Genomic DNA, 44,909 nt, shown 5'->3' with positions numbered 1-44,909 from the left:
TCCCGCAGAGCGTTTCAATGCATGTGTTGCGTCGATCAGTTGAGACCGCCGCCGATAACGGTAACGACAAAGGCAATGAACGTGGCTGGGCGCAGCTGCGGCAGGATCACGTACCACAGCATGCGCAGTCCCTTTGCGCCATCCAGTCGTGCAGCCTCGACCTGCTCGGGGTCCACCGCATTCAGACCTGTGAGATAGAGGATCATGCAATATGCCGTCTGCGGCCACAGGCCAGCCGCGATGATCCCATAGGTTGCCAGTTGCGGGTCGCCCAATACGTTCACGGGGCCAAGCCCGACCAGCCCGATGATCGCATTGAACAGCCCGAAGGTCGGATCGTAAAACCAAGTGAAGACAAGCCCGACAACGATTTGCGAAATCACGAAAGGAAAGAAGAACAGCGATTTATACAGGCGGATGCCACGCACTGTCTGGTTCAGGAACAGTGCGATGAACAGGCCCGCAGGCACGGCTAAAAGGTAAAAAACCAGCCATTTGGCGTTGTTCCAAAGCGAGGTGTTGAACGCCGGATCGCGGGTCAGCAGCTTTTCATAATTGGCCAGCCCGACATATTCGGCTTCTCCCAGCCCGTCCCATTTGTAGAGCGAGATGTTGAAGCTTTGTGCGATGGGATAGACCACATAAAGCGCGAACATCGCCAGCGCAGGAAGCAGGAACAGCCACGGCGTTACCGCGATCTGGTTGCGTTTGTACCAGCTGGTCATGAATTCCTCCCTCGTGCTTGGTGTATTCGGGTCAACAAGGAAAAACACGCGAACGGGCTTTTCGCTGGTGACGGGTGGGGCGCGCGAGGTGTCCCGCGCGCCCAGTTTTTGGTTAGATGTCCTTACGAACGGCTTCCATACGCCCAAGGATGTCATCCAGATTATCCGGGAACACCATGAACTCCTGCATGCCTTCCATCGCGGCCTTTGCCATTTCGGCAGGGAAGTCGCGGTCAAAGAACAGCGCAACACCGCCGGGGCTGTTCGAGGATAACATCTCAAAGCCTTCTTGCAGGAACTTGTCATCATCCACAGCCGACTTGGCGTTGACCGGCAGCTGGCCAAGGTTGTCACCGTTGTTGATTAGCGTCTGCTCATCTGCCGAGACCACGAAACGCAGGAATGCACGGGCGTTATCCTTGTTTTGGGCATTGGCTGGAATATGGAACGTATCGGTTGGCGCATCTTCGGCCAGCGCGACACCTTCGGTGATCATCGGGAACTGGTGGAAGTCTAGCTGATCGTCGGTCAGGCCTGCTTCGCGCAGTGGCGCCACGGCAAAGTTGCCCTTTAGGATAGCAGCAGCATCACCGGAGACGAGAAGCGGAAGCGACTGCTGCCAGTCCTTGTTCTGGTGATCGTCAACGAACGCACCCAGATCAATCAGACGGCGCCAGTTGGCGAATGTTTCACGCACGCGGTCATCGGTCCAAGGGGTTTCACCGCGGGCCATTTGCATGTGGAAATCAAACCCGTGGGTCCTCATGTTCAGGTAGTCAAACCAGCCCGAAGCGGTCCACAGCCATTTGGTTCCGATTGTATAGCACTTGCGGCCCGACTCGATGACCTTCTCACAGTTCGAGATCATCTCTTCGAAGTTCGCAGGCTCTTTGATGCCCAGCTCTTCGTAGATGTCTTTGCGATAGTAAACGCCCCACTGGTAGTATGTGTAGGGTACGCCCCACTGCTTGCCATCAATGGTCATCGCACCCTTGGTCGACGCCAGATTTTCAGCAATCTCGGGTTCGGCCCACAGATCAGAGACGTCTTCGAAAAGGCCTGCGTTGACATAAGGTATCATGCGGTTGGCGGCATACCATGTCGCAACATCAGGCGCGTTTGCCGTCAGGAAGTTGCGGATTTGGGTTTTATAGGCCTCGCGGTCAATGACGGTCGTTTCGATGTTCATTTCAGGATTTTTAGCCTGAAATCGCCCGATCATCTCTTCCATCGTGGCGCGCGGCGGAGGGTTCGACGTATCGAGAAAAATCTTCAGATCACCGGTCAGGCCTTCAGCGGACACGGCACCGGACAAACGCTGGTTGCAGCAAGCGCCGCCACCAGGATTTTTGTGCGTTGGAACATGGTTTCCTCCCTTTTGCTCCCCTTGAAACTGCTTCCATTATTTGAAACTTAATCTCAACTATTGAAAATACTGTTCCGAATCGCTACAAAAGTCAACGGGATTGGCCTGCTGTATGACTTGCGCATCCTAGGGAGGACACCATGAATAAGCCCGCTCATAGAGACGGAACAGTCGGTAAGGCATTGGAAGTTTTGGATATGGTCGCCGGTTTCGGTAAGCCGGTGCGGTTCACTGATTTGCTGGAAAAAAGCCCCTATCCAAAGGCGACTCTGTACCGTTTTCTGCAGACTCTGACCAATCAGCAGATGCTCAACTACGAAGAGGACACCGGCACATATAGTCTGGGTATCCGTCTGATGCGGCTGGCACACGAAGCATGGAAGAATGCGTCGCTTGCGCCAATCGCACGGCCACATGTCGAAACTCTGGCGGCACAGATTGGTGAAACAGTTCACTTAGCCCAGCTGGATAATGGGCAGGTGCTATTTGTGGATAAGCTGAACGCCTCTGACCGGTTTCAAACCCTTGCGCAGGTGGGGCAGGTGGCACCCGCCTATTGCACAGGCGTTGGCAAGGCGATGTTGGCCTTTGTCGCGCCCAAGCGGCTACAGATCGCTTTGCAACAGCAATCCTACCTCCAGTACACCGATGCCACCCACGGCTCTGCCGAGAGTCTGATGAAAGAGCTTGAGATCATTCGGGCACAAGGGATCGCCTTTGACCGCGAAGAACACCAGCGGGGCGTCAATTCGATTGCCGCGCCTATCCTGTCCAGCAATGGCCGGATTGTTGGTGCGATTTCGATCGCCTCTGCGACCAGCCGCTTTGATACCGATGCACTTATGCAATTCCGTGAGCCACTTTTGGATGCGGCAAAGAAAATCGGTGACGACGCCACCTCGTGGCAATTTCCGTCATAATCCGGAAGGAAACTCTATGTCTGGCGTTAAACTTGAAAAGGCCATCAAGCGTTACGGTGAGGTGCAGGTCATTCATGGCGTGGATCTCCAGATCGAACACGGAGAGTTCTGCGTGTTTGTAGGTCCGTCGGGCCGCGGGAAATCCACCCTGTTGCGCATGATCGCAGGGCTGGAAGAAACGACTGACGGCACAATCTCAATCGGGGACCGCGATGTGACCCGCCTTGATCCGTCTGAACGCGGTGTCGCGATGGTGTTCCAGACCTATGCGCTTTACCCGCATATGACAGTTGAGCAGAACATGGGCTTTGGCCTGAAGATGAACGGCCATCCCAAGGCCGAGATCTCCGCGAAAGTGGCGGAGGCGAGCCGTATTCTCAAGCTGGATGAGTATCTGTCGCGCAAGCCAAAGGCGCTGTCAGGCGGCCAGCGCCAGCGTGTTGCCTGACAGCGCCATCGTGCGTGGGCCCGAGGTCTTTCTGTTTGATGAGCCGCTGTCCAACCTAGATGCAGAATTGCGCGTGGATATGCGCGTTGAGATCGCGCGCCTGCACAATGAAATCGGCGCAACGATGATCTACGTGACCCATGATCAGGTCGAAGCCATGACATTGGCCGACAAGATCGTCGTCCTACGTGCTGGCAGGGTAGAGCAGGTCGGTAGTCCGATGGACCTCTATCAGAATCCGGACAATAAGTTTGTGGCAGGTTTCATCGGGTCGCCTTCGATGAACTTCCTGATTGGTGTCGTTGAGAACGGTAAGGTCCGTGTTGCCGGTTTGGAAAACAGGTTGATTGATGCGAACGTCGACTTGCCCGCTGACGGGGGTGAGGTGTTCGTCGGTCTGCGTCCGCAGCACCTTGAGGTTTCCGAAGCCGCAACAGCGCTTCGCGTTGATCTTCGTGAGCGTCTGGGCGGGGTCTCATACGACCATCTTACCACCCCGACAGGTGAGCGGATTGTGGTCGAAACCAAAGGAGATGATCCGATTGCATCAGGCACCACGGTTTCGGTCGGGTTTGACGCGGCAAACGCGTTGTTCTTTGATGCCGCGACTGAAAAACGCCTCCGATAAGCAAGACCGCCGATGGGCAGCGATAGACCTAGTGTTCCTCAAGCTTTTGCAGGATCGGACAATTGGGGCGTTGGTCACCGGCGCATTCACGTACCAGATGAGATAGCGTGTCGCGGATGTCTTCCAGATCCGCGATCTTTTGTTCAATCCGCGCAAGGTGTTCTGACGCGATTGCGCGGACATCAGCACTGGCGCGGTCCTGATCATCCCATAGGGCTAACAGGTTGCGACAGTCCTCAATCGTGAACCCCAATGCGCGCGACCGGCCCATAAACGCCAGCTTGTGCATGTCCGTATCGCGAAAGCTGCGATAGCCGTTGGTGTCACGCTGCGGTGTCACCAAACCTATGTCTTCATAGTAGCGGATGGTCTTGGCAGGTAGGCCTACTTTTTCGGCCACTTCTCCGATGTTCATCACAGGTTCCTATTCGGCTGGTACGGGTGTTAGCGCAGGCTGTGGTGCCTCGGTGCTGCCGCTAGGTGCTGCAACCCAGCGCAAGCGCAGGGCGTTGGACACGACAAACACGCTCGACAAGGCCATGGCACCTGCCGCCAAAGCGGGCGACAGCATCCAACCGAACATCGGATAGAATACGCCAGCAGCGACGGGGATCAGCAGCGCATTGTATCCGAAAGCCCAGAATAGGTTCTGATGGATATTTCGCATCGTACTTTGGCTGATGTGCAGCGCACGCGCTACGCCATCCAAGTCGCCTGACATCAGGACGACATCGGCGGCCTCAATGGCCACATCCGTGCCGGTGCCGATTGCGATGCCCACATCGGCATGCGCCAATGCTGGCGCGTCATTGATCCCGTCCCCGACAAAGGCGACCTTGTGACCCTCAGCCTTCAGCTGTGCAATGGCGTCCACTTTGCCTTCAGGCAAGACTTCTGCCACGATGGCATCAATGCCAAGCTGTTTAGCGATGGCCTGCGCAGTGCCCTTGTTGTCACCGGTAATCATGGCGACTTTCAGCCCGATTTTATGCAGGGATGCGATTGCATCTGCTGTGTTTGGCTTGATCGGGTCTGATATGGCAATCACCGCAGCCAAGCGTCCGTCGATTGCGGCATAGAGCGGTGTCTTGCCCTTCTGGCCCAAGTCCTCACCAATTGACTGCGCTGCGTTCAGCTCAATCCCTTCGCGAAGCATCAGGCGATCCGCACCCACCAGAACCTTGCGCCCCTCGACCACAGCGCTGACCCCGTATCCGGTGAGCGATGTGAAATTCTCGACTTGCCCCAACGACAGCCCATCGTTTTGCGCGGCGCGCGCAATGGCTGCGGCGATGGGATGCTCTGACATCGCCTCGACCGAGCCGACAAGCCGGAGAACATCTACGCGATCAAAACCTTCGGAAACTGAAAAATCCGTCAACTCTGGCCGCCCCTCGGTCAGCGTACCTGTTTTGTCAAAGGCCACCGTTTGCACATCACCCAGCCCTTGCAAGGCATCGCCGCGCCGGAACAGCACGCCCAGTTCAGCGGCGCGGCCCGTGCCGACCATGATAGATGTGGGCGTGGCCAAGCCCATCGCACACGGGCAGGCGATGATCAAAACCGCCACCGCGGCCACCAGCGCACGACCCATCGCCGGATCAGGTCCAAGAATAAGCCACGCCACAAAGGTCAGCAGTGCCACAGCCATAACCGCAGGCACGAACCACAACGTAATCCTGTTCACCAAATCCTGTATCGGCAGCTTGGCACCCTGCGCCTCTTCTACCATGCGAATGATCTGGGCGAGCGTGGTGTCATTGCCGACCTTGGTCGCGCGAAAAACCAGCGCCCCAGTGCCATTGACTGTGCCGCCCACGACCTCTGCATCAGGGCCTTTTTCAACAGGTACAGGTTCTCCGGTGATCATGCTTTCATCGACATAGGATGCGCCGCGCAGCACGATCCCGTCGACGGCGATTTTTTCGCCCGGCCGCAGGTGGATCAGGTCTCCCTGTACGATCTGCTCAACCGGTGTATCAACGGTATTACCGTCACGTTCGACCAGCGCTGTTTTGGCGCGCAAACCCACCAGCTTGGCGATAGCCTGACCCGTACGCCCCTTGGCGCGCGCTTCTAGATAGCGGCCCAAAAGGATCAGCGTAACAATCACGGCTGCCGCTTCAAAATAGACGACGCGGGTACCCTCGGGAAGCAAAGAGGGAGCAAATAGCGCAACGGTCGAAAAGGCCCAAGCCGCCCCCGAACCCAGCGCAACAAGCGAATTCATGTCAGGTGCGTGCTTCAACAACGCTGGCACGCCCTTGAGATAGAATTGCCGACCGGGCCATGCCAGCACAAGAGTGGTGAGCACGAACTGGATGGCCCAACTGGTTCCCATTCCCAGAGTGTTCATCACCCAATTATGAATCGCCGGCACCGCATGGCTGCCCATCTCAAGTATAAACACTGGCAAAGTGAGCGCCGCCGCAAGGAACATCATGCGCCGTAAATGCGCGGCCTCGGCGGTCTTGCGGTCTTCGGCTTCAGTTGTACGCTCTTGGTCCACGATCAACGTGGCGCGGTATCCTGCTGCGGTCGCTGCGGCGGCGACTATTTCTGGCGCGGTGCCCAATGCGTGCACCGTTGCTTCTTCGCTTGCCAGGTTGACTGAGGCCGAGGTGACACCGGGGACCGCCGCCAATGCGCGCTCAACCCGCCCAACACAGGAAGCGCAAGACATGCTTTCCACCGAAAAGCGGAAGGTGTCTGCCTGTGCTGGATAGCCCGCGGTTTGCAGTGCCGCCTCGATTGCATGCGCATCAAGGTCCGCGTCTCCGCTGACGCGAACAGTCTCGTTGGCAAGGTTCACTTGTGCGTCTGCCACACCCGTGACAGCCAGCAGCGCTTTTTCTACCCGTCCTACGCAGGACGCACAGCTCATTTCGCGCACGTTAAAGGTAAGGGATTTTTCGCTGCTCATTTTGGTCTCTATAATCCGGCTCATCTTCGACATAGGGGTCCAGTAAGGGGAAGGTCAAGGGGGCGACCGAAAGATAAGCGGTAAACAGGCGGTGGCGCTGATCATCATTGAATGGCCGTTTCGGGCCAGACGGCAAGCTCTTTGCGGCGAAGCTGCTCGGGAGGGCTTGGCGGCCCTACGAAGGGGCGCTATCACGGTCCTCCGATCCCGCCTCAGGAGACAGCCATGACCCTTGCTAAAGACCGCATCGCCCGCACCATTGCCCAAGATATCGGCGCACGGGTGGAGCAGGTGACCGCCACAGTGGCGCTTCTGGATGGTGGGGACACGGTGCCTTTTGTCGCGCGCTACCGCAAAGAGGCGACAGGCGGGCTGGATGATACCCAGTTGCGCAAACTGGCCGAGCGGCTGGATTACTTGCGTGATCTGGAGAAACGCCGCGCAAGCATTCTGGGTGAGATCACGTCGCAGGGTAAATTGACCGATGCGCTGGCGCGCTCGATTGCGGCTGCCGATACGAAATCCGTGCTCGAAGATTTGTACCTGCCGTACAAGCCAAAGCGGCGCACCAAAGCAATGATTGCCCGCGAAAACGGGCTGGAGACGCTGCTCCGTGCCATCATGGACGACCTTAACGCTGATCCGGCCACGCTCGCCGAAGGTTATCTCAGCGAAGCGGTGCCGACTTCCAAGGAGGCATTGAACGGAGCACGCGACATTCTGGTGGAAGAACTGGGTGAAAACGCAACCCTGCTTGGTCGCCTGCGGGAATTCATGCAGCGAGAGGCGCTGATCACCGCGCGCGTGACTGCAGGCAAAGAAGAGGTTGGAGCGAAGTTCTCGGACTACTTTGACCACAGTGAGAAATGGTCCGCGATCCCGTCGCACCGCGCTTTGGCCATTTTGCGTGCGGCGAAAGAAGAGATCGTGACCGTCAATATCGCGCCCGAGCCAGAGGCTGGGTTGCCCCGAGTACACGCGATCATCGCGGCCGAGATCGGCATCGCGGGGCAGGGTGCGGGGGATGTCTGGTTGCAGGGCGTGGCGGTTTGGGCATGGAGCGTGAAGCTGAGCCTGTCCATGTTTATGGATCTGATGACCGATCTGCGCCGTCGTGCCTATGACGCGGCTATCGATGTATTTGCGCGCAACTTGCGTGATTTGTTGTTGGCGGCTCCTGCGGGCGCGCGCGCCACACTTGGTCTTGATCCCGGCATCCGGACCGGCTGCAAAATTGCTGTGGTCGATGAGACGGGCAAGCTGCTCGATACGTCAACGATCTATCCGTTCCAGCCCAAGAACGATCTGCGCGGGGCAGAGGAAACCCTGATCCAGATGATCCGCCGCCACGGCATCGTACTGATTGCTATCGGCAATGGCACGGCCAGCCGTGAATCCGAACGGTTGGTGGCTGATGTGATCAAGCGTCTGCCCGCTGACGTTCAGCGCCCCACGCCCGTCATCGTCTCAGAGGCCGGCGCATCCGTCTATTCCGCATCCGAGCTTGCCTCGTTGGAGTTTCCTGACATTGATGTGTCCTTGCGTGGCGCAGTGTCGATCGCGCGGCGTTTGCAAGACCCGCTGGCAGAGCTGGTCAAGATCGAGCCGCAGGCGATTGGTGTCGGTCAATACCAGCATGACGTGGACCAGCGTCGTCTTGCACAATCTCTTGCTGCCGTGGTCGAGGACGCGGTGAACGCTGTCGGCGTCGATCTCAACATGGCCTCAGCGCCACTGCTGTCGCACATCGCGGGCCTTGGGCCATCGCTGGCGCAGGCTGTTGTTGCGCATCGTGATGCCAACGGACCCTTCGCTAGCCGAAAGGCGCTTCTGAAGGTGGCGGGGCTTGGTCCCAAAGCCTATGAGCAATGCGCAGGCTTCTTGCGGATCAATGACGGGGCGGAGCCTCTGGACGCTTCATCAGTGCACCCCGAGGCCTACGGTGTTGCGCGCAAGATCGTGCAGGCCTGCGGGCGTGACATTCGTGCGATCATGGGTGACAGCGGCGCGTTGTCCGGTCTGCGGGCCGAGCAATTCGTGGACGACAGCTTTGGCCTGCCGACAGTGCGCGATATTTTGGCCGAGCTGGAAAAGCCCGGCCGTGACCCGCGACCGACGTTCAAGACGGCCACCTTTGCCGAAGGCATCGACAGCATCATCGATTTGAAGTCGGGGATGTCGCTGGAAGGGACCGTGACCAACGTTGCGGCCTTTGGGGCATTTGTGGATATCGGGGTGCATCAGGATGGGTTGGTCCACGTCAGCCAGCTTGCCGACCGCTTTGTCAAAGACCCGCATGAGGTTGTGAAGGCCGGCGATGTTGTTCGAGTGCGCGTCACCGAAGTGGACGTGCCGCGTAAACGCATCGGGCTGAGCATGCGCAAGGATGGCGGTGCTGCCTCTGCTCCGCGCAGTGAAGCACCGGAGAAGCCCAAGCAAAGCCGAACGCCAAAATCGGCCAGTGCCAAATCGGCCAAACCTGAAAGTCAGGGCGCCTTCGGTTCAGCCTTGGCCGATGCGATGAAGCGCACGGCCGACGATTCCTGAAGTAGGTTCAACCTGAGCTTGGGACCGATTGATTGTGCCGCCCTTCTACGGGTTGCGTTATTACACGGTTTTTTCCGGCTTCCATTTTGCGCTATTTATGATATGTTAGCGCTAACTTTTTGACATGATCTCGGGAGAATATGATCGTGAGCCTGAATGCAGAACTGACCAAGATCACTGATCGCATCGTCGCACGCAGCGCGCAGAGCCGCGAAGCCTATCTGGCGCGGATGCAGGCAGCGCGCCGTCAGGGGCCATCACGCGGGCATCTGTCGTGTAGCGGACAAGCTCATGCCTTTGCCGCCGCTGGGCCTGATCAAGGAAAGCTTGCCACGGGGCAGGGTGGTAATTTGGGCATCGTGACAGCCTATAACGACATGCTCTCGGCGCATCAGCCGTATGAACGGTATCCCACGCTGATCCGTGATGCTGTGCGTGCGAATGGCGGGACTGCGCAGGTTGCGGGTGGCGTACCCGCCATGTGCGACGGCGTGACCCAAGGTGAGGCTGGCATGGAGCTAAGCCTGTTCTCGCGTGACGTGATCGCGATGGCAGCTGGCGTGGCGCTGAGCCACAACACGTTTGATGCGGCTGTGTTCCTTGGTGTCTGTGACAAGATCGTGCCGGGCCTTGTGATCGGCGCGCAAGTCTTCGGTCATCTGCCTGCAGTATTCATCCCAGCTGGCCCGATGACCAGTGGATTGCAAAACGAAGAGAAGGCGAAGGTGCGTCAGAAGTTTGCTGCTGGCGAAGTTGGCCGCGATGCTTTGATGGCGGCTGAAATGGCTGCCTATCACGGCCCCGGTACGTGCACATTCTACGGCACAGCCAACACCAACCAAATGCTGATGGAGTTTATGGGCCTGCACCTACCAGCCTCCAGCTTCATCAACCCCGGTGCGGAAATCCGTGATGCGCTGACGGTTGAGGCCGCGCACCGCGCCCTGTCGATGAGCGATCTGGGTGAGAATTATACACCGGTTTGCGATATCCTGACGGAAAAAGCCTTTGTGAACGGGATGGTCGGTCTGATGGCCACTGGTGGCTCGACCAACTTGCTGATCCACCTCATCGCGATGGCGCGCGTCGGCGGGATCATCCTTGATTGGCAGGATTTTTCAGATATTTCCGACATCGTGCCGCTTCTGGCGCGGGTCTATCCAAATGGTCTTGCGGATGTGAACCATTTCCATGCCGCAGGCGGGCTTGGCTATATGATCGGTCAGCTGTTGAAGGTGGGGCTTTTGCATCCCGACACCAAGACAGTCGCGGGCGAGGGGCTGCATCACTATACGCAAGAGCCGTTTATGGATGACGGCGCGCTTGCATGGCGTGACGGCACAGCCGAAAGCCTGAACACAGGCATCCTGCGCCCCGCATCCGAACCTTTTGCCACATCCGGCGGGCTCAAACGCCTGTCGGGCAGCCTTGGCACCAGCGTGATTAAGATATCTGCCGTGGACCCCGTTCATCACCTGATTGAGGCCCCCGTGCGGGTCTTTCATGATCAGGATGAGGTCAAGGCGGCGTTTAAAGCCGGTGAATTTACTGGAGATGTCATTGTCGTGGTGCGCTTTCAGGGGCCAAAGGCCAACGGGATGCCAGAGCTTCACAGCCTCACGCCGCTGCTGGGTATTCTACAAGGGCGCGGCTACAAGGTGGCGCTGGTCACTGACGGGCGTATGTCTGGCGCATCAGGCAAGGTACCTGCGGCGATTCACGTTAGCCCCGAAGCGTTGGATGGCGGGCCGATTGCTTACCTGAAGGATGGCGATGTCTTGCGCTTGGACGCCGCTGGGGGAACGTTGGAAATCCTAACTGACGGCGTGCTGGACCGCGAGGCAGTCACCGCCGACCTCAGCCACAACCACTACGGTACGGGCCGCGAGCTGTTCGCGCCGTTCCGCAATGCCGTCGGCACCGCCGATACCGGCGCCTCTGTTTTCGGGAATTGAACGATGAAGAATGATACTGCCTATATTCGTGAACTGGCCTCTCTTGCCCCTATCATCCCTGTGCTGGTGGTAGAGGATGTGGCCCACGCCATCCCCCTTGCCGAAGCGCTGGTCCGTGGTGGACTGCCCGTGCTTGAAGTAACCTTGCGCACCGATGCCGCGCTGGACGTGATGACCGCGATGGCCAGCGTTAAAGGCGCGCGGGTTGGCGCAGGAACGCTTGTGACTGCGGAAGATGTGGCCGCAGCGAAGGCCGCAGGTGCCACATTCGGGGTAAGCCCGGGCTCTCCGGCTGCGTTGATTGATGCCTGCCTTGAGGCAGGGTTGCCCTTGCTGCCCGGCGCCGCCACAGCGACAGAGGTGATGACGCTTCAGGCGCGCGGTTTCGAGGTATTGAAATTCTTCCCCGCCGAAGGTGCCGGCGGCATCAAGACGCTCAAAGGTCTGGGCGGTCCGTTGCCTGGTATTTCATTCTGCCCCACAGGCGGTGTCACGCCACAGAACGCGCCGGACTATCTTGCCCTTTCCAACGTGGTTTGCGCGGGCGGCAGTTGGATCGCGCCGTCTGATCTGGTCAAAGCCGGCAAATGGTACCAGATCGAAGAGCGCGCCCGTCAGGCAGCAGCCCTGCCACGCTAGTCTGCGGACGAAATCCTGTGCCAAAGTCGACTGTAGCAGTGCAGTCGGCAACGCAATCGCATGACTGGCGAAATCCAGCTGCGTTACTTGTGGAAATCACGGCACTTTCGCAGAATAATTGCTCAGCTGTCTCAAATTAGCTGTTGTGTCATCCGCTGCATGATGGCTGATAGTTAGACTATGACCAACGAAAATATCTCCAAAAAATTGCACCGTACAAGCCGGTCCTTGCCGATTGCTCTTTTGCGTGCGCGTGAAGCCGTGATGGGGCCTATGCGCGAGATGCTGGCTGACAGCCCTGTGAACGAACAAAAGTGGCGCGTGCTGCGTGTTCTTGAAGAGGTCGGTCCGCAGGATCAGAATACAATCGCCCAACAGGCCTGCCTGCTTTTGCCAAGTCTCACGCGCATCTTGCGGGTGATGGAGGAAGACGGACTGGTCTCGCGTCAAGCTGACCAAGACGACCGCCGCCGCAGCATTGTCACCATCGAGGCTCCAGGGTTGAAAGTGCTTGAATGCCACGCCGAAAAAGCGGCGCTTTTGGTCGAGCAGTTGCGCGCGAAATACGGTGAGGACAAGTTCGAGAAGTTGCTTGATCTGCTTGAGGACCTGCAATCTGTGAACGCAAAAACCTAGCTATCTGTGTCTGGGCCATGGTGCTGCCGGGCAGGGCCGACATATTTGAGCGTCAGTTCCTCATCGACTTCACTACCGTCATACAGAAACGGCAAGATGCCTTTGCGTCCAGATGCGCCCCGTGATGCCTTGATGGCATCTTCGGATTTGGTCACACGCTGTGACATTCGGCGGCCCCATTGCGCCAGCATTCCGTACATCCGGTCAATTTCGGGTTTGTGGCTATCGCCCTTGGCTAAGTCGATGAATTCGTCGGGGTCGTCGGCCAGATCAAACAACATCGGGCGAAAGCCGCCCTCGGCGTGCATCAGTTTATAGCGACCGTCATACACCATGAATAAACGCGCATCGCGCGGCTCCAGGCCCAGTTTCACGCATTGCGGGGTGGCAGAGTAGTCATATTCCGAGATGACAAAATCACGCCACTTGGGCTGCTCGCCCCGCAGCCATGGCAGCAATGAACGCCCTTCGATGATATGATCTGGCACTTTGCCGCCCGCAGCCTCAACGAAGGTCGCGGCCAGATCAATGCTTTCGACCAGCGCATCGCAGGTGGTGCCGCGCGTGACATCGCCTGAGCTTCGGGGGTCATAGATGATCAACGGCACCTTCACTGATTGTTCGTGGAACAAGTCCTTCTCACCCAGCCAATGATCGCCCAGATAGTCACCATGATCCGAGGTCAACACGATCATCGTGTCTTTGAGCGTGTCTGTCGCTTCCAGGTGGTCCAGAAGGCGCCCCAGTTGGTCATCGCATTGTTTGATCAGTCCCATATAGGCTGGGATCACTTTTTCGCGCACTTCATCGCGCTGGAAAGCCTGCGCGATCTTGTTGCCCATATAGGCGCCAAAGACGGGGTGGGGGTCTTCCTGTTCGACAGTATGACGATGCGCATCTGGTACGTGATCGGGGCCATACATGTTGTGATAAGGGGCGGGGACGATGTAGGGCCAATGCGGCTTGATAAAGCTGACGTGCGCGCACCACGGCCCTTTGGCCTGCTCCATGAACTCTATGGTCTGACTGGTCAGCCACGGCGTTTCGCTGTCTTCTTCACAGATGTTGGCAGGTCTGTCTGCGTTGCGAAACATCCAGCCAGAAGCGATTTGCGCATCCGTGACGCCTGCGTTGGCATAATCTGCCCAAGGGTTCTCACCATCATATCCTTTGGATTTGAGGTATTCATTATAGGGCGAGCGTTTCTCGTCATAGTAGCCATCAGGTCCATAGCCCCAAAGCCCGTCATCGCGCACCCATGCGTCAAAGCCGCATTCGGCCTGACGCGCGCCAATGGTGCTGTCCGGTGAAAGACCCAAACGCTCCATACCTTCAGCGTCGGCTTTCATATGCGTTTTGCCCAGTAGCCAGCAATCCATGCCCGCCCTTCGCAAGTGATCGCCCAATGTGTGCTCGCCCACGCGCAGAGGAAATCCATTCCACTGCGCCCCGTGACTGGAGGCATAACGCCCAGTGTAAAAGCACATCCGGCTGGCACCGCAGATCGGAGACTGCACATAGGCATTGGTAAAGCGCACGCCCATGGCCGCGACACGATCAAAGTGCGGTGTGTGCAGGTGTGGATGGCCTGCACAGCTCAGATAATCGAACCGCAGCTGGTCATACATGATGAACAGAATATTCATGGCAATGATCTCCTCCGTCACAGGTAAGCATAACCGGTAACGGGTTTTCCAGTGGCAAAGCGTTGTATCAATGCCGCAATCAGGTGCTGATCTGGCATGAGGCCCAATCCGCCCTTGGCTCGAATCGCGCAACGGGGTTATCGAAAAGGCCGCTGTGGGGGCGATTTTGACAGGATTTTCCGATGGTTAGACACGTCGCCGGCGCAGTATTAGCGTGCGCAGTATCTCTTTTGTTAAGTGCCCCTGCGGCAGATGCTGCTGAGCGCCAGAGCCTTGGCTTTGGACGTCTCCTGAGTAATGACTATTTCGGCGACGGCAAAGACCGTTGGCGTACCGGTTCATGGACGCTGTCGAAGGTTTGGGGATCTGAATGGAACGGGCAGGCGCCCAGCACATTTGGTGACTTGATTGAATTGCGCATTTCCTCAGAAATACTTGCACCCGATAATATCAACAGACCTGCGGCAGGTGACCGGCCTTATGCCGGCGCGTTGTCTGTTGGCGCACATACGCATTTCCAATGGCAAGGTCTTGAGACTGCCTTGGGTGCTGATCTGGTGATGACTGGATCGGGCACAGGCCTTGGCAGCTTCCAGCGCGCTGTTCACAAAGTTCTAGGCGTGCGCATACCTTCTCATGACACGTTGGACCGACAGATTGATGGCGGCATTCACCCGACATTGGTCGGAGAGTTGGGGCGCACTCTATCACTTGCGCCAGGCGTGCAGGCGCGTCCCTTTCTGGAAGGACGCGCCGGGGCAGAGACACTGGTGCGCGCCGGTGTCGACATTACCTTCGGCACAGTTGGAACCGCCGAACTGCTGGTCCGCGAAAGCGTGACTGGACATCGCTATCGCGTGATTGCGGATGATGCTGTAACCGGTTTTACCTTCCTTTTGGGTGCAGACATCGCACAAGTCAGTGACAGTATTTTTCTGCCCGAAGACCGCGGGTATGAGTTGACTAACAGCCGTGACAGGCTGCGTGCAGGCCTGCATTGGCAGGGGCATCGGGCAGCAGCATTTTATGGCGTGACCTATTTGGGCGAAGAATTCGAAGCCCAAAAAGAAGGTCAGTTCGTCGGCTCTATCCGGATCGACCTCAGCTTCTAAGCGGGTCAATACGCAACACTCAAATTGAAACCATCATTCTCTCTTTTCAGAACAGCTCTGTTTTGCTAACTCTTGTTTAATAAAAAAATAATGAGGCAGGCGAAGCAGTATATGGGAACGGGCTTTAAAGGCACGTTCGTCATCTCCTGGTCGCAAACGGAAATTGATGGTCTTGATGCTGCACCCGTGCAGTCATTGAGCGTAGGTGCTGCTTGGGCATGGCGTGGGGACGCTGTGCGTGTTGATGGGCCATCGGATGTTTTGCGGCTGGACGAGGCGGATGGAACAGAGAATTTGCGCAAGCGCGCGGCACGTATGGTGCACCGTCTTGTTGGTGCAGCACTAGAGCGTGATCCGTTAGGACGTTCGTGGGATAAGTGGGACGAAAATACGCCCCTGATGGACAACAGTTTTGTCGTTACCGACGGTGGCAAAAGTTATGGCGTGACATTAATCGAAGTCGGCGGCGGCAGCCAGCCCTTGCTCATGTTCCTCAACGAAATGCCTCCGCGTAACTGCGACCTGTGGATTGTTCACCATACGTTGGGAACAACGCGGGCGACTGATGTTGGCCCCCAACAAAGCGGTGTGATTTGCTTTACGCCCGGCACGCGTATCCAGACGGATATCGGTGTACGGATGATCGAAGATCTGTGCGAAGGGGATCTTGTTCAAACAAAAGATAACGGCTTGCAGCCTTTGCGCTGGATCGGCAAGCGTCGGATGACTGGCGCGCGCCTGTTTGCGATCCCAAAATTGCGGCCGATCAGGATTTCTGGCGGTGCGCTAGGACTGGATCAACCTGACTCGGATTTGCTTGTTTCACCCGAACACAGGATGCTGATTAAAGGCGCCGCTGCGCAGAGCTTGTTCAATACGTCCGAAGTATTGGTGGCGGCAAAAGACCTCATCAACGGGAAGACGATCACCGTTGATATCCAAGTGCGCGAGATTACCTATATTCACGTTTTGCTGGATCAGCATCAGATTGTGTGGGCCAACGGTTTGGAAACGGAGAGCTTCCATCCGGCCTCGGCAGCACTTGCCACGCTCGACGTCAGTGACAGGCTGCGTCTGCTGTCTGGCTATCCAGAGCTGGAATACGATCCACACACCTATGGTAGCTTTGCGCGCCGGACGCTGTCTCCCTCGGAGGCGGCGATCCTAAACCATGCGGCGTGAATTACTGGCCGCATGGACGTAGTGGGTTAAACCGAAAATTTTGAGGACTTTGCACGATCAGCTGTCTTTGCGCGCTTCGATCAATGTCTTGATCACGCTTTTGGCGCTGTCACCGGCCCAATCAGCATCGCCGCGCAGGCGAGCGATTTCACGGCCTTCGGGGTCAATCAGAACGGTGATCGGCAGCCCGAAAATACCCATCTGGCTTGCCAGTGCCTGTTTGGGGTCTTGGTGGCGGGGCAGGTTGGTGATGCCAACCTCTTTGAAGAATTTCACAATACCTTGTGGAGAGTTGCGCCCCGTTGCGATTGTCAAAACCTCGAAGTCATCGCCGCCAAATTCGGTTTGGAGCTCGGAGAGGTGGGGCATTTCCTTGCGGCATGGCGCGCACCAAGTTGCCCAAAAATTCACCAGCACATATTTGCCGCGGTAATCCTCCAGCGAGGCACGACCGGCCCTGTCAGCAAGCTCAAAAGATGCGCCCGACGTAGCCTTGGGTGCCTCGTGCACTACAAGCTTTTTCAAGTCCCCCTCCAGCAACGGCACGATGAGATCGGCATCCGCAGCCAGCGCAGAGTTTGCACCTGTTGTCAGGGCCGTATAGACGAGGATAAGCAACAGTTTCTTCATGGGTCCCTCCGGGGAATAGGCAAATGACTGACAAGACTTCGAACAAAATGTGGGGCGGCCGTTTTGCCGCTGGTCCGGATGCGATCATGGAGGCAATTAATGCCTCGATCAGCTTTGACAAGCGGATGGCTGCTCAGGATATTGCCGGGTCTCGTGCCCATGCGGCCATGTTGGCTGCTCAGGGTATTATCAAGGATAGCGACGCCAAGGCGATACGGGAAGGCCTGCTCACGGTCTTGTCAGAAATCGAGGGCGGAAGTTTCGAGTTTTCTACAGCGCTAGAAGACATCCACATGAATGTGGAAGCGCGTCTTAAAGAGGTGATCGGAGAGCCTGCAGGGCGTCTGCACACTGGCCGGTCGCGAAATGATCAGGTTGCAACGGATTTCAAACTATGGGTCCGCGATCAATTTGATGCTGCCGAAGAGGCGCTGCTTGCACTTATCCGCGCGCTTTTGTCTCAGGCAGAGGCGGGTGCGGATTGGGTCATGCCGGGCTTTACGCATTTGCAAACCGCTCAGCCGGTCACATGGGGCCACCACATGATGGCCTACGTCGAGATGTTCGGCCGCGATCTTGGTCGTATGCGCGATGCACGTGCGCGTATGAATGAAAGCCCACTTGGGGCGGCGGCATTGGCAGGCACATCTTTCCCGATTGACCGCGAAATGACGGCCAAGGCGCTGGGCTTTGATCGTCCCGCGGCCAACAGCCTTGATGCGGTTAGCGATCGCGATTTCGCTTTGGAGTTCCTTGGGGCCGCCAGCATTTGCGCCATGCACCTGAGCCGATTTGCCGAAGAGCTGGTCATCTGGTCCTCGGCGCAGTTCCGCTTTGTGACCTTGTCTGACCGGTTCTCGACCGGTTCCAGCATCATGCCCCAGAAGAAAAACCCGGATGCGGCAGAGCTGATCCGCGCCAAGATTGGCCGGATTTTCGGGGCCAATGTAGCGCTTATGATGGTGATGAAGGGCTTGCCGTTGGCCTACTCCAAAGACATGCAAGAAGATAAAGAGCAGGTGTTTGACGCCGCCGACAACCTCATGCTGGCGCTTGCCGCGATGGAGGGGATGGTACGTGATATGACCGGAAACCGCGTCAACCTTGAAGCAGCAGCGGGCAGCGGCTTTTCTACGGCGACAGACTTGGCTGATTGGCTGGTTCGTGTGCTGGGTTTGCCGTTTCGCGACGCGCATCACATCACCGGATCACTGGTTGCCATGGCCGAGGCGCAGGGCTGTGATTTGCCCGATCTGACGCTTGAGCAGATGCAATCCGCGTATGAGGGGATTACGCAAGACGTATTTTCCGTTCTTGGGGTGGAAAATTCGGTAAACTCGCGCATGTCTTATGGCGGAACGGCGCCCGCGCAGGTGCGCGCGCAGATCGCCCGCTGGAAGGAAGTGCTTGGATGAGAACGCTGATTGTTTTGGCCACCTTGCTGGTCGCCGCCTGCGGTGTGGATGGTGAGCCTGTACAGCCGTCAGGTGGCGTGGATGTCTCGCTCTCGCCTTCGGGCGTGGGGCTGGGGGCAAATATTGGCCTTAACAAAGGCCCGTTGCGGGTTGGACTGGGGCTTTGAAGTTCGTCGGTGCACTCGGTTTGCTGTTTTTGACAGCTTGCGGTCCGACGCAGACAAATGCGCCGCGTGACGTCTCCCCGCAGCAGCAGCCAACCGTCACAACGCCGGGTGTGCATGTCTCCGGCTATGCCAATGTCGGCGTAAAGCGGAGGTTCTGATGTCAGTCTCCAGAATGATTTATCTGGCGCTTGCCATCTGGGGCGCAATCCATCCGATGTACTATTTTGTTCAGTGGTTTCAGGAAAACGGCTGGGACATCATGGCGATGGTGGATGCATGGCATGCAAACGCTGCCTCCAGCGGTCTTGTCTGGGATCTGACAATCGCGGTCATCGCGCTAACCTTCTGGATCATTGTCGAGGTCGCAACACGCCGCAATTTGGGCGCTCTAATTGCAATTCCGGCCACTTTTTGTATCGGGGTAAGCTGCGGCTTGCCACTCTATCTATTTCTGCGTTCGGCACCTGTCCGCTAGGACTGGGTCGCGTCTAAAAGGCAAAATAAAATGGACCACTTTCTGTATCGCTACGGCACGCTCTTTGCCGAGGACGTCCCTATCTCCGAGATCGCGGCAGCAGTCGGGACGCCGTTCTACGTCTACTCTACAGCCACGTTGCTGCGCCACTACCGCGCCTTTGATGAGGCATTGTCGGGCATGGATCATCTCGTGTGCTACGCTATGAAGGCGAACTCCAATCAGGCTGTGCTGCGCACACTGGCGCAGGCTGGCGCAGGCATGGATGTTGTGAGCCAAGGCGAATATCTGCGCGCAAAGGCGGCTGGTGTGCCGGGTGACCGCATTGTTTTTTCCGGTGTAGGCAAAACGGCTGAGGAAATCTGCGTGGCCCTTGAAGGTGGCATCCGGCAATTCAACGTCGAGAGCGAGCCTGAGATGGAAGTTCTCAACGCGGTCGCGATCGAACTGGGGAAGGTCGCACCGATCACCGTGCGGGTGAACCCCGATGTAGACGCCAAAACTCACGCCAAGATCGCCACCGGCAAGTCCGAGAACAAATTTGGCATCCCGATTGCGCGCGCGCGGGAAGTCTATGCCATGGCAGCATCTTTGCCCGGATTGCAGGTGATCGGCATCGATGTGCACATCGGCTCACAGCTGACCGATCTGGCCCCGTTCGAGCTGGCCTACCAGAAAGTGGCGGAGCTAACCAAGCAGCTGCGCAGTGACGGCCACACGATCACGCGGCTGGACCTTGGCGGCGGGTTGGGCATTCCCTACTACGCCAGCAACGAAGCGCCACCATTGCCCAGCGATTACGGCGCGATGGTCGAGCGGACGCTGGGACATCTTGGGTGCGAGATCGAGATCGAGCCGGGCCGCCTAATTGCAGGTAACGCGGGCCTGATGGTGAGCAAGGTCATCTATGTAAAGTCAGGCGAGGGGCGCGATTTTCTGATCCTGGATGGCGCGATGAACGATCTGATCCGCCCGGCGATGTACGATGCGCATCATGATATCGTACCGGTGGTGGAGCCTGCGCCCGGTACTGAAAAACAGCCCTATGACATCGTCGGGCCAGTTTGCGAATCTGGTGACACATTTGCCAAACAGCGCGACATGGTGCCGCTGGCTGCAGGTGATCTCGTCGCCTTCCGAAGTGCCGGTGCTTATGGTGCTGTCATGGCGTCCGAGTATAATTCGCGGGCACTTATTCCCGAAGTTCTGGTGCACGGAGATCAATTTGCGGTTATCCGCCCACGGCCGACCTTTGACGAAATGATAAATCGGGATACCATCCCTTCATGGCTTGAGGCGCATACCGCGACCTGAGCGCCTGCCTGAGAGGTCGATATGGTCCAGTTTACCCCCGAAGATCTAAAGCGCACGTTTGACGGCTTGCGCCGTCCGCTTTGGCTGACGCGTTTGGGGATGAAGGCTGAAGTGGCCGTGCGTAGCCTTTGGCCTTTGATGACCGTGATCTTGCTGGCTTTTGCGGCCGCGATGCTGGGCCTGCATGAAATGCTCCCGCTTGAGGGCGTCTGGGCCGCTGTTGGCCTGACCGTCGGGGCCAGCCTTTGGGCGATCATTTATGCTGTGCGACATTGGTCTTGGCCGTCGGATGCGGATGCAATGATGCGTCTCGACGGCAGCCTTAAGGGCCGCCCTTTAACGGCACTCTTGGATAATCAGGCCATTGGTGGCAGTGATGATGCCTCTGCCGCAGTTTGGCGCGCACACAAGCGCCGCATGGCCGAGCGCGTGGCCGCTGCCCGTGCGGTGCCCGGTGATCTGCGCGTGTCCCCCCGCGATCCCTACGCGCTGCGCTATGTCGCAGTTCTGGCCTTTGGCGTGGCGCTGCTGTTCGGTTCGGTCTGGCGAGTCGGAACGGTGGCGCGAATGGCTGGCGGCGGTAGCACCGATCTGGCCTCTGGTCCCGTTTGGGAAGGCTGGGCTGAACCGCCGCGCTACACCGGAAAACCGACGCTCTATCTTAATGATCTCGCCGAAGGCCCGCTTGAGATGCCTGTGGGGACGCTGATTTCCATGCGGTTATACGGGCAAGTCGGCGCGCTGGATGTGAGCGAAAGCGTTTCCGGTACCTCGCCGCAGGTTGATCCCGAAGCGCCCCCGCAGATGGCGTATGATTTCAAGGTCAACACGAACGGGAGTATTGCAATAGAAGGGCCCGGCGCACGCGCATGGGACATCACCGTGCGCGCGGATGAGGCACCAGAAATCATGATCCTCGGTGCGCCGGATGTAGCGGCGTTGGGCGAAATGCGGCTGCCTTTCGCAGCCAAAGATGACTACGGCGTAGAGGCGGGCGAGGCGCTGATCATGTTGGATCTGGCTTCGGTTGATCGACGCTATGGGCTGGCAGCCGATCCAGATGAACGGAGTGAGATCACAATCCCTCTCCCGATGCCCATCGCGGGTAACCGCGTGGCGTTCGAAGAAAACCTGATTGATGACTTCTCTGAACACCCATGGGCCAACTTACCCGTGACTTTGGCGATGACTGCCTTGGACGCGGCAGAGCAGCAGGCGCAGACGGCGCCAATGCAGATGATCTTGCCGGGTCGTCGGTTTTTTGACCCCACAGCCGCAGCGGTTATCGAAATGCGCCGCGATATCCTTTGGAGTCGCAGCAATGCACGGCGCACAGCTCAGGTCTTGCGCGCCATCAGCTACCTTCCGCAGAATGCATTCCGGACCGAAACCACCGCACTGCGTCTGCGTAAGTTGATCGGGCGGATTGAAACCCTGGCTCGCTTTGGAATTGAAGAGGAAAATCGCGACAAGCTGGCGCAAGACATGTGGGATCTGGCACTGGAGCTTGAAGAAGGTGATCTTGAAGACGCGCGCGAACGGATGCGCCGCGCGCAAGAGCGCCTGAACGAAGCTATGAAGAATGGCGCTTCCGAAGAAGAGATCGCCGAACTGATGCAAGAACTGCGTCGCGCCACCGAAGACTTCATGCAACAACTGCAGCGCGAGCAGGCCGAGCGGCAAGATGGTGAGCAGCAACAAGGCCAGCAGCAGCAAGGCGAATCCATGCAGATGACGCAGGACGATCTGCAACGCATGATGGACCGTATTCAGGAGCTGATGGAGCAAGGCCGCATGGCCGAAGCAGAGCAAGCGCTGCGCGAGCTGCAAGAGATGATGGAGAACATGCAGGTCACGCAAGGCCAGCAAGGCGAAGGCGGCCAGTCTCCCGGTGAGCAAGCGATGGAAGGCCTTGCCGAAACCCTGCGAGAGCAGCAGGGCCTAAGCGATCAAGCCTTTCGCGATCTGCAGGAACAGTTCAACCCCAATGCCCAAGCGGGTGAAAATCAGGGCAACGAAGGCCGCAATGGTGGCCAAGGGCGTGGCGAAAGCCATGAGGGTCAGCAGGGACAAGGCGATGGCCAGCAGGATCAGCAAAACGGAGAGCAAGGTGGCGGCGGTGAACAGCGACCCGGTGAGGGGCAAAGCCAAGGGCAGGAACAAAGCCTTGCCGAACGCCAGCAGCAATTGCGCGACGAACTGAACCGGCAAGAAGGCCGCATGCCCGGCCAAGGCACGCCAGAAGGCGATGCCGCGCGTGATGCGCTTAACCGTGCAGGACGCGCCATGGACGATGCCGAACAGAACCTGCGGGATGGGGCTTTGGCAGAAGCGATCGATAACCAATCCCAAGCGATGGAAGCCTTGCGCGAAAGCATGCGGTCACTGGGTGAGGCATTGGCAGTGGAACAGCGCAGCCAGCAGCCGGGGCAGGGTAGTCAAGAAGGGGAACGGCGCGCAGAAAACCGTGATCCCTTGGGCCGTAACCAAGGCAGCAACGGCGCAACTGGCAGCGACAACGATGCCGATCTCAACGGGGATGCACAAAGCCGGGCGCGTAAATTGCTTGATGAAATTCGCCGCCGTTCAGGTGAGGCTGCGCGGCCAGAAGTTGAGCGTGACTATCTCAACCGTCTGCTGGACCGGTTCTGAATGCTTTAAAAATTGGGCCAGCTGACAGCGGGCACCTAGTTGCCGCTGTCCTTAGCAACTGAATCCAGAGATTTCAGTGCGCTTTGCAAGCCATTATCGAGCCAGACACGTAGCTGGTCTACCATGAAGACATAGCTGTCTAGCGGGCCCTTAAGCGCAGGAACGGATTCAGCCAGACGCGGTGCAATGACATACAGCACGCCGAGAATGATGAATATCATAAGCACTGTCAAAAACCCGACGCGGAAACCGCGACGTGCGCGCTGATATGTCGGAGCTTCGATTTCAGGGCCGACATCAGCGGCACCAGCGCCCGTGCGGGCACTGCCAGACCGCAGGGTCGAATTGATTTCTTCAATATCGGGAAGCAGGTCGCGGCGTGAACCCAAGGTAGCGGCTGCTTCGGCGTCCGGCACAGCCTCGGAGGCTTGATCATCAAAATTCTCTTGCCCGCGCAGACGCGCCATCCGGTCACGCGCCTCGTTGGCGCGACGCTCTGACGCCTCTTGCGGTTCGGGATCTTCAAGGTCCATGCCCAAATCGGGCTGACTTTCTAAGCTGGCTGTTCGATTGGCAAAGCGTGCCGCTTGTTCGGCCTCGGCCTCCTGACGCAGGATATCCGCCACAGCGGGATCAAGCTGCTTACGCGCTGGTGCCGGCGGTGCGGGAGGAGGCGGCGGCGGCGGTGGAGCGACCTCTTCATCTGGCGTTGGTAGATTCTGTGTATCAACATCCTCGTCGGGCATGTTGTCAGGATGGTACTGAAACCATGTCTGGCCACAGTTTGAGCACTGCACATCGCGGCCTGCGGCGGGCAGAACCTCGTCTGGCACTTCGTACTGTGCATCGCAATTTGGACAGATAAGTCTCATCTAACGCCCCGAAAAAACGGTCTTTGACCCGTTTACCACTCAATAACTCTACCATAAGAGTTAACCGGTGGCGCGAAAAGTGCAATATGGCACGTTTGGCATATGCGCATGGATTGAAACCCAAGCGATGCTCAGGCACAACAGGCTAACCAAAAGGGGCGAGCCGTGATCGAGCTGGAAAATGTGGCCTACAGCTATGGTGGGGGGGAGTTGTTGTCCGACATCTCGCTAAAGCTTGCGCCCGGATCTTTTCATTTTCTCACCGGGCCGTCAGGTTCGGGAAAGACAACATTGATGAAGCTGTGCTATGGGGCGCTGCTGCCAACCGCTGGGCATGTGCGCCTGTTTGACCGAGACGTGCGCACGCTGACTCGCGATGACGTCGCATTGTTGCGCCGCCGCGTGGGCGTTGTGCATCAGGATTGCCAGTTTTTGGACCATCTACCGGTTTCCGAGAATATTGCCTTGCCTCTGCATGTCTCTGGCCGCAGCGCCGAGGCGCAGGGCGAGGATTTGGGCGATCTGATGCATTGGGTCGGCCTGACCGAACGCGCAGCTGCACTGCCCCCAGAATTGTCCGGAGGCGAGCGTCAGCGCGCTGCCTTGGCCCGGGCGGTGATCATGTCCCCCGACGTCGTGCTCGCAGATGAGCCGACAGGGAATGTGGATTGGGACATGTCCCAGCGCCTGTTGCGGTTGTTGATCGAGTTGAACCGTATGGGCAAAACCGTGCTTGTTGCCACCCATGACTTGAGCCTGATCCGCGCCACCAAGGCGCACGTGCAAGCGCGGGTGCTGCGCATCGCCAACCGCCGTATCCAACTGGCGGGGGCAGATCTGTGAAGCAGTTGCGGGCCATCACTCAGCGTTTGATCCATTCGGATGCGCAAGCCGACCGTGTTGTACCACGTTCCGGCTTCACCGCGCAGCTGACCTTGTTCGCTGCCGGAGCCATGGCCTTTCTGGCGGTTTTTGCGCTTGCCATGTCACTGGCAGCAGGGAGACTTGCGACCCAATGGGGTGAAGAATTGGCCCGCTCGGCGACCATCCGTATCGCGGCACCAGCCGAACAACAGCAGGCCCAAACCGATGCGGCCCTGCGTATTCTGGAGACGACCAAGGGCGTCGCACAAGCCCGTGCATTGAGCAATGATGAGCAGGCAGCGTTGCTTGCCCCGTGGTTCGGTCCAAAGCTGCAACTTGATGCTTTGCCTGTGCCACGGCTGATTGAAGTGATCGAGACTTCAGACGGAATGGATGCGGCGGGTCTGCGACTGCGGTTAGCGGCGGAGGTGCCGGGTGCGGTTCTGGACGATCACAGCCGCTGGCGCGAGCCGCTGGTGAAGGCAGCCTCGCGTCTGCGCATACTGGGTTGGGCTTCGATCTTGTTGATTGCGGCAGTGACGGCGGCGATGGTGACGCTGGCAGCAAATGCTGCTCTTGCGGCTAACGCTCAGGTGGTTGCGGTGTTGCGGCTGGTTGGCGCGACCGATGACTACATTGCACATGCTTTCATCCGCCGCTTTACCCTGCGGGCGCTGATTGGCGCAGCAGCAGGCATGGTGTTGGGAATGATTGCTGTGCTGTTCATGCCGCGTGGGGGAGATGAGACAGCGAGCTTCCTGACGGGGCTCGGATTTCAGGGCGTGCACTGGTTGATGCCCCTTCTGATACCGCCCTTGGCTGCTGCGGTGGCGTTTGCAGCAACCCGTTTGGCCGCGCGGCGTACTTTGGAAGAATTGTCATGAAGCTCTTGCAGTGGATCCGCTCGATCCTTTTTTCTACACAAGCGACGATCATGTTGCCGGTTATCGGGTTGCTTTATGCCCCATGGGCAATGGTTTCAAAGCGCGGCGCTTATGCGGGCTGCCGTGCCTATGCACGCTGGGTGATCTGGACGGCGGGTTGGATGATAAACCTGCGCTGCGAAGTGCGTGGTACGCCGCCAACAATCGAGGCGCTGGTAGCTGCGAAACACCAGTCATTTCTTGATATCCTAATGATCTACAACGCGCTTCCCGCCTCCAAATTCATCATGAAGAGCCAACTGCGCTATGCGCCGTTTCTGGGGCAGTACGTCACGAAAATGCAGTTCGTGTTCGTTGACCGGGGCAAACGCGGTGCAGCGATCACAAAGATGCTTTCGGATGTAAAAGCAGGACTGCGCGATCCGGGCCAATTAGTAATCTACCCCCAAGGGACGCGCTCTGCTCCCGGCACGCATATGCCCTATAAGGTTGGCACCGCAGTGCTTTACGAGCAGCTGGGGCAGCCTTGCTATCCTGTTGCGACCAACGCGGGCGTGTTTTGGCCGCGCCGTGGGCTATACCGCCGCCCTGGTGTTGCGGTGGTGGAATTTCTTGCTCCAATCCCGTCGGGTCTGGAGCGACATGCGTTTGTAGCGGAATTGGAAAAGCGGATTGAAACCGCGTCAGATGCTCTGCTGGAAGAAACCGGCTTCGCGCATCTCTATTCTAAAAGCTAGATTTTGGAATGTTGCGATGGCTGCAAAGCGGCCATCGGCCTTACATCCTGATGTTTAGATGCGGCGAGAATTCTGGGTGATAGCAGATCCTTGAAAAGGATCTGGGGCAGGCCTTGTCTCAAAGCCTGCCCCCTTGTCCGAAGACCTGTTTACATGTGGATCGCGCCATCGCCACAGGCAAGCGCTGCTTCGCGCACCGCTTCTGAATAGGTCGGGTGCGCGTGGCATGTCATGGCGAGGTCTTGCGCAGATGCGCCGAATTCCATTGCAACGCATATTTCATGGATCAATTCGCCGGCTGAGGGACCGATAATGTGGCAGCCCAGAATGCGGTCTGTCTCTTTATCTGCCAGCAGCTTTACAAAGCCGTCACCGGAGAAGTTCGCCTTGGCCCGCGCATTGCCCATAAAGCTGAACTTGCCGACCTTATAAGCACGACCCGCCGCTTTGAGAGTTTCTTCCGTTTCGCCGACGTTGGCAACTTCGGGGTGGGTATAGATAACGCCGGGGATCACGGAGTAGTTCACGTGACCGTGCTTGCCCGCAATCTGCTCGGCGACAGCCATGCCCTCATCCTCCGCTTTATGCGCGAGCATCGGACCTTCAATGACGTCACCGAGGGCATAGATGCCCTTGACCGATGTCTCCCAATGATTGTTCACAGCGATCTGGCCGCGCTTCGTCATGGTGATGCCCAATGCATCAAGGCCAAGGCCTTTGACGTAAGGACTGCGACCGGTTGCGACCAGTACGGTGTCTGCGTCAATGACGTGCTCGGACTCGTCGCTGCGCAGTTTATAGGTGACTTTGGCCTTGGATTTGGTGGCCTCGGTCTTTTGCACGGCTGCACCCATGATGAATGTCAGGCCCTGCTTTGTCAGCAACTTCTGGAACTGATGGCTCACTTCGGCATCCATACCGGGTGTGACGTGATCCAGATATTCGACCACGGTGACCTCGGACCCAAGGCGCGCATAGACCGAGCCAAGCTCAAGCCCGATCACACCGGCCCCGATTACGACAAGCTTCTTTGGCACCTTGCCAAGTTCAAGCGCGCCGGTTGATGTGACGACAACTTTTTCATCGACTTCAACACCGGGCAGGCTCGAAGGTTCGGACCCGGACGCGATGATGATGTTTTTGGCGGTGTGGATATCATCGCCGACTTTGACCTTTCCTGCTTCGGGAATGCTGGCCCAGCCTTTGATCCAGTCGACCTTGTTCTTTTTCAACAGGAAGGCGACACCCTTGGTGTTGGTGTCCACAGTGGATTGCTTGTACTTCAGCATCTGCGGCCAATCGACCGAGGGGCTTTTTCCCTTCAGGCCCATTTCTGCAAAGTTATGCTCTGCTTCATGCAGCATGTGGCTGGCATGCAGTAGCGCCTTTGACGGGATACAGCCCACGTTGAGGCAGGTGCCGCCCAATGTGTCACGTCCTTCGACGCAAGCGGTTTTCAGGCCCAGTTGAGCGCAGCGAATGGCCGCAACATAGCCGCCGGGGCCGGAGCCGATGATGATAACGTCATAGTCGGACATGAAGATCTCCTTTGGAAAAATCGTGTGTCACATATGGTATACTGCACGCGCACCGCGCAGACATACGGTGAAAAGTCAAAACAGCGCTGCCAGCAGCATCGCCAGCGTAGCCAGAAAACCAGCAAACCAGATGAGCGAGCGCCACGGTTTCCAGCCCATCGCATAGGCCGGAACATAGGCCACGCGCGCCGCGAGATAGACCACGGCGCAACTGGCTGTAAAACCGGTATTCTGACCTGACATTTGGATGACACCCACAGCGATGGCGAAAAGGATCAGCCCTTCGAAATGGTTGTCAAAAGCGCGGCCAAGGCGGGCGGTTTTCGGTGTCATCGGCCTGCTCGGCTCACGGTCACGGGCGGACATAGTATAGCCGCTGCCCAGCTCGAGATTAGCGGGCACAGCATAAATACCGTACTGCAAAAATTGCAGCAGGCCGGCAAGGGTGAGGGCGGTCAGCTCAATGCTCATCAGGCTGTCTTGATGAAGAAATGGCTGGCATGGGTGATGGTCGAGGCATCATCCGAGCTGAGCGCATTTGATCGAGTAATCCATGCGTCTGCCCGCGCACGGTCATTGACCGACAGGAGCGCGAAGGCATGTGTGGTGCTGTCGGCATCGCGCCAGATTTGCAGCACACTGAGGCCTGCATCGCGGCGCGCCTCTTCGTCGGCCTGAAAGGCGGCGTGCCAGTCATCAAAGGATGTGACTTCGAAGTGGCAGATCATCTGGGTTTCCATAGTCTCTCCTCAGGGTGTTCGGCTGCGGCGCGCGGCTTGTGTTCCGCAGGAGGGGGCAGCTGACAATAATTTTGGTTTCGAATTCCTGAACGGTCCAGTCCTCTTTGAGTTGCACCTTAACATATCCAGCGGTTTGTCGCGTGTCTGTGTTAAGTGGTGTGCCGGTCAACCATGTCAACGGGCCTTCAAGGCCACAACGGCGGAGATGAGGATGGTTGGGCTCAGATAGGCCATTCTGCCCGCCGTGCGGTGGCCCCACCCCTCAGAAGGGTGGGGCGCTTGAGTTACAGATCCATCAACAGACGGCGTGGATCTTCGAGTGCTTCTTTCACGCGCACAAGGAAGGTCACGGCGCCTTTGCCGTCCACGATGCGGTGATCGTAGCTAAGGGCCAGATACATCATTGGGCGGATGACAACCTCACCGTTGATCGCCATTGGACGATCCTGAATCTTGTGCATGCCAAGGATACCCGACTGTGGTGGGTTCAGGATGGGCGAGGACATAAGCGAGCCATAGACACCACCGTTGGAGATGGTGAAGGTGCCGCCCTGCATTTCTGCCATGCTGAGCTTGCCGTCCCGGGCGCGCGCGCCTTTCTCGGCGATGGCTTTCTCGATCGCGGCGAAGGACATGGCATCCGCATCACGGATCACAGGGACAACGAGGCCGGTTGGCGTACCAGCAGCAATGCCCATGTGCACAAATTTTTTGTAAACGACATCTGTGCCGTCAATCTCTGCGTTCACTTCGGGCACTTCGTTCAGGGCATGCACACAAGCTTTGGTGAAGAAGGACATGAAGCCAAGTTTGACGCCGTGCTTCTTCAGGAAGAGGTCTTTGTACTCGTTGCGCAGGGCCATCACCTCGGTCATGTCGACCTCGTTATAGGTGGTGAGCATTGCAGCGGTGTTCTGGCTTTCCTTGAGGCGGCGCGCGATGGTTTGGCGCAGGCGCGTCATCTTTACACGCTCTTCACGGCTGGCGTCATCGGCGCTGACTGGTGCGCGCGGCGCGCTTGGGGCTGCGGCGGGTGCAGCTGACGTACCAGCAGCCAGCGCCTTTGCCACGTCGTCTTTCATTACACGGCCATCGCGGCCTGTTGCGGCGACCTGATCACGGTTTAGACCCGCTTCGGCCATCGCCTTTTTGGCGGAAGGCGCATCTTCGACATCTTTGCTGTCAGAGCTCGCTTGTTGCGCTTCAGGGGCGGGCGCTGATTGGGAGGCAGGAGCAGCCGCCTCACCTTCGCCTGCGGCGATCACGGCAAGCTTGGCTTTCGCATCAACTGTCGTACCTTCGGCTGCTGTGATTTCGGTCAGAACACCTTCTGCAGGGCTTGGAACTTCGACGGAGACTTTGTCTGTTTCAAGCTCGCAAAGCATTTCATCCTGAGCGACAGTATCGCCGACCTTTTTGAACCATGTGCTAACTGTCGCCTCGGTCACAGATTCGCCCAATGTGGGAACCATCACATCCACAGATGCGCCGCCTTCGGCTGCAGCAGGAGATTGCGTTGCGGCACCTTTGGTCTCGGACGCTTCTTTCGCTTTGGGGGCAGCGGCATTGCCTGCATCGCCTTCGGAAACCATTGCCAGCAAGGCATCGACGCCAACGGTCTCACCTTCGGCGGCGACAATCTCGCTCAGTGTGCCTGCAATCGGGCTGGGTACTTCGACGGTGACCTTGTCGGTCTCCAACTCGCAGAGCATTTCGTCAACGGCGACAGTGTCGCCAGCTTTCTTGAACCATGTGGCCACGGTTGCTTCAGTAACGGATTCGCCCAGTGTGGGCACGCGGACTTCGCTTGACATGGTTTACGATCCTTTGACTGTCAGCGCATCGTTCACGAGCGCTGTTTGTTGTGCTTTGTGTTGTGAGGCAAGGCCGGTGGCAGGCGAAGCCGCCGTGGTGCGGCCAGCGTAATCGGGGCGCTTGTGCTTGGCTTTGATACGACCCAGAACCCACTCAAGGTTTGGCTCGATAAAGGACCACGCGCCTTGGTTCTTGGGTTCTTCCTGACACCAGACCATTTCCGCATTCTTGAAACGTTCCAGCTCCTTGACCGCCGATTGCGCGGGGAATGGGTAAAACTGTTCGAAGCGCAGGATATAGACATCCTTGATGCCGCGCGCATCGCGCTCTTCCAGCAGGTCATAGTAGACCTTACCGGAGCACATGACCACGCGCTTGATCTTGTCGTCGGTCATCAGTTGAGTGTCCGAGTTGCCCTGCTGTGCATCATCCCACAAAACGCGGTGGAAGCTGCTGCCTGTGGTGAACTCTTCTGCTTTGCTGACGGCTAACTTGTGACGCAGCAGAGACTTTGGCGTCATCAACATCAGCGGCTTGCGGTAGCTGCGGTGCAGCTGGCGGCGCAGGATGTGGAAGTAGTTGGCTGGCGTCGTGCAGTTTGCCACTATCCAGTTATCACCACCGCACATTGTCAGGAAACGTTCCAGACGGGCTGAGGAGTGCTCGGGGCCTTGTCCCTCATAGCCGTGCGGCATGAGGCAAACGAGGCCGGACATACGCAACCATTTGCTTTCACCCGAAGAGATGAACTGGTCAAACATGATCTGCGCGCCGTTGGCGAAATCGCCGAACTGCGCTTCCCAAAGTATTAGTGCGTTTGGCTCTGCCAGAGAGTAGCCGTATTCAAAGCCCAGCACTGCGTACTCCGACAGCATCGAGTCGATGACTTCGTAGTCGGCCTGCCCTGTGCGGATGTTATTGAGTGGATAGTACCGTTCTTCCGTGTCCTGATTGATCACGGCGGAGTGACGCTGCGAGAAGGTGCCGCGCGCACTGTCCTGACCTGAAAGGCGGACTTTGTATCCTTCGGTGAGCAGCGAGCCAAAGGCCAGCGCCTCAGCCGTTGCCCAGTCAAAACCGTCGCCGGTCTCAAGCATCTTGGCCTTGGCCTCCATCAGGCGATCAATGGTTTTGTGCACCGGATAGCCTTCAGGCACAGTGCTGATCGCCTTGCCGACGTCGGCCAAGGTTTCTGGTGCAATCGCGGTTTTGCCGCGCTGATATTTCTTTTCCTTGGCCTTTTCGAGGTTCGACCACTTGCCGTCCAGCCAGTCAGCCTTGTTGGGGCGGTATTCTTTACCAGCCTCGAACTCTTCGTTCAGCTTGGCTTGGAATTGCGCTTTCATATCCTCGATCTCGCCCTCTGGAATGAGGCCGTCTTTCACAAGACGCTCTGTGTAGAGGGTGAGAGTGGTTTTCTGCTTTTTGATCTTTTTGTACATAACAGGGTTCGTGAACATCGGTTCGTCCCCTTCGTTATGGCCAAAGCGGCGGTAGCAGATCATGTCGATGACGACATCTTTGTGGAATTTCTGACGGAACTCTGTCGCAACGCGCGCTGCATGCACGACAGCTTCGGGATCGTCGCCGTTGACGTGGAAAATCGGCGCCTCGACCACCAGCGCGTTGTCGGTGGGGTAGGGGGAGGAGCGCGAGAAGTGCGGTGCGGTGGTAAAGCCGATCTGGTTGTTCACAACGATGTGCATGGTCCCGCCGGTACGGTGACCGCGCAGACCAGAGAGTGCGAAACATTCAGCCACAACACCCTGACCCGCAAATGCTGCATCGCCATGCAGCAGGATGGGCATAACAGCGGTGCGATCCTTATCACCCAGTTGGTCCTGTTTCGCCCGTACTTTGCCAATCACAACAGGGTTCACAGCTTCAAGGTGGGAGGGATTCGCCGTCAGCGACAGGTGCACAGTGTTGCCGTCAAATTCACGATCAGAGGACGCGCCGAGATGGTACTTCACATCGCCGGAGCCATCCACATCTTCGGGTTTAAAGCTGCCGCCCTGAAACTCGTTAAAGATCGCACGGTAGGGTTTCTGCATGACGTTTGCCAGCACGGACAGACGTCCGCGGTGCGGCATGCCGATAACGATATCACGCACTCCAAGGTTGCCGCCTCGCTTGATGATCTGTTCCATCGCGGGGATCAACGACTCGGCACCATCTAGGCCGAAACGCTTTGTACCCATATATTTGACGTGCAGGAATTTCTCGAAGCCTTCGGCCTCGACCAGCTTGTTCAGGATCGCCTTGCGGCCCTGTTTGGTGAACGCGATTTCCTTGCCGTAACCCTCAATCCGTTCCTTCAGCCACGCGGCCTCTTCTGGGTTGGAGATGTGCATGTATTGCAGTGCAAAGGTACCGCAATAGGTGGCTTTCAGGATGTCCGTGATCTGACGCATGGTTGCGATTTGCAGACCCAGCACGTTGTCGATGAAGATCGGACGATCCATGTCGGCTTCGGTGAAGCCGTATGTTTTTGGCTCAAGCTCTGGATGCGGGGTCTGATCGCGCATGCCCAGTGGATCAAGGTCAGCGGCTAGGTGGCCACGGATGCGGAACGCACGGATGATCATCAACGCTCGGATGGAATCCAGAACAGCGCGCTGGATCTGGTCGTCAGTAATCTCGACGCCTTTGGCGGCAGCCTTTTCGGCAATCTTGCCGCCTGCGGCTTTTGCTTCAACAGGCCATTCGCCAGTCAGCGCTGCGGTAAGATCATCACCGGGCATTGGAGGCCAGTCGCTGCGTGCCCAAGAGGGGCCTGTCGCCTCGGCTTTTACGTCCTGCTCGGCATCGCCAAGCGCTTCAAAGAACGCTTGCCAGCTTTCATCAACCGCCGAGGGGTCATTGGCATAGCGGGCGTACATCTGCTCCAGATACTCGGCGTTGTGGCCTTGCATGAAGGAGGACGCGTGGAATTGGTCGTTGGCAGGGTGATCAGTCATGGAGTGACCTCATTAGGGTTAGGACCGTATGTGTTTGAGCCGGAAATAGAAGGAACAAGGCATTGGCCCAATACCTGAGAAACGCACATCAAGGTGGCGATACCTGCAAGAATCACCGCAGGGTAAAAGAGGAAATAGAGAATAACGCCGAAGAAGACTCCGACGCCCGCCGAACCAATCGCCGCGGCATCGGTCCAGCCGCCGCCATGTTGCGCCATCAAATATGCTGGGCCAAAAAATATGAGAAGTATCCCCACGTAGACGCAATAGAAATTAGCAAATGGGACTATTGGTGACCAAGCCATCCGGCCATGCTCTCTGGTATCTTTGATCCGCTGATGGGCAGTTGTAAACGCCGGGATCATGAGCACGATGACCCAAAGAAAGTTGTCTATATACCAAATCCACTGGAGGTCAGGTGCGACATACATCAAAACAACGACGACAAGGGGGAGCCAGAGGGCCGCAAACTTCCAGAACACAGACCGAGGCATGCGGCCTGTAACAGACAAATATCTGGAAAGTTTGCGGAACACTGATGCATTAACCCTTGTTGATCGCTTCTTGCACCGCTTCACCCAACGTTGCTGGGCTATCCGCGACAACGATACCGGCTTCGCGCATGGCGTTGATCTTGCTTTCCGCGTCGCCTTTGCCGCCGGCAACAATCGCGCCTGCGTGGCCCATGCGGCGGCCGGGAGGGGCTGTGCGACCCGCGATGAAACCGGCTGTTGGCTTCCAGCGGCCTGCCTTGCGCTCGTCAGTAAGGAACTGTGCTGCGTCTTCTTCGGCTGTACCACCGATTTCACCAATCATGATGATCGACGTTGTCTCAGGATCGGCAAGGAACATTTCGAGGATGTCGATATGCTCGGACCCTTTGATCGGGTCGCCACCGATACCAACGGCAGAGGACTGGCCCAGACCCAGATCGGTGGTCTGCTTGACCGCCTCATAGGTCAGTGTGCCGGAGCGGGAAACAACGCCGCACGAACCGCGCATGTGGATGTGGCCGGGCATGATGCCGATCTTGCACGCATCTGGCGTGATAACACCGGGGCAGTTGGGGCCGATCAGACGGGATTTGGAGCCGTCCAGTGCGCGTTTGACGCGCATCATGTCCAGAACCGGAATACCTTCGGTGATGCAGACGATCAGCTCCATCTCTGCGTCGATGGCTTCCAGAATGGAGTCAGCGGCGAAGGGCGGGGGCACGTAGATGACGGTGGCGTTTGCTTCTGTGACGTGGCGCGCCTCGTGGACAGAGTTGAACACTGGCAGGTCCAGATGCGTCTGACCGCCTTTGCCGGGGGTCACACCGCCGACCATTTTAGTGCCATAGGCAATCGCCTGCTCGGTGTGAAATGTCCCCTGCGAGCCGGTGAGGCCCTGACAGATGACTTTGGTGTTTTCGTCGATGAGTACGGCCATGTTATTGTTCCTTGAAGTGTGACCTGACAAAATCCGCGGTTTCGGACTCTATCGAGGTGATTTTGTTAAGTGCATGTTTATAAAGGGCATCACCGCGTGCAGCGCTTTCGCTGTCACGGCGCGGTGCGATTTGGTCGACCGTAAGGGCACGCAAGGGTGCGCTGGCCGCGATCTTTAGGTCAAGCACCAGTTCTTTATGTTCGCCCTGTCCATTTTTATTGGCAAAACTTTCGATTCTAGCGGTCTGAACAAAGCCATGTGCTGCCAGTTCATATCCGCCAGATTGCTCTGATGTCCAAACGAAAATCTCGTCACCTGCTTGAACAGTTGACTGCTTGTAAGGCCGCGCATTTATCTGCGCGACCCCATCTGTTGAAATGTTCAACGGACCATTAATTTTCGCGATCAGTGCCATTCCCTCAGCCTTTAACCGCTTTCACGATTTTCTGAGCGCCGTCTTTCAGATCATCGGCGGCAATTACATCAAGGCCGGAGTTGTTGATGATGGCTTTGCCTTCTGCAACGTTGGTGCCTTCGAGACGCACAACCAATGGCACTTTCAGACCCACCTCTTTAACCGCAGCCACAACGCCCTCTGCGATCACATCGCAGCGCATGATGCCGCCGAAAATGTTGACAAGGATGCCTTTGACCTGCGGGTCAGAGGTGATGATCTTGAACGCTTCGGTCACTTTTTCTTTGGTCGCGCCGCCACCTACGTCGAGGAAGTTGGCAGGCTCTGCGCCGTAGAGTTTGATGATGTCCATGGTCGCCATAGCAAGGCCGGCACCGTTTACCATGCAGCCAATTTCACCGTCGAGCGCGATGTAGTTAAGGTCGTACTTGGACGCTTCAAGCTCTTTGGGATCTTCTTCGGTGGTGTCGCGCAGTTCGGCAATGTCGGGCTGGCGGTACATGGCGTTACCGTCAAAGGAAACCTTGGCGTCCAATACCTTGAGGTCGCCGCCGTCGGTGACGATCAGTGGGTTGATCTCGAGCATTTCCATGTCTTTTTCGACGAACGCCTTGTAGAGCAGAGCCATCAGGCCAACGCACTGTTTGACAGCTTTGCCTTCCAGGCCCAGCGCGAATGCAACGCGGCGGCCGTGGAATGCTTGGAACCCTGTCGCAGGATCAACGGAAAAGTTGATGATCTTTTCAGGTGTGTTTTCGGCAACTTCTTCGATGTCCATGCCGCCCTCAGTGGAGCAGACAAAGCCAACGCGCGATGTTTCGCGATCAACAAGCAGCGCGAGGTAGAGTTCGGTCTCAATGCCGGAGCCGTCTTCAATGTAGACACGGTTGACTTGTTTGCCCGCTGGGCCAGTCTGGTGCGTGACCAAAGTACGGCCCAGCATCTTCTTGGCTTCCTCGGCAGCTTCGGCCACGGATTTGGTCAGGCGCACACCGCCGGCCTCGCCTGCGTCTGCTTCCTTGAATTTGCCCTTGCCGCGTCCGCCGGCGTGGATTTGTGCCTTAACGACCCAGAGCGGCCCGTCAAGTTCGCCAGCAGCGTTTTTGGCATCTTCAGCTTTGAGGACAATACGTCCATCGGAGACTGGCGCGCCGTAGCTGCGTAGGAGGGCTTTGGCCTGGTATTCATGGATGTTCATAAGAGACGGTCCCGTCTTTGGTTCTGATTAAGCGATGTATAAGCGAAATACGTAATTTTTCCTGAACAGCATTTCGCAGGTAGAAAGTTAAATCCACCAAAAAGCGACATTTGTGATCACACGTCAAAAATCTGTGATCACAAATGTTGGCGTGAGGTGGAGAATCGGGTGGGGCAGGATAAGAAATCACCCAAAAATGGGATCGGGTTTTTCGATTATGCCTCAAACCCACAGTAAAACCGAATTTGCAAGTTTCTGCCGGACCTAAATGAGGTCTTTTTTGTTTCCGGATTCTGGGGTGCCACCAGAAGGGGAGTGGGGCACTCCCCGCCGGTTTCATGCATCAGCGAGGAGTGTCACGAAGAGCTTCAGGTCGGGATAAGAGCCCAATAGTCGAGATCCAGCAGCACGGTCGGTAGGTACTTGCCGTCCTCGCCGCGCAGTTCAAAAGGCTGGCCGCCTTTTGTTGCAACTAGACGCATGCGGATTGCGCCAACGCCCGGTGCCGCGGTCTCCGCTTTGTCCAATACCTCGGACCACGCATGGATGGTATCGCCCGCAAGGCAGGGGTTCGCGTGCGCGCCACCGTTAAGGCCCACAACCATTTGCGCATTTGCTAACCCGTTGAAGGACAGGGTGCGCGCCATGGAGATCACGTGTCCTCCATAGATCAAGCGGGTGCCGTCGGGACGGGCAGAGGTATCGAAATGCACCTTTGCAGTGTTCTGCCACAGGCGCGTGGCCATCATGTGTTCGGCTTCCTCAATCGTGACGCCGTCCACATGGTCAATCTTTTCACCAACCTCGTAGTCGCCCCAGCGGTGCGGCTCTCCGGCGAGGGTGAAGTCGTAGTTGGTAAAATCGAGACCCTTGGGGACGACCAAATCCGACGCATTTAGCGCGGCGGGCAGATCAGGAATGACGGCCTCCGGTGCAGGCGCTTGGGCATCTCGCTTGCGCACCATGACCCAGCGGACATACTCCAGCACCGCTTCGTCATGCTGGTTCAGACCTGTCGTGCGCACATAAACCACACCAGTTTTGCCGTTTGAGTTTTGCTTTAGCCCGATCACCTCGGACTGGCTGCGCAGCGTGTCACCTGGCCAGACAGGCAGCAGCCAGCGGCCTTGGGCATAGCCCAGATTGGCGACCGCATTCAGCGACACATCCGGCACGGTTTTCCCGAACACCACGTGAAACGCGATCATATCGTCTAACGGGCTGAAGGGCAGACCGCAGTCCTGCGCGAACTGGTCGGACGAATACAGCGCGTGGCGCGCAGGATAAAGCGCGTGATAGAGCGCGCGCTCACCCATCTTTACAGTGCGTGGTACAGCGTGGGTCAGGATTTGCCCCACGCTGTAGTCTTCAAAAAAATTGCCTGCGTTGGTCTTCGTGGCCATCTCAGTGCGCTCCCAGCTTGGTCTCTGGGGTGTAGGTGCCTTCGACCTCTTTCACGACCGATTGGCCGCAGCGCATCACGCCGACTGTATGGTCCCACGTCTGTGTAGGAGAGCCGTAAAGCTCCCATCCCTTGTTCAGCGCATCGGTGACTTTGTGACAAAAGGCGGAGGTGTCTTCCTCCGACAGGAAACGGTAGAGTTTCATGAGAGCTCCGATTGGTTCAGGAGAAGGGATTAACGCCAAGGGCGATGTGGATGCCGGCCGTGATGCTGAACAGAACCAGCGAAATCACGGCAAGTCGGATATAGGTCACACGGCCAGCGCGGTCAGGTGCGGTCCAGTCAGGCTCGGCGCGGTTGATCAGGATGACCGAGCCAACAGCCCAAGCCAGCATGCCGCCGAACAGGATAATCGAGGCAAGGTCGCCATTCACCAGCAAGTGCGCTGCGGCCCAGATTTTCACAGCCGTCAATTGCGGATGGCGCAGTTTATAGGCAGGCCATGCTTTGGCCCCCTTTGCAGCGCTTGATCCGAATACCCAAAAGGCGAGCAGCATGCCGAGGTTGTTGATGCCTGTTAAGAACGCAGGCGGGTTCCAGACTGGTATGAAGTCAGCCATACGGTAGCCGATGATCATAAAGATCAGCCCCGCGACGATTCCAGCTGTCACTACCCCTTTGCCTTTGTCGCCCATCGCGCTGCGCTGTGCAGGCATCATGCGTTTGAAGTAATGGGCGCCACTCCACAGGATCAGGCCGAGGATCAGAAGGGTCATGAGGAGTTACTCCGTGTTGAGGGCTGCTATCGCCTCAACCTTTGCCAGTGTTTCACGGGCCGTGGCAACATGTAGATTTTCGACGATCTTGCCGTCGACCACTGCAACACCCTGTCCGGTGGCCTCGCATTCCTCAAACGCAGCGATCTGACGACGGGCCAGATCAACCTCTGCATCAGAAGGGGAGAAGGCGTCGTTTGCCACGTCCAACTGTGCGGGGTGGATCAGCGTTTTACCGTCAAAGCCCATGTCGCGACCTTGGTCGCATTCAACGCGCAGCCCTTCGTCATCCTTGAAAGCGTTGTAAACGCCGTCAATCAGCGCCACGCCATGTGCCTTGCCTGCCAGCACGCACAGGCCAAGGCCCGCCATAAGCGGCAGGCGGTCTGCACGATACCGGGTTTGCAAGTCTTTCGCCAGATCATTGGTACCCATCACCATGCCTTGCAGCTTGGGGTGAGCGGCAATAGCGGCGGCGCCCAACATGCCCAATGGGGTCTCCATCATCGCCCAAAGCGGCATGTCGCCGGTGATGGCTGCAAGCGCATCCAGATCGGCAGGGCTGTTTACTTTGGGCAACAAGATGGCATCCGCGCCCATGTCAGCGGCGGCTTTCGCGTCATCCGCACCCCATTCAGTGTCCAGACCGTTGATGCGGATAATCTTCATGCGGCTGCCGTAGCCTCCGGTGGCAAGCGCTTCGGTGAGGGTCGCGCGCGCGGCGATTTTTTCCTCAGGAATCACCGCATCTTCGAGGTCGAAGATGATGGCATCAGCGGGCAGACCCCGTGCTTTGTCCAGCGCACGGGGCTTGGAGCCAGGGATATAGAGCACGGAACGCAAGGGACGGGCGATTGAGGGCATGATAGGCTCCTTGGGGATGGGTGGCGTAATAATGTTGCGCGCAGAGGGGCATTTTTGGCGATAAACTTCAAGATCAAAGGCGCCGCAGTGCAGCAAAAAGCCACAGTGCAACGACTTGCGGACGCAGCGTTAACTTTGTTTTCAGGGGCACTGGGGCAGGGTTAACACGTTGCTAAAGCGTCGCAAGGATCGCCACAGGGGCTTTCTGGACTGTGATGGAGTACAGATCAATCGGGGCTGTGTCGCTTTTACGGGCGCGCACACTGCCTCACCACTGGAAGGGCACTGATATGACTCGGACTGCTAAGATTCTCCACCTTGCTGCGCTAACGGCTGCGGCGGCGTTGTACATCGCGTCTACTTCACAAGCTTACGCACAATCGCGCGCTAATTGCGGACCGCGCGATGCGGTGGTCGAGCGGCTGGCAGATGGATTCGGCGAAACGCGTCACTCTGTGGGTATCGGCTCTAACAACGCCATGGTTGAGGTGTTTGCCAGCGAAGAGACCGGAAGCTGGACAATTCTGGTGACCATGCCCAGCGGCGTTAGCTGTCTTGTGGCGTCTGGTCAGTCATATGAACAGGTGGCCGAGGCGCTGCCTGCCAAAGGTAGTGACGCCTGATCTCAGGTAACGCCGTCCCAGATCAATTTCACGCCTGTTACGGTCAGTAGCACATACGTCAGGGCGAAAAACGCGCGTTCTGGTACAGCTCGGTGCGCGCGCACCCCCATCCACGCACCGGCCAGCGCGAAAGGGGCCAACAGCAGATTGGCCTTAGCTGTTTCTAGCGTAAACATGCCCAAGAATGCGTAGGGAACGAACTTGGCGATATTTACGGCCCAGAAAATGAGCACCGATGTCGCCTGATAACCAGTCTTGCCCAGATTGCGCGAAAGCAGGAAGACAGCAGCAGGCGGCCCGCCACCGTGGCTGACAAAGCTGGTGAAGCCTACGGCTATGCCTGCCAACAACCCTGCGCCGTCTGGCATGGGTTTTCCGCCAATACGCAGCCAGCCCCGTTTCAGGCTAATTTGCCATGCAACGAATCCCACTGACACCAAACCAATAAGCAGCCGTAAGAAATCGGGCGAAGCGACTTGGTAAAGAGCTGCGCCCAGCGCCACACCGGGCAACGCGCCTGCAATCACCAGCAACGCTTCGCGCAGGTGCCAGCGGCCCCAGTAAGGTTTGAGCGACGCCACGTCGATCAGCATCAGCAAAGGCAGCATCACGCCAAGGGCCAGCCCGGGATCTACCACCAAAGCAAGAACAGACGCCGATCCAAAAGCGGCACCAGAACCAAAGCCGCCCTTTGAGATGCCTGCAAACAGAACCGCCGGTCCGGCAATGGCGAAGAACCAGAAATTGAGTTCGAGCATGTGCACCTCTTGATTTCGGCCGGTTGCGGCAGTGTTTGACACCAACGGTACGCGGCTCCAACCTTTGATTTTACGCGCCGCCTAAATGCGGGGTCTGAAAATCTGCATCCGATCACCTGCGGCCGTGGTGGGGATCGGGGCCGCAAGGTGAAAACGTCGGTGGATGGGTTATCCGGTTCAATGATCTGCACTGTGTTCGCAAATCTATGACCCTCACCTGACGCGGGATGCAGAGCGGTGTACCCCGTTTTTGAAAAAAGCCAAATGTCCCAGAGTGTTCAGCCACACGGTGAAAGGGCGTGAGCGACACCTTCATGGGATTATCAAAAAATGTGAAAGACGTTGGAACCATTTTTGGCAACAGCGGGTTGATTAGGCAGAAGAAGTTAAGCTTTAACAAACAGCTAGGAATAATCAAAATAAAACGCCTTCTTACAACAACTGCTATTATGATGTCCCTTACCGGTGCCGCATTTGCCGAGTCGCACTCAGCTCCCAAGGTTGACGAATCCACTGCGGTTCAGAGCGAAGCTGGCACAATGGACGCCGATACAAACGCAGCGGCCAACGCTGATGTTGCCACCATGGACCGTGACATGAAAATCGGTTCTGTCTCTGCAATGCCAACCGACTTTCTTGCGTCGAACCTGATCGGCATGCGAATCTACAACGTCGAAGCCGACATGGACACATCCGCTTATATGAACGCTGATGCGGAAACAGAATGGAACGATATTGGCGAAATCAATGACGTGCTGATCACCGCTGACGGCAAAGTGTCCTCTGTGATCCTCGGCGTAGGTGGTTTCCTCGGAATCGGTGAGCGTGACGTGTCTGTTCCGATGAGCGCGATCGAAGTGCTGACGGAAGAAGATGGCGAAGACCGCTTCTTGGTGGTCAAGACTTCCAAAGAAGAGCTGGAAGCAACACCCGCATTCGAGCGTGAAGCCAGCTAATCCCTACATTATCTGAGACGATACAAGGCCGCTCCTTCGGGGGCGGCCTTTCTCGCGGTGCACGTGTGCGGGTGGTGAGTTGTCTTGCACGCGGAAGCCGATGGGTTTATCCCCCCTCCCAACGCAAACCTCATGGAGTACTCCAACATGGCACGAGCCAAAATTGCGCTGATCGGCGCGGGTAATATCGGTGGCACGCTGGCCCACCTCGCGGCTGTTAAAGAACTGGGTGATGTGGTGATGTTCGACATCGCTGATGGCCTGCCCCAAGGCAAGGCGCTTGATATCGCGGAATCCGGCCCGTCCGAGGGTTTTGATGCTGCAATGTCCGGTACATCGGATTATGCAGATATCGCTGGCGCAGACGTTTGCATTGTAACCGCTGGTGTTGCGCGCAAGCCCGGCATGAGCCGTGATGACCTGCTCGGCATCAACCTGAAAGTCATGAAGTCCGTGGGCGAGGGGATTGCCAAGCACGCGCCAAACGCTTTCGTTATCTGCATCACGAACCCGCTGGACGCGATGGTTTGGGCGCTGCGCGAATTCTCCGGTCTGCCACACGAGAAAGTCTGCGGCATGGCGGGTGTGCTCGATTCGGCACGCTTCCGTCACTTCCTTGCAGAAGAGTTCAACGTTTCCATGCGCGACGTGACTGCATTTGTGCTGGGTGGCCACGGTGATACAATGGTGCCGCTGACACGCTATTCCACAGTTGCAGGTATCCCGCTCCCCGACATGGTGAAGATGGGGTGGACCACACAAGAGAAACTGGACGCAATCGTTCAGCGTACCCGTGATGGCGGCGCCGAGATTGTTGGCCTGTTGAAGACCGGCTCCGCGTTTTACGCGCCTGCGACTTCCGCGATCGAGATGGCCGAAGCTTACCTCAAAGATCAAAAACGCGTGCTGCCTTGTGCCGCATATGTTGACGGCGCTTACGGTCTGAACGGCTTTTACGTGGGCGTTCCAACCGTGATCGGCGCAGGTGGCGTTGAGAAAGTTGTAGAAATCTCCATGAACAAAGACGAGCAGGCGATGTTCGACAGCTCTGTGAACGCGGTCAAAGGCCTTGTTGACGCTTGCAAAGGCATCGACAGCTCGCTGTCCTAAGCTACGCTTGGTTCGAAATAGAAAGGCGCGTCCTGCGGGGCGCGCCTTTTGCGTTGGTGGCACAGAATAGTGTTTGCTGGTCCACGCTCGAAAGAACCTGCGGATATCCGCGATCACATGCGGAACGCCGCGGTTGCTTGTTTGCCGTTGGTTATACGCCAAATCTAGGGGGAAGCCTTTGACGCCCAGCGGTGGGGGAAGGGTTGCCAAATCTGCATGTGCCTGAAGCTCAAAGCCGTTTTTGGTGACCACTGCGATATAGCCCGTCTTGGCTAGCATGGATGGCACCAGTTTGAAGGGCGGTACAACCGCGCCGACACGGCGCGCCAGACCCAGAGCAGCCAGTTGTGCATTCAGTGGCGATTGCGACACTCTTTTTCCGGACATCACGATATGGGGGAACTCCAGCCACGCCTCCAGACTAAACCTGTTCGCCGCAGTGTGATCACGTCGCATCGCAGCCACGTAGGATTCTTGAGGTAGTGTGACCTGTTCGAGCCCTTCTATGTGGGATTCAAAAACAGACACCGGGATACCTGTTTCAACGCCGATCAGACCTTTTGCCGCAGCGTCGCCGCCACCATGACGGGCGTTCCGGCGCTGGGCAATCTGGCCGAGGCATATGGCCGTGCGGGACAGAACCATTTCACTTTCGAAGAAGTTCTGACACCGCTCAAGGCAACCGCGCATCGCAGCGGTCTGCCGTGGTATGCTCCGCGCCTGCTGTTTGCCGCAGATAAGCTTGCCCCCATAGGTTGGCGGGAGCTGCCGAAGGCTATGTCAGCGCAGTGCACGCGTAAATTGCAGCGACGCCAGCGCTGAAAAGGTCTGAGCCAATGGCGGTACAAAAGCATGACAGATATGCCGTGAACAGGCTGCGGGCGTCGGCCTTTTTCACATGGTTAGCATGCACCCTGCCTGCCGCGATCTGCGCCCAGTTCCTTTTGGCAGGGCAGGCGCTGTTAGGGGGACTGTGTTGGTCTATGCATGGCGTGGTCGGAGGACTAATCGGCCTGCCTGTCGTCGCTTTGGTTGCGATGGCGATCAGCGTTTCATACCTGCGCGGCCTTGCTTGGTAGGCCTGCGCGGTTCTGGTGCTTTATACAAAGCAAGTTGCGCTGGCCAACGGCGGGGCGACAACTCTTGCTTTTCCCCGCACAATGCGGGCCTGATATTGATTGCCAGCGTTATCCTGCTGACCAAGGCGGGGGGCCGCCGTATCCAACCACAAATCAGGAGGACGTGGTGTCCAAACCCGTCGCCATGTTTCCAGCGGACCGTCAGGATATTTATGACACCAATCGCTACTCTGCTGCGATCCGCTCTGGCGACCTTCTGTTCGTCTCGGGTCAGGTGGGCAGTCGCGAAGATGGCACGCCCGGGCCGGACTTTGCGAAGCAGGTCGAGTTGGCGTTCAATAACTTAAAGGGTGTGCTGGCCGCCGCAGGTTGTTCGTTTGACGATATCGTCGACGTCCCCGGCTTTCATACAGAGCCTGAGGCCCAATTCGGTGCGATCATGGAGGTGAAGGATTGAAGTGGTCCTGCTTTTTAGGACAGTTTTGCGGCTTGGCTAAGATGCATCT

General features: G+C 57.5%; 41 protein-coding genes and 2 pseudogenes. 22 read left to right on the top strand and 21 right to left on the bottom strand.

Annotation, left to right across the window (positions count from 1 at the left end; translation table 11 throughout):
- Positions 1–50: 50 nt before the first annotated feature.
- Together V7730_RS13645 and V7730_RS13640 are read right to left on the bottom strand one after the other, a co-directional pair.
- Positions 51–725 (bottom strand): annotated as a pseudogene (locus V7730_RS13645) (carbohydrate ABC transporter permease); the annotation flags it as partial.
- A 112-nt stretch (positions 726–837) separates the two neighbouring features.
- Positions 838–2,040: an ABC transporter substrate-binding protein gene (locus tag V7730_RS13640; RefSeq protein WP_443070223.1), complete on the bottom strand. Its 1,203-nt coding sequence runs from the start codon at positions 2,038–2,040 to the stop codon at positions 838–840.
- 191 nt (positions 2,041–2,231) lie between these two features.
- Here V7730_RS13640 and V7730_RS13635 point away from each other — a divergent pair, with 191 nt between their 5' ends.
- Both V7730_RS13635 and V7730_RS13630 read left to right on the top strand, forming a co-directional pair.
- Positions 2,232–3,011, top strand: coding sequence for an IclR family transcriptional regulator (locus tag V7730_RS13635; protein WP_335748149.1), 780 nt, complete (start codon positions 2,232–2,234; stop codon positions 3,009–3,011).
- 16 nt (positions 3,012–3,027) lie between these two features.
- Positions 3,028–4,087: pseudogene (locus tag V7730_RS13630) on the top strand (ABC transporter ATP-binding protein).
- Positions 4,088–4,115: 28 nt separating this feature from the next.
- Here V7730_RS13630 and cueR read toward each other — a convergent pair.
- Together cueR and V7730_RS13620 are read right to left on the bottom strand one after the other, a co-directional pair.
- Positions 4,116–4,502, bottom strand: a complete 387-nt coding sequence (gene cueR, locus V7730_RS13625; RefSeq protein ID WP_335748148.1) for a Cu(I)-responsive transcriptional regulator — start codon at positions 4,500–4,502, stop codon at positions 4,116–4,118.
- 9 nt (positions 4,503–4,511) lie between these two features.
- A complete protein-coding gene (locus tag V7730_RS13620; RefSeq protein WP_443070224.1) occupies positions 4,512–6,971 on the bottom strand; it encodes a heavy metal translocating P-type ATPase in 2,460 nt (819 codons plus the stop codon).
- Positions 6,972–7,235: 264 nt separating this feature from the next.
- On the opposite strand from V7730_RS13620, the gene V7730_RS13615 reads away from it, so the two are divergent.
- The 4 genes from V7730_RS13615 (at position 7,236) to hpaR (ending at position 12,787) form a co-directional block, all read left to right on the top strand.
- Positions 7,236–9,557, top strand: a complete 2,322-nt coding sequence (locus tag V7730_RS13615) for a Tex family protein (RefSeq protein ID WP_335748146.1) — start codon at positions 7,236–7,238, stop codon at positions 9,555–9,557.
- 146 nt (positions 9,558–9,703) lie between these two features.
- Positions 9,704–11,512 carry a phosphogluconate dehydratase gene (gene edd, locus V7730_RS13610; protein ID WP_335748145.1) on the top strand — a complete coding sequence of 603 codons (1,809 nt, stop codon included), beginning with the start codon at positions 9,704–9,706 and terminating at the stop codon, positions 11,510–11,512.
- A 3-nt stretch (positions 11,513–11,515) separates the two neighbouring features.
- Positions 11,516–12,151 carry a bifunctional 4-hydroxy-2-oxoglutarate aldolase/2-dehydro-3-deoxy-phosphogluconate aldolase gene (gene eda / locus V7730_RS13605; RefSeq protein WP_335748144.1) on the top strand — a complete coding sequence of 212 codons (636 nt, stop codon included), beginning with the start codon at positions 11,516–11,518 and terminating at the stop codon, positions 12,149–12,151.
- 180 nt (positions 12,152–12,331) lie between these two features.
- Entirely contained in the window at positions 12,332–12,787 is a 456-nt protein-coding gene (hpaR, locus tag V7730_RS13600; RefSeq protein ID WP_335748143.1) for a homoprotocatechuate degradation operon regulator HpaR, read from the top strand.
- On the opposite strand, the gene V7730_RS13595 is transcribed toward hpaR, so the two are convergent.
- Positions 12,784–14,433 (bottom strand): sulfatase-like hydrolase/transferase, encoded by a 1,650-nt coding sequence (locus V7730_RS13595; protein ID WP_335748142.1) that lies wholly within the window; start codon positions 14,431–14,433, stop codon positions 12,784–12,786. The genes hpaR and V7730_RS13595 overlap by 4 nt on opposite strands.
- Before the next feature lie 182 nt (positions 14,434–14,615).
- On the opposite strand from V7730_RS13595, the gene V7730_RS13590 reads away from it, so the two are divergent.
- Together V7730_RS13590 and V7730_RS13585 are read left to right on the top strand one after the other, a co-directional pair.
- Positions 14,616–15,545, top strand: a complete 930-nt coding sequence (locus V7730_RS13590; protein ID WP_335748141.1) for a lipid A-modifier LpxR family protein — start codon at positions 14,616–14,618, stop codon at positions 15,543–15,545.
- Positions 15,546–15,656: 111 nt separating this feature from the next.
- Complete coding sequence (locus V7730_RS13585; RefSeq protein ID WP_335748140.1) at positions 15,657–16,727, top strand: Hint domain-containing protein; 1,071 nt, start codon at positions 15,657–15,659, stop codon at positions 16,725–16,727.
- A gap of 57 nt (positions 16,728–16,784) precedes the next feature.
- On the opposite strand, the gene V7730_RS13580 is transcribed toward V7730_RS13585, so the two are convergent.
- Entirely contained in the window at positions 16,785–17,357 is a 573-nt protein-coding gene (locus V7730_RS13580) for a TlpA disulfide reductase family protein (protein ID WP_335748139.1), read from the bottom strand.
- Positions 17,358–17,380: 23 nt separating this feature from the next.
- Here V7730_RS13580 and argH point away from each other — a divergent pair, with 23 nt between their 5' ends.
- From argH to V7730_RS13555, 5 genes are all read left to right on the top strand, one after another.
- A complete protein-coding gene (argH, locus tag V7730_RS13575; RefSeq protein WP_335748138.1) occupies positions 17,381–18,772 on the top strand; it encodes an argininosuccinate lyase in 1,392 nt (463 codons plus the stop codon).
- Entirely contained in the window at positions 18,769–18,939 is a 171-nt protein-coding gene (locus V7730_RS13570; RefSeq protein ID WP_335748137.1) for a hypothetical protein, read from the top strand. The genes argH and V7730_RS13570 overlap by 4 nt, the downstream gene beginning before the upstream one ends.
- A 157-nt stretch (positions 18,940–19,096) precedes the next feature.
- A complete protein-coding gene (locus V7730_RS13565) occupies positions 19,097–19,414 on the top strand; it encodes a DUF2834 domain-containing protein (RefSeq protein WP_335748136.1) in 318 nt (105 codons plus the stop codon).
- A gap of 30 nt (positions 19,415–19,444) precedes the next feature.
- Entirely contained in the window at positions 19,445–20,728 is a 1,284-nt protein-coding gene (gene lysA, locus V7730_RS13560) for a diaminopimelate decarboxylase (RefSeq protein WP_335748135.1), read from the top strand.
- A gap of 21 nt (positions 20,729–20,749) precedes the next feature.
- Complete coding sequence (locus tag V7730_RS13555; RefSeq protein ID WP_335748134.1) at positions 20,750–23,380, top strand: TIGR02302 family protein; 2,631 nt, start codon at positions 20,750–20,752, stop codon at positions 23,378–23,380.
- A 35-nt stretch (positions 23,381–23,415) separates the two neighbouring features.
- On the opposite strand, the gene V7730_RS13550 is transcribed toward V7730_RS13555, so the two are convergent.
- The gene (locus V7730_RS13550) at positions 23,416–24,252 is read right to left on the bottom strand and encodes a zinc-ribbon domain-containing protein (protein WP_335748133.1); all 837 of its coding nucleotides are present in this window, start codon (positions 24,250–24,252) and stop codon (positions 23,416–23,418) included.
- A gap of 165 nt (positions 24,253–24,417) precedes the next feature.
- Here V7730_RS13550 and V7730_RS13545 point away from each other — a divergent pair, with 165 nt between their 5' ends.
- From V7730_RS13545 to V7730_RS13535, 3 genes are read left to right on the top strand one after another with little or no spacing between them, the layout of a single operon-like run.
- On the top strand, positions 24,418–25,095 hold the full coding sequence (locus V7730_RS13545) for a cell division ATP-binding protein FtsE (protein ID WP_335748132.1): 678 nt from the start codon (positions 24,418–24,420) through the stop codon (positions 25,093–25,095).
- Positions 25,092–26,000 (top strand): cell division protein FtsX, encoded by a 909-nt coding sequence (locus V7730_RS13540; RefSeq protein WP_335748131.1) that lies wholly within the window; start codon positions 25,092–25,094, stop codon positions 25,998–26,000. Before V7730_RS13545 ends, V7730_RS13540 begins: the two co-directional genes overlap by 4 nt.
- Positions 25,997–26,737: a lysophospholipid acyltransferase family protein gene (locus V7730_RS13535; protein WP_335748130.1), complete on the top strand. Its 741-nt coding sequence runs from the start codon at positions 25,997–25,999 to the stop codon at positions 26,735–26,737. The genes V7730_RS13540 and V7730_RS13535 overlap by 4 nt, the downstream gene beginning before the upstream one ends.
- 149 nt (positions 26,738–26,886) lie before the next feature.
- Here V7730_RS13535 and lpdA read toward each other — a convergent pair whose 3' ends face one another.
- From lpdA to V7730_RS13470, 13 genes are all read right to left on the bottom strand, one after another.
- The gene (lpdA, locus tag V7730_RS13530) at positions 26,887–28,275 is read right to left on the bottom strand and encodes a dihydrolipoyl dehydrogenase (protein ID WP_335748129.1); all 1,389 of its coding nucleotides are present in this window, start codon (positions 28,273–28,275) and stop codon (positions 26,887–26,889) included.
- Positions 28,276–28,350: 75 nt separating this feature from the next.
- Positions 28,351–28,746 (bottom strand): MAPEG family protein, encoded by a 396-nt coding sequence (locus V7730_RS13525; protein WP_335748128.1) that lies wholly within the window; start codon positions 28,744–28,746, stop codon positions 28,351–28,353.
- On the bottom strand, positions 28,746–29,015 hold the full coding sequence (locus V7730_RS13520; protein WP_335748127.1) for a hypothetical protein: 270 nt from the start codon (positions 29,013–29,015) through the stop codon (positions 28,746–28,748). The genes V7730_RS13525 and V7730_RS13520 overlap by 1 nt, the downstream gene beginning before the upstream one ends.
- Positions 29,016–29,299: 284 nt before the next feature.
- Positions 29,300–30,829 (bottom strand): 2-oxoglutarate dehydrogenase complex dihydrolipoyllysine-residue succinyltransferase, encoded by a 1,530-nt coding sequence (gene odhB / locus V7730_RS13515; protein ID WP_335748126.1) that lies wholly within the window; start codon positions 30,827–30,829, stop codon positions 29,300–29,302.
- A 3-nt stretch (positions 30,830–30,832) separates the two neighbouring features.
- Entirely contained in the window at positions 30,833–33,790 is a 2,958-nt protein-coding gene (locus tag V7730_RS13510) for a 2-oxoglutarate dehydrogenase E1 component (RefSeq protein WP_335748125.1), read from the bottom strand.
- The gene (locus V7730_RS13505) at positions 33,787–34,326 is read right to left on the bottom strand and encodes a hypothetical protein (protein WP_335748124.1); all 540 of its coding nucleotides are present in this window, start codon (positions 34,324–34,326) and stop codon (positions 33,787–33,789) included. Before V7730_RS13505 ends, V7730_RS13510 begins: the two co-directional genes overlap by 4 nt.
- Before the next feature lie 7 nt (positions 34,327–34,333).
- The gene (gene sucD / locus V7730_RS13500) at positions 34,334–35,221 is read right to left on the bottom strand and encodes a succinate--CoA ligase subunit alpha (RefSeq protein ID WP_335748123.1); all 888 of its coding nucleotides are present in this window, start codon (positions 35,219–35,221) and stop codon (positions 34,334–34,336) included.
- 1 nt (position 35,222) lies between these two features.
- Positions 35,223–35,636 (bottom strand): hypothetical protein, encoded by a 414-nt coding sequence (locus tag V7730_RS13495; RefSeq protein WP_335748122.1) that lies wholly within the window; start codon positions 35,634–35,636, stop codon positions 35,223–35,225.
- Positions 35,637–35,640: 4 nt separating this feature from the next.
- Complete coding sequence (gene sucC, locus V7730_RS13490) at positions 35,641–36,834, bottom strand: ADP-forming succinate--CoA ligase subunit beta (RefSeq protein WP_335748121.1); 1,194 nt, start codon at positions 36,832–36,834, stop codon at positions 35,641–35,643.
- 368 nt (positions 36,835–37,202) lie between these two features.
- Positions 37,203–38,237 carry a MaoC family dehydratase gene (locus V7730_RS13485; protein ID WP_335748120.1) on the bottom strand — a complete coding sequence of 345 codons (1,035 nt, stop codon included), beginning with the start codon at positions 38,235–38,237 and terminating at the stop codon, positions 37,203–37,205.
- Between the two features lies 1 nt (position 38,238).
- Complete coding sequence (locus V7730_RS13480) at positions 38,239–38,442, bottom strand: DUF1737 domain-containing protein (protein WP_335748119.1); 204 nt, start codon at positions 38,440–38,442, stop codon at positions 38,239–38,241.
- 16 nt (positions 38,443–38,458) lie between these two features.
- Positions 38,459–39,013: an NnrU family protein gene (locus tag V7730_RS13475; RefSeq protein WP_335748118.1), complete on the bottom strand. Its 555-nt coding sequence runs from the start codon at positions 39,011–39,013 to the stop codon at positions 38,459–38,461.
- 6 nt (positions 39,014–39,019) lie between these two features.
- A complete protein-coding gene (locus V7730_RS13470) occupies positions 39,020–39,877 on the bottom strand; it encodes an HpcH/HpaI aldolase/citrate lyase family protein (RefSeq protein WP_335748117.1) in 858 nt (285 codons plus the stop codon).
- A gap of 290 nt (positions 39,878–40,167) precedes the next feature.
- Here V7730_RS13470 and V7730_RS13465 point away from each other — a divergent pair, with 290 nt between their 5' ends.
- A complete protein-coding gene (locus V7730_RS13465) occupies positions 40,168–40,500 on the top strand; it encodes a hypothetical protein (RefSeq protein ID WP_335748116.1) in 333 nt (110 codons plus the stop codon).
- A 2-nt stretch (positions 40,501–40,502) separates the two neighbouring features.
- Here the strand turns inward: V7730_RS13465 and V7730_RS13460 are convergent, their stop codons facing one another.
- On the bottom strand, positions 40,503–41,258 hold the full coding sequence (locus V7730_RS13460; RefSeq protein ID WP_335748115.1) for a sulfite exporter TauE/SafE family protein: 756 nt from the start codon (positions 41,256–41,258) through the stop codon (positions 40,503–40,505).
- Positions 41,259–41,557: 299 nt separating this feature from the next.
- On the opposite strand from V7730_RS13460, the gene V7730_RS13455 reads away from it, so the two are divergent.
- From V7730_RS13455 to V7730_RS13435, 5 genes are all read left to right on the top strand, one after another.
- Entirely contained in the window at positions 41,558–42,214 is a 657-nt protein-coding gene (locus V7730_RS13455) for a PRC-barrel domain-containing protein (protein ID WP_335748114.1), read from the top strand.
- A 147-nt stretch (positions 42,215–42,361) separates the two neighbouring features.
- The gene (gene mdh, locus V7730_RS13450) at positions 42,362–43,324 is read left to right on the top strand and encodes a malate dehydrogenase (protein WP_335748113.1); all 963 of its coding nucleotides are present in this window, start codon (positions 42,362–42,364) and stop codon (positions 43,322–43,324) included.
- Between the two features lie 582 nt (positions 43,325–43,906).
- Complete coding sequence (locus tag V7730_RS13445) at positions 43,907–44,146, top strand: hypothetical protein (protein WP_335748112.1); 240 nt, start codon at positions 43,907–43,909, stop codon at positions 44,144–44,146.
- 14 nt (positions 44,147–44,160) lie between these two features.
- Positions 44,161–44,403: a DUF6220 domain-containing protein gene (locus V7730_RS13440; RefSeq protein ID WP_335748111.1), complete on the top strand. Its 243-nt coding sequence runs from the start codon at positions 44,161–44,163 to the stop codon at positions 44,401–44,403.
- 166 nt (positions 44,404–44,569) lie between these two features.
- The gene (locus tag V7730_RS13435) at positions 44,570–44,860 is read left to right on the top strand and encodes a Rid family hydrolase (protein ID WP_335748110.1); all 291 of its coding nucleotides are present in this window, start codon (positions 44,570–44,572) and stop codon (positions 44,858–44,860) included.
- Positions 44,861–44,909: the final 49 nt, after the last annotated feature.

The organism is Sulfitobacter sp., assembly GCF_036961165.1.
In the GTDB taxonomy this organism is placed as follows: Bacteria; Pseudomonadota; Alphaproteobacteria; order Rhodobacterales; family Rhodobacteraceae; genus Sulfitobacter.
Note: the sequence above shows the minus strand (reverse complement) of the source record. Positions and strands in the feature narration are given on the sequence as shown.

Coding starts and splice junctions, on each gene's coding strand:
- V7730_RS13565 (WP_335748136.1), top strand. CDS start 19,097: ATGTCAGTCTCCAGAATGATTTATCTGGCGCTTGCCATCTGGGGCGCA.
- V7730_RS13595 (WP_335748142.1), bottom strand. CDS start 14,433: ATGAATATTCTGTTCATCATGTATGACCAGCTGCGGTTCGATTATCTG.
- hpaR (WP_335748143.1), top strand. CDS start 12,332: ATGACCAACGAAAATATCTCCAAAAAATTGCACCGTACAAGCCGGTCC.
- V7730_RS13465 (WP_335748116.1), top strand. CDS start 40,168: ATGACTCGGACTGCTAAGATTCTCCACCTTGCTGCGCTAACGGCTGCG.
- V7730_RS13510 (WP_335748125.1), bottom strand. CDS start 33,790: ATGACTGATCACCCTGCCAACGACCAATTCCACGCGTCCTCCTTCATG.
- V7730_RS13475 (WP_335748118.1), bottom strand. CDS start 39,013: ATGACCCTTCTGATCCTCGGCCTGATCCTGTGGAGTGGCGCCCATTAC.
- sucD (WP_335748123.1), bottom strand. CDS start 35,221: ATGGCCGTACTCATCGACGAAAACACCAAAGTCATCTGTCAGGGCCTC.
- V7730_RS13525 (WP_335748128.1), bottom strand. CDS start 28,746: ATGAGCATTGAGCTGACCGCCCTCACCCTTGCCGGCCTGCTGCAATTT.
- V7730_RS13590 (WP_335748141.1), top strand. CDS start 14,616: ATGGTTAGACACGTCGCCGGCGCAGTATTAGCGTGCGCAGTATCTCTT.
- V7730_RS13585 (WP_335748140.1), top strand. CDS start 15,657: ATGGGAACGGGCTTTAAAGGCACGTTCGTCATCTCCTGGTCGCAAACG.
- V7730_RS13620 (WP_443070224.1), bottom strand. CDS start 6,971: ATGAGCTGTGCGTCCTGCGTAGGACGGGTAGAAAAAGCGCTGCTGGCT.
- mdh (WP_335748113.1), top strand. CDS start 42,362: ATGGCACGAGCCAAAATTGCGCTGATCGGCGCGGGTAATATCGGTGGC.
- lysA (WP_335748135.1), top strand. CDS start 19,445: ATGGACCACTTTCTGTATCGCTACGGCACGCTCTTTGCCGAGGACGTC.
- V7730_RS13635 (WP_335748149.1), top strand. CDS start 2,232: ATGAATAAGCCCGCTCATAGAGACGGAACAGTCGGTAAGGCATTGGAA.
- V7730_RS13440 (WP_335748111.1), top strand. CDS start 44,161: ATGGCGGTACAAAAGCATGACAGATATGCCGTGAACAGGCTGCGGGCG.
- lpdA (WP_335748129.1), bottom strand. CDS start 28,275: ATGTCCGACTATGACGTTATCATCATCGGCTCCGGCCCCGGCGGCTAT.
- V7730_RS13445 (WP_335748112.1), top strand. CDS start 43,907: ATGACGGGCGTTCCGGCGCTGGGCAATCTGGCCGAGGCATATGGCCGT.
- V7730_RS13570 (WP_335748137.1), top strand. CDS start 18,769: ATGAGAACGCTGATTGTTTTGGCCACCTTGCTGGTCGCCGCCTGCGGT.
- V7730_RS13520 (WP_335748127.1), bottom strand. CDS start 29,015: ATGGAAACCCAGATGATCTGCCACTTCGAAGTCACATCCTTTGATGAC.
- sucC (WP_335748121.1), bottom strand. CDS start 36,834: ATGAACATCCATGAATACCAGGCCAAAGCCCTCCTACGCAGCTACGGC.
- V7730_RS13460 (WP_335748115.1), bottom strand. CDS start 41,258: ATGCTCGAACTCAATTTCTGGTTCTTCGCCATTGCCGGACCGGCGGTT.
- argH (WP_335748138.1), top strand. CDS start 17,381: ATGACTGACAAGACTTCGAACAAAATGTGGGGCGGCCGTTTTGCCGCT.
- V7730_RS13470 (WP_335748117.1), bottom strand. CDS start 39,877: ATGCCCTCAATCGCCCGTCCCTTGCGTTCCGTGCTCTATATCCCTGGC.
- V7730_RS13550 (WP_335748133.1), bottom strand. CDS start 24,252: ATGAGACTTATCTGTCCAAATTGCGATGCACAGTACGAAGTGCCAGAC.
- eda (WP_335748144.1), top strand. CDS start 11,516: ATGAAGAATGATACTGCCTATATTCGTGAACTGGCCTCTCTTGCCCCT.
- V7730_RS13535 (WP_335748130.1), top strand. CDS start 25,997: ATGAAGCTCTTGCAGTGGATCCGCTCGATCCTTTTTTCTACACAAGCG.
- V7730_RS13480 (WP_335748119.1), bottom strand. CDS start 38,442: ATGAAACTCTACCGTTTCCTGTCGGAGGAAGACACCTCCGCCTTTTGT.
- V7730_RS13495 (WP_335748122.1), bottom strand. CDS start 35,636: ATGGCACTGATCGCGAAAATTAATGGTCCGTTGAACATTTCAACAGAT.
- odhB (WP_335748126.1), bottom strand. CDS start 30,829: ATGTCAAGCGAAGTCCGCGTGCCCACACTGGGCGAATCCGTTACTGAA.
- cueR (WP_335748148.1), bottom strand. CDS start 4,502: ATGAACATCGGAGAAGTGGCCGAAAAAGTAGGCCTACCTGCCAAGACC.
- V7730_RS13485 (WP_335748120.1), bottom strand. CDS start 38,237: ATGGCCACGAAGACCAACGCAGGCAATTTTTTTGAAGACTACAGCGTG.
- V7730_RS13555 (WP_335748134.1), top strand. CDS start 20,750: ATGGTCCAGTTTACCCCCGAAGATCTAAAGCGCACGTTTGACGGCTTG.
- V7730_RS13580 (WP_335748139.1), bottom strand. CDS start 17,357: ATGAAGAAACTGTTGCTTATCCTCGTCTATACGGCCCTGACAACAGGT.
- V7730_RS13615 (WP_335748146.1), top strand. CDS start 7,236: ATGACCCTTGCTAAAGACCGCATCGCCCGCACCATTGCCCAAGATATC.